This window comes from Bacillus sp. FJAT-27001 (assembly GCF_019039175.1).
GTDB lineage: Bacteria > Bacillota > Bacilli > Bacillales > Bacillaceae > Bacillus > Bacillus velezensis.
This window is the reverse complement of record NZ_JAHOAA010000001.1, coordinates 969,489-1,025,624: the sequence shown is the minus strand read 5'-3', so window position 1 is coordinate 1,025,624 and position 56,136 is coordinate 969,489. Positions and strand designations below refer to the sequence as shown.

Sequence of the window (56,136 nt, the reverse complement as noted above, 5' to 3'; positions counted from 1 at the left end):
GATCGCCATGTTCGGCATCGGCAATCCTGACGCCGGTTTTATTACCGTTACATCTTACATTCCGTTTTTCACGCCGATGATTATGTTTCTACGCGTCGGGATGCTCGATATCCCGTTTTGGCAGGCTGCGGCCGGAATCGCCCTGACATTGCTCACTATCGTGATCTTTGCAGCGGTCGGCGCGAAAATTTACAAAGGCGGCGTTTTGATTTACGGAAACGCCAGCGGATTCAAAGCGATCAAACAAGCGCTGCGCATCTCCAAAAAATAAGTGAAACAGCCCGGAACAGCCGGGCTGTTTTTTTATTTTACAGAACGTGCATTCGTATAAAAACGGTGCTAAAATAAGGGTAATTCAATTTGCAGAAAGGGGAGGGCGAGATGGCTGATCTGACGTTTATTCATGCCGCTGACCTGCATCTGGACAGCCCGTTTTACGGCATTTCGAATCTGCCTGAACCGGTATATGCGCGTATTAAAGAAAGCACATTTCACAGCGTCCGCCGACTGACGGACGGGGCACTCCGGGAGCAGGCAGATTTCGTGCTGCTTTCGGGGGATCTGTTTGACGAAGCCAACAGAAGTTTAAAAGCCCAGCTGTTTTTGAGAAAACAGTTTACGAGATTACAGGAAGCGGATATCCAAGTGTTCGTCATATTCGGCAACCATGATCATTTGGGCGGTAAGTGGACGCCGATTGAATGGCCTGAAAATGTACATACATTCACCTCGGATACACCGGAGGAAAAATCTTTCTTTAAAAACGGAGAGCTTGCGGCAAGCATATACGGATGCAGCTATCAGGAAAGAAGCGTAACGGTCAATCAGGCGGCCCGTTACCGGAAAATGACCGGCGCGCCTTATCATATCGGCATGCTCCACGGCATGTTATCAGGAGCGGAAGGGCATGACCCGTACTGCCCGTTTACGAAAGAAGACCTTGAAAAAAGCGGCATGGATTACTGGGCGCTCGGACACATTCATAAACGGCAGGTCCTGTCCGCCCAGCATCCCGCCGCCATTTACCCCGGGAATATTCAAGCCCGGCATTTAAAAGAAACCGGGCCTAAGGGATATTATCTCGTCCGGGCGGCAAACGGTGAGATGTCTTGGGAATTCAAAGAAGCGCATGATGTGTTATGGGAGGAAATTGATCTTGATATCTCCGGAGCTGAACATATGACTTCACTTCTGAAAGCCGCATCAGATACATTCTCCGGCTTGCGCGCGGCGGGCCGCCCGGCATGTGTCAGGCTGGTGCTTCGCGGCGCAGCGCCCCGCTTTTGGACGGAGGCGCCCGCAGGCATCGCGGAGGAGCTTCTTTCCGCTTTACAGGAGGAAGAGGCCGAAGAGGAATGTTTCGTCTGGCCGCTTGCGCTTGAGGATCGGACGGATGAAACAGACACCGTGCCGCACGATCCGTTTTTTAAAGGGCTCCTTCAGGACATAGAACAATGCGCAGACATGAGCGGTGTATTTGAAGCTCTTGAGCGTCATCCCGTATACCGGCGTCAGATGGCTTCATTTACAGATGAAGAGATACTGGATATTAAGCGGCAGGCTCAAGCCGTTTTAAGACGCCAGATGAAGGAGCTTCAGAGATGAAAATAACGGCGATGCATATTTACCAATACGGAAAATTTTCCGACCGAAGTTTTCAGCTGTCAGATTCTCCCGTGCAAGTGATCTACGGATTAAATGAAGCGGGCAAAACGACATTGATGTCCTTTATCAAAAGCATGCTGTTCGGTTTTTCGAAATCAAAAAAATACGAACCGAAAAACGGCGGGGTTTACGGCGGCACTGTGGAATTGAAGCATGGCGATCACGGCGCTGTCAAAATCGAACGGACAAAAGGCGCTGCCGAAAAAGTCAGAGTGTATACGGCTTCAGGCGAAATCAAGGACGGAGAATGGCTCAAACAGCTTCTCTCCGATACAGACCGGGCGCTGTACGAAGCGATCTATTCGTTCGATGTATTCGGACTGCAGGAGATTCAAGCTTTTAACCGGGACAAAATCGGCGAGTTTCTCCTGTATTCGAGCTTATTCGGGTCGGAAGCGGCGGCAAAGCTTGACGGGCGACTGGCAAAAGAACTTGACAGGATGTATAAGCCGAACGGGCGGAACCCCCGCTTAAATCAGGAGTTGGATACATTAAAGCGGCTCAGCGCCCAGCTGAAACAGGCGGAAGCTGCGGAAGCGGGCTATCACAGCCTTCTGGAAGAGAAAAAAAGCGCCGGCGGCCGTTTGCAGGATGCCGAAGCACGATTGAAAGACATAACTGAAGAAATCAAAACAGTAAAATCGGCGATAGAAGCAAAGCCGCTCGCAGACAAAAAAACAGCCTTGGAAAGCGAACTTTCTTCTTATCCGGAAGCATTGAAGCAATTCCCGAAGGACGGAATGCATCAGCTTGAAAAATACGAATCGCATCTCCATCCGAAAGCGGCCCGTCTTGAGGGGCTTCGGGCAAAATCGGCTGAACTCAGGCGGCAGACTGATCTGCTCGCTCCAAATGAGGACTTGCTGCAAAAAGAGCGGCAGCTGCAGGAGCTTTCCGGCGAGCAGCATATGTACGAATCGCGCGGCGAACAGCTTGCCGCCATCCAATCACAGATCCGGCAGACATCTGCCCGCGTTTCGTCAGGATTGCAGCAGCTCGGAAGACATGAGGAGGACGGCATTCTTTCACTGAACACCGATTATGAATATGAATGGCGGCTGCAGGAAGCCGTGCAGAGCGCCGGACAGGCAAGAGAAAGAAAGACACAGCTTGATGCGATTTTCGAACAAGCGCGGCTGGAGCTGGAAGAAGCCGAACGAAAACATGCCGTGACGGCGGAAAACATTTTGGACCCCGCTGTCAGGAAAGAAAAAGAAGCCGCTTTACAATCATATAAGCAAACGGCTGATACAGAAGGAAACGAATGGCAGGCACATGTTCAGCATCTGGAAAAACAGCGCGCCAAACAAAAAAAGCTCTTTCTCGGTGCGGGCATTCTGTTCATTGCGATTTTCGCTATGTTAAAGGAATGGCTGCCCGCCGCCCTTTTTACCGGTGCTCTGCTGCTGTATATGCTGTCCGGCATGCAAAAACCGCTGCCGTCAGAAAGAGGAGGGCCCGGACACAAGAAAAAGAAGCCGGCGATCTCTAAAGAAACGGCTGATCTTCTGCAGGAAGAGCTTTGGCGTGACGGCCGGCACCGGCAGCAGCTGATTGCGGATCAAGCCGTGCTTGAACAGAAAGAAGCGGCATATGAAAGAGTCATCCGCCAATATGAAGAATGGGAGGCCGAAATGGCGCCGTCTGAAAAACAGGCGGAACTTTTTATGAATGAACTGGGGTTTTCAGGAAGTCCTTCCCATCTTCTTGACGCATATCATGTAATGAAAGATGTCAAAAAAGAAATCCTTAACAAGCATGAGCTGACCATTGAAGCGGGCAGGCTGCAAAAGCTGCAAAGAGCATTTGAGGACCGGGTCAAAAAGCTGAGTCCTTCAGACGGAAGGGAGCTGTCCGTAAAAGAAAGACTGCACGTTTTGCTGGCGCAGGCGGAACGGGCCCGTGAGGAAGCAAAACGAAAGCAGGCGCTCGAAATGGATCTGCTGCATGCACAAGAGCAAATGCGTGAATTAAACGAAGAAGTTCATTACTACGAACAGCAGGTCAAACAGCTTTTCATGGCGGCAGGCGCAAAAAACCGCGAACACTTTTGTGAACTCGCCAGGCTGACTGAAAGCCGCCGGGAAACAGAGCGGCAGTTGCGCGAAATCAAAACGCACTTGTCCGGCATAGGCGGAAAACAGCTGGAGCCGTACATGAGCCGCACAGTGTCCGAACTTGAACATACAGTCGTTCAGAAGGAAACAGAGAAAAAAACGCTTGAGGAAAAAAGCGCCCAGCTCCATGAGCAAACCGCTTTATTAACGGTGAAGCAAGAGCAGCTGGAGTCCTCGGGGCTTGTATCCGATTTAAAACAGCAGACAGAAATGCAGAAGGAGCGCGTGAAAAAAACCGCTAAAGAGTGGGCCGCATTACAGACGGTCAGACACATTATAAGGGAAAAAATGGAGCGGCATAAAAAAGTGACGCTTCCCCGTCTGTTAGAAACCGCCGGTGCATTATACGGACCGCTTACGGACGGACGCTATCACAAATTGTATTTTTCCGAGGCTGATGATTCCATTATGGTCATGCGGAAAGACGGAACGGTGTTTTCTGCAGGCGAACTGTCACAGGCGGCATGCGAGCAGCTTTATGCGGCGATTCGTTTTGCCCTTGCGTCAGAGAGGGAATCTGCGGTATCACTGCCGTTTTTACTTGATGACAGTTTTGTCCATTTTGACAGGCAGCGGCTGCAGCGGCTGTTTGATGTGCTGAATCAGCTTTCAGAAGGCGGGCGGCAGATACTTTATTTCACCTGCCATGAGCATGTCAGCCGGTCTTTTCACAGCGGACAAGTCATGCGCCTCCTGTCATAAAAGAGTTTATTTTCAAAAAAGAGGTATGTGCTATACTGGTATTATGTAAGATATGGAGGGAGCTTTTAATAGAATGGCAAAAGGTATTATGCTGCACGAGGTCGGCGAGCAGGTCGATCAATACTTTCTGATTAAATCTTCGACTAAGGGAATCGCAAGCAACGGAAAACCATTCCTGACGTTAATGCTGCAGGACCAATCGGGAGATATCGAAGCGAAGCTGTGGGATGCCAAGCCGACTGATGAAGTAACGTACGCGGCGCAGACGATCGTGAAGGTGATCGGAGATGTCCATCACTATCGCGGACGAAACCAGCTTAAGCTGAGAAACATCCGGCCGGCCGGCGAGAACGAAAATGTCAGCATTGATGATTTTCTGGAAACGGCGCCGATTCCGAAAAACGAAATGATGGAAACCGTCACTCAATACATTTTTGAAATGAAAAATCCAAACATCCAGCGGATCACAAGACATCTGGTCAAAAAATATGCGGCTGAGTTTATGGATTACCCGGCGGCGGCTAAAAACCACCATGAGTTCGTTTCAGGGCTTGCGTATCATGTAGTGTCCATGCTGAACCTGGCAAAAGCGATTGCCGATCTGTATCCGTCTCTTGACCGGGATTTATTGTATGCCGGAGTCATTCTGCATGATCTCGGCAAAGTAAAAGAGCTTTCAGGCCCCGTCTCCACAACGTACACCGTGGAAGGGAATCTGCTCGGGCACATTTCGATCATGGTGACAGAGCTTTCAAAAGCAGCCGAAGAGCTTCAGATTGACGCTGAAGAAGTGCTGATTCTGAAGCATTTGATTTTAAGCCATCACGGAAAAGCGGAATGGGGAAGCCCGAAACCGCCGATGGTGAAAGAAGCGGAAATTCTTCACTACATTGACAATCTGGATGCAAAAATGATCATGATGGACAGAGCGCTGGAACGGGTGAAGCCGGGCGAATACACAGAGCGTGTATTTGCGCTTGAAAACCGTTCTTTCTACAAACCGACTTTCCATCAATAAGATAAAAAAGACCGATTCTCTATGATCGGTCTTTTTTACGTTCAGCTCTCATAACTTGTCTTTATCAAGCATAGCTTAGAATAAAGACTCTGGGTGAAAAAGGGAGGAAACCGACGTGCTATTTTTTCCTTGGTGGGTATACCTTTGCATTATCGGAATTATTTTCAGCGCTTATAAGCTTTTCACAACAGCTAAAGAAGAGGAAAAGCTTGACCAGTCGTTTATTGAAAAAGAAGGAAGGGTGTATATTGAACGGATGGAACAGGAACGCGAGCGCCGTATGGCGGCGCCCGCAAGTGAAAACGCGGATGCGGAAGAAAACTCCAATCATTCCATCGCATAAAAAAACTGTGCGGCTCGCCGAGAGCCCGCACAGTTTTTTTATTTAGATTCAGAAGAAGTTGAAGTGTTAAACGTGTCTTTTAAGTCTTTGTCTTCCACTTTTACGTCAGCTTTTTTCATGACTTTTTGAATTGCCGCCTGTACAGCTGAGTTGTCGTTTAATTTCTGTTTAAGAACTTCTTCTTTCAGTTCTTTTTTCATGTCATCATATTTGCCGCGTTCTTCTGTCTTTTTGATGATATGATAACCGAATTTTGTTTTGACCGGATCGCTGACTTGTCCGACTTTCAGGCCGAATGCAGCTTTGCTGAATGTTTCATCCATTGACTTTTTATCGAACCAGCCAAGGTCGCCGCCGTTGTCTTTTGAGCTGTCAGTTGAATATTCTTTCGCAAGCGTTTCAAACTTCTCGCCTTTTTTCAGCTTTTTCTCCACTTCGTCAGCTGTCTTTTTGTCAGCGACAAGGATGTGGCTCGCGCGGATTTTACCTTTTAAGCCGTCGTAATATTCTTTCGTATCGGAGTCAGTCACTTTGATGTTGTCTTTCGCCGCTTTTTGTGCAAGCAGTTCGTACTTCACCTGATCTTTCAGGTAATCTTCGCCGTACTGCTGTTTAAGGGAGCTGTACTGATCGCCGAGCTGCGTTTTGTACTCTTTCAGCTTGGTATCGATTTCTTTATCCGTTACTTTGTATTTTTTTGCTAATACTTTTTCTTGTACGAGCTGTGTCAGCACACTTGCGCCCGCGGTTTTTTTCATGTTCGTGTAGAGCTCGCCTTTTGTTACATTTCCGGCATCCGTCTTGGCAATCACGTCGTTGTCGCCGCTGCTGCAAGCGCTGAGAGCCAGGACGCTCGTTGCCGTAATAGCTGCTATCGCGATTTTCTTCATTCCTTTAAACACTCCTAATCATCCAAATTAAATTGCATATGCGTATCATAACATATTGTGGCTTTCTGTAAAAAGATTTTAAATAAAGGGCATTCGTCTAGTCAAACTTTTTCCTGATACATACAAATATATTGATCATGAAAAGGAGGTAATGAACCATGGGCGGAGGATATTCAAACGGTTTCGCACTGCTCGTAGTACTGTTCATATTGCTTATCATCGTAGGTGCAGCTTACATTTGTTAAGCGAAACGGATCGCTTTTTCTAAAAGCGGTCCGTTTTCTTACCCGGGCGCCTAATCGTTTCAGAAGTAAATTGCATATGATGTAATTGGAAAAATAAAACGTTTTGTAGGAGGTGCTTTTGGAGATGGGTGAAGTATTTGCAGGCGGTTTTGCATTATTGGTTGTTCTGTTCATCTTATTGATCATCATCGGCGCTTCTTGGCTTTATTAAGAAAAAAATATGGCTGTCGGGGGTCAGACCTCCGTCAGCCATATTTTTTTGCCTGTTTACACAGTAAAGGAGATCTCGACGAATGAAGAGATCAGTAAAATTAAAATAGATACATTAATAAAACGGAATACCTTATCCTGCCGGTCTTCAGGAATCTCTCTGACAAGGCATAATGTATTTGTGAGCCTGTTTATGAAATAAAGAATAAACAGGGCAGCCACGATAAAATAGAATAAAATGATGGGAGATTCCCCCTCTCTCTGAACTGCTCCCATATTACATTACCAAATATTTATTAAAAAAGATAGAATGTAACCTGAAAAATCAGCGGGACATCAAGACTCCGGCACTTTTTTTACTAAAATATCAAAACCGTCGGATTCCTGGTCAATCAGACATGATTTGGGCGCTTTGACCAGATGCAGGGCAAACAGAAGATCAGGCAGGCAATACCCCGCATGGATGCTCGAAATCATATAAAAGTAATGAGCGTGTCTCGGAAATGCCAGTCCGGCATAAAACAATAACGGCGTAATGAATAAAAACGGGCTGATCGTTGAAATCAGCATCGTCGTTTTCGGTATGCCTTTCCATGTCGGCATCCGCAAGAAGTACATTTTCATTTCCTTTTTTCTTTTTTTACAGATCATCGGCAGGACATGTATGACTTTATGTACAAATAAAGTAACAACGAGCAGAACACAAAAAGCAAACACGTGCCCGTCACTTAAACTGATATTCGGACGCAGCAGCCCGAATGCCAAGAAGTTGCATATAAAAAACAGGATCATAAAACCTACAGCAGTCAATAATAAACGAACCGCACCATAATCTTTGATCAGATTAATGGTTTTCCAGCAATTCATCAGAGTCATCCTTCCGTACAAAGATGGAATACAATCTCAAAATAATTTACTCTCTTCAGGAGAAAAAATCAATCCTTTTTTAAAGAAAAAAATAAACCTGGAAAGAGAAGAACAGAAGAGCTCGGTGAAACATGGAAATGTACGGTTTAACCTTTCTTCTCCATTCATTATCAGCTAAAATAAGATTAAAGATAGAAAGAAGTGAAACGGATGGATTCAATGGATCAGCGTATCGGGCGTTTAGAATATTACATACAATTGCTGGTGAAAACGGTGGATATGGATAAGTACCCTTTTTATGCGATGATGATTGAAAAAGGGCTGACCGAAGAAGAAGGAGAAGAGGTCGGGCGGATCTGCCGCGAATTGGAGGACGAGCTGGAGTCGCAAAAAGCGCAAGGCTTTGTGACGTTTGACAAGCTCCTTGCGCTTTTTGCGGGACAGCTGAACGAAAAATTAGATGTTCATGAAACGATTTTTGCTCTGTATGAGCAGGGGCTTTATACAGCGCTGATGGAAGAATTTATTGAGATTATGAAGCACTTTGATTAACTGTTGATCGGTTCCAGCTCTTCAGCCGTTTCATGGACAGCCGATTCGTCCGTTTTTTTCTTCAGCCTTCCGTCTTCACTATCAAAATCATTGTTTATGTTTGTCAATGATTTCTCGAATATCTCCATAAAATCTTCGCCGTAAATGTGGCGGATGACACAGGTTAATTCTTCAACCTCAGGAAACTTCCCGAATAAGTGGTAGATCGGCTGTGAGCCTTTAAACACAGCGTTTCTCGACGGATCAAACTCCTCAAGCAGGCTTTCGAATACATTTTCCCCTTCTTCTGTTAACTGAATGTACGTGTTCCGTTTATCATTCAGCCGCTTGGAAAATTTCAGATATCCCCGTTCTTCAAGCTTTTTTGAAAAGTTAAATGCAGTTGATACGTGCATAACGCCGAATTTGGCGATTTCTGAAATAGAAGCTCCTTTAAGCTGATAGGCAATCCATAATATATGATGCTCATTAATATTAAGGTCGTACGGCTTCAGCCAATTCTGCCAGTCTTTCTCGATAGATTTCCACAGCGCTTTGGACAGCTGCGCCATTTTTTGGGTATAGATTAAAGCTTCTTTTAGATCGTAAGGCGGTTCAACACGATTCAATACAGATCACCTGCTTCACATTTTCTTTTCCTCTATTATGCCAATAAAATAAAGATTAATAAAGATGAAAATTTAAGAATTTTATAATAAATTCTTGATCCGTTGCTGGGAAAGGCTTTAAACCGCAAAAAAAAGTGCGGAACGCAATATGTCCGCACTTTTTTTTGGTTGTATAGGATATTAGTTTTGTAAGGTTTTCTCCAGCTGTCTGATTTTCTCTTCAATATCAGCGATTTCCTTCTGGAGATCTTGCTGGTGCGGTTTGATTTCCTCCTGCCACCTTTTAATGCTGGTCTGAAGCTCTCCGCCTACGTCTTTAATGACTTCTGCGCTTTCTTTCGCCGTTTGGACAAGCTGGTCCTTAAGCGCCATTCCGTCTTTTTTTAACCGTTTGATTGTGTCCTCAATTGAATTGCAATTCGCTTTGATTTTGCCCCGCAGCTCTTTTCCGGATGAAGGAGCCGAGAGTAACACCGCTGCGCCTCCGATCAATCCGCCTACGAAAAGGCCTGTTAAAAGGGAACGTCCGTCAGCCATTTGAAATCACCCCGTTTTTTTTCTCATAACTTTTATCATTTTTGTTCAGAAGAATAAACTTCTATACATAGCTTGCTTTATTTTAGCATATTTTTTAAGGGAAAAGGAGGGAGAAGGTTGTCTGTCTTTATGATTGTTTTATCTTGTATGGCTCTTGTCTTTGCGGCGGGCGCCGTTTATTACCTGAAACTGCTCGGCCAGGCCGCTTCTTATCCGCCGAAGCGGGTCGTCCGCCAAAAGGCCATTGTCTGCTCAGCAGGAACCGCCCTCGCATTGTTCCTTATCTTTTTCACAAAACTTCTCGTATAAAACATGCTGAAACACATTAAAAAACCTCTTCCGGCCGGAAGAGGTTTCGGTATGCGGTTATTTCACCGTTTCAATCATATTGGACCGTTTTAAGATCGTCTGCACAATCGGATGCATAATGATAATGGCGATCGTATTCAGCGCAGCCGCCGGAAGGACGACCGCGAGCACCAATGCGGTGAATCCGCCCGGCAGGCCGACAATCAGAAGGGCCAGCGCCAAAAAGAGCAAACCGGAGATGAAGGTGCCGGCTATCGTAATGACGGCGGCGGGCGCTGTTTTCACGCTCTTTTTCACCAAAAGCGCCAGCGCGAGAAACAGAAATGCCGTTACCGGTTTTTCAATGATATTCGGAAGCTGTCCGCCCGGAAAAGATGTCGTGAGTGCGGAAATGATTCCCGTTACAATCCCAATCATCAGCACGTTCTGCACACGGGGGAATAACAGAATACCCATAAACATCATCACAAGCATCATATCGGGTTTCATTCCGAATAATACCGGCGGCATAATGGAATGAAGCACCGCTCCGATTGCCGCAAACAGGGCCATAATGACTAATTCTTTTGTTTTCATACTAAGCTCTCCTCTGCTAAGCTTTTTCGCCATCCAATAATATGCTCGTCATTTATTGCGATGGCCGGAAAAATTGATATGCAAACAGTATATCAAAGGAACCGTTATGTTAGAAGAAATTTATTCGTTTTCCTGCTGGAACTTTCTCATAAACTGAGCCAGTTTTTCACAATCAGCCAGGCTGACGGCGTTGTAGATAGACGCCCTGCAGCCTCCGACTGAGCGGTGGCCTCCGAGTCCGGTCATTTTAGCCGCTTTCGCTTCTTCAACGAATTTTTTCGTGAGACTGCTGTCGCGGAGGGTGAACGTGACGTTCATGTGAGAGCGGCTGTCTTTTGCGGCATGCCCCGCGTAAAACCCGCCGCTTGCGTCGATTGTGCCGTACAGGACATCGGCCTTTTCCTGATTGCGCCGTTCAGCCGCTTCGACACCGCCGTTTTCAGCCAGCCATTCAAGGACGAGGCTCAGCATATAAATCGCAAATGTAGGCGGCGTATTATACAGTGAATCGGCTTTTGTGTGAGTGGAGTATTTCAACATTTTAGGGACGTTGGCGTTTTCGTTTTCAAGCCATGATTTTTTCATGATGACGACCGTGACGCCGGACGGCCCGAGGTTTTTCTGGGCTCCGCCATAGATGACATCAAACGTTTTGACATCAATTTTTCTGCTCAGGATGTCGCTTGACATGTCGGCTACGAGCGGGATCGGTGAATTCGGGAACTCTTTCCACTGCGTTCCGAAAATCGTGTTGTTTGACGTAATATGCAGGTAGGCGCCGTCTTTGATTCCTGAGAGGTCCGCTTCCGGTATGTGGTTGTGGTTTGAATCTGCGCTTGTTGCCGTGACGGATGTGTTTCCGAACAGTTTCGCCTCGGCGAGTGCTTTTTCAGACCATGCGCCCGTTACGATGAAGTGCGCCGTTTTTTCCGGCGTTAAAAAGTTCATCGGCAGCATGGAGAATTGAAGGCTTGCGCCGCCTTGAAGAAATAAAATATCATAATTGTCGGGAATATCCATCAGTTCTTTCAGAAGGCTTTTTGCTTTTTGGTGCACCGCATCATATTCCGTGCTCCGGTGGGACAGCTCCATGACGGACATGCCGGTATCCTTGAAGTTGACAAATTCTTTTTGTGCTTTTTGCAGCACATCCAGTGGAAGGGCTGCGGGTCCTGCATTGAAATTCGTTGTACGTTCCATGTTTACGATCTCTCCCTGTTTTCCGCTTTAGTGTAAGAAATAATACAATTATCCTATCACAATTTTTTGATTTTTTTGATATAAAAAAATATAATTTATGTTTTTTGTGTTTCCGGACGCAAAAAAACCTCATCTTTAAGATGAGGCAAGCCGTTTTCTGACGGTTGAAGCGATCTCCTGAAGATCGTCAGGCGTATAGTCTTCGGCGTGGGTCTTCCAGACAGCCCCGAAACCGTCGCCTTTTCCGTAACGCGGAATGATATGCATGTGAAAATGGAACACCGATTGGCCCGCTTTTTCACCGTTGTTATTGAGAATATTCAGCCCGATCGGCTCGAATTCATCGCGGATGGCGCGTGCGATTTTCGGCACCGCTTCAAAATATTCTTTAGAAAGCTCAGGCGTAAACTCGTACACGTTTTCGATATGTGTTTTCGGAATCACGAGCGTATGGCCTTTTGTGACCTGGCTGATATCAAGAAACGCCACGACGTGTTCATTTTCGTATACTTTTGAAGACGGAATGTCACCGGCAATGATTTTGCAGAAAATACAATCGTCCGCTTTGTGCATAGATGGGTTTCCTCCCTGAAAAGAAATATATGTATATTCTCATCGTACCACAAAAACGGCCAAAACAAAAAACAGGATGAACGGCTGCGCGTTCACCCTGATGCAGAAGTACGAGCTTTACCACAGAAAATTGAATATGCCTTTTGTAAGCACCTCATTTGTTTTTAAAATGAAGACTTATGGGTCTGCTTAATCATTCCTGGGACAAACACCTCATTTGATTATTTCATCATGAATGAAGAACATCATCAAAGCAGTGTGTGAAGAAATTGTAAGCACAGGACATGTTGATTTTCATCCAACTGTTCTAAGACGTCTTTTATAAACACCTCATTTTCAGTTGATTAAAGCTGTTTCCTTCTACATACATTATGATGTCCGCCAAAACGATAACTATGCACACTTTTCACGTGAGAAAAAAAGGGAATCGTTTCAAATCAGACTTTATTTTTGGTACTATGAAGAAAAACGAATCAGAAGGGGAGAAATTATGTCTCTGCTATCGGTAAAAGACTTAACCGGCGGTTATACGAGAAACCCGGTCTTAAAAAATGTTTCATTCACCCTTGAGCCGAACCAGATTGTCGGACTCATCGGATTAAACGGCGCGGGCAAAAGCACGACGATCCGGCATATTATCGGATTAATGGACCCGCATAAAGGCTCGATCGAGCTGAACGGCAAGACGTTTTCGGAGGATAAGGAAAGCTACCGCTCGCAATTTACGTACATCCCCGAAACGCCGGTGCTGTATGAAGAACTGACGCTCAAAGAGCATCTGGAGCTGACGGCCATGGCGTACGGCCTTTCCAAAGAAACGCTTGAAAAAAGGCTTCCTCCGCTTCTGAAAGAATTCAGAATGGAAAAAAGGCTGAAATGGTTTCCCGCTCACTTTTCTAAAGGGATGAAGCAGAAAGTCATGATCATGTGCGCGTTTCTCGCGGAGCCTTCGCTTTATATCATTGACGAGCCGTTTCTCGGCCTTGATCCGCTTGCGATCAATGCATTGCTGGAGCGGATGGACGCCGCGAAAAAAGCCGGATCAAGCGTGCTGATGTCAACGCATATCCTGGCTACGGCAGAGCGCTACTGTGACGCTTTCATTATTTTACATAACGGCGAAGTGCGGGCAAGCGGCACACTGGAAGAACTGAGAGAGCAGTTCGGCATGAAAGACGCAGCTCTTGATGACTTGTATATCGAACTGACGAAGGAAGACGCCGGCCATGAATAATATGTCTACGATTTGGCAGTCCCGGCTTGAAGAGCATATAAAGGAAACCAGAATGTATATGAAATATATGCTCAATGATCATCTCGTCATTGTGCTGATCTTTTTTATTGCCGGCGCGGCAAGCTGGTACAGCAAGTGGGTCAAAGACATTCCCGTTCATTTTCCGTCATTTTGGGTGATGGCGGTGCTCTTTTCATTTGTGCTGACCGGTTCATACGTCCGGACGCTGTTAAAGGAAGCGGACCTCGTGTTTCTGCTGCCGCTTGAACCGAAAATGGGGACATACTTTAAGCATTCATTTAAGTACAGCTATCTGTCACAGCTGTTTCCGCTTATTGCTCTGTCGCTTGTATGCATGCCCCTGTTTTTCGCTGTAAGTCCGGGGGCGTCGCTTGCGTCGTATGCCGCCGTATTTATTCAGATGCTGGCGGTAAAAGCGTGGAATCAGGCCATGGAGTGGCGGATGACGTTTATGAATGACAGAAGCATGAAAATGATGGATGCGGTCATACGCTTTATCTGCAATATGCTGCTTTTATACTTCGTCTTACAGTCGTTTTATGTGTACGCTGCCGCCGTCTACATTGTGATGGCCGGCCTTTATGTGTATTTCACATCGGCCGCAAAACATAAATCATTAAAATGGGAAGCTCATATTGAATATGAATTAAGAAGGAAGCAGCGGTTTTACAGAATCGCCAATCTGTTTACCGATGTGCCTCACCTGAAAAAACAGGCAAAACGCCGGGCGTATCTCGACTTTTTGCTCAGAATGATTCCGTTCGAACAGCGGAAAACGTTCTCCTATATGTATGCGCGGGCCTTTCTGCGTTCAAATGATTATCTCGGCATTCAGGTCAGGCTCACGATTATTTTTATCCTGATTATTATGCTCGTTTCCGCCAATCCGTGGATAACGGCGGCGTTAACCGTATTTACCGTCTTTATTACGGGAATACAGCTTCTCCCGCTGTTCGGGCATTTTCATCATCTTTCTCTGCAGGAGCTTTACCCGGTCAATCAGAAAGCGAAGCTGCAAAGTTTCTTTTCGCTGATGAAATCGGCATTAACCGTGCAGGCGCTGCTGTTCTGTGCAGCGTCAGCCTATGCCGCGGGAGTCAGCGGGGCGCTGTATGCGGCTGTTGCTTCAGCCGTTCTGATTTTTGTGATCATGCCTTCGTATATGGGCGGAAGATTGAAAAAGTACGGCAAGCTGTAATCAATCGGGTTTTTGAAACCTCAATGAAAGAAGGAGACACAGATGACCGACGATCAGCAGCTGATACAGGAAGCACTGCAATGGAAAGCGCGTTTTTTACGCAAAGATTCTATGCTTGAACGTTTTTCTAAAGGAATGCAGGCGAAAATAAATGAGCGGATTCCTGATAAAATTCATGCCGTCATCACAGAAAGCATTAAAAAAATGACCGAAGCAACAATGGCGGGTTCAAATCTGGTGAAAGGCAAGCGGGATACAAACGGTATGACGCTTGCTGAAAAAGATGCCCTCGCCAGACAAACCATCGCATCGTACCAAAAGGTCGCGGCAGCCGAAGGTATCGGTACGGGGGCCGGCGGAATTTTTTTAGGGATGGCTGATTTTCCTTTGCTGTTATCCATTAAAATGAAATGTCTGTTCGATCTTGCCTCTATTTACGGCTATGATGTGAAAGACAGGAATGAACGATTGTTTTTGCTGTTTATTTTTCAGCTGGCTTTCTCAAGCGGTGAACAGCGGAAACGCATATACTCAATGATTGAACAGTGGGATTCGAAAAAGCATGATGTCGATTGGAGAGTTTTTCAGCAGGAATACCGCGATTATCTGGACGTGGTGAAATTGTTTCAGCTTTTGCCGGTCGTCGGAGCCGCCGTGGGCGGAGCGGCCAATTATAAACTGCTGTCACAGCTCGGTGAGACGGCAAGGCACGTTTTTCATTTAAGAATCACAGCAGCCGGTACGTAATGTACCGGCTGTTTTTTATGCCCTATCGGGGGTAGCTCACCGCGGCGCCGATAAGCACTTTGGCGGCCGTCAGCATCGCTTTTTCATTAAAATCAAATTTCGGATGATGATGAGGATAAATGGTTTCCGCGTTTTCTAAAGCGGCGCCCGTAAAGAAAAATGCGCCTTTTGTATGCTGCAGATAATAAGAAAAATCTTCTCCGGCCATCTGCGGCTCTCCTTCAATGACCTTCGTGACGCCCTCTGTTTCCGCTGCGGCTGCCGCCGCGTGCGCTGCTTCCTCGGGATGATTAACGACGGCGGGATAACCGCGCTTGAAACGATATTCATAGGAAGCGGAGTGCATGGAACAGATTCCTTTTACGACGGCTTCTATTTCTGCTTCGAGCAGGCTGCGCACACTTTCGTCAAACGAGCGGACGGTGCCTGATATGACTGCCTGATCGGCAATCGCATTAAACGGATTTTCAGCGGTGAACGAGCCGGCTGAGATGACGGCCGGCTGCACCGGATTTACCCGCCGGCTGACGATATGCTGAAGAGCCGTGACGATTTGTGAGCCGATTAAAACGGCGTCCTTCGTATCGTGAGGAATCGCGCCGTGGCCGCCTTTGCCGATGACTTTTATCGTAAAGCCGTCAGCGGCGGCCATCACTGCGCCCGGGCGGCATAAGACCGTCCCGACGGGTTCAGTCGCCCAAAGGTGAGTGCCGAAAATGGCATCGACATGCTCGAGGCAGCCATCCTCAATCATTGATTTTGCTCCGCCGGGAGATAATTCCTCGGCGTGCTGGTGAATCATCACAAATGACCCTTTCAGTTTTTCCCGGTTGCGGTACAGCACTTTTCCGACCGCGAGCAGAGCCGCCGTATGGCCGTCATGCCCGCAGGCGTGCATGACGCCGGGAATTTGTGAAGCATAGGGCACATCTTTTTCATCCTGTATCGGCAAAGCGTCAAAATCAGCTCTGAGTGCCACGACCGGTCCCGGTTCACCGCCTTCAATATAGGCTGTGACACCGTTTCCCCCGACATTCGTCCGGATGGGAACGCCGAGCTTTTCATAAAATGAGGCGATGAACGCCGGTGTTTTTTTCTCCTTAAAGGATGGCTCGGGATTCATGTGAAGGTGACGCCTGATTTCAACCATTTCCTCATACAGCCCGTCAAGCTGAGCGTTTAAGCTTTTTTGAAGTGTCGTTAACGTCAAAAGCGATGCCCCCTCGTCTGCTTTTCCCATGATTGTATAGAAAATGTCAGAAGATTTCAATCCTTTTGCTACGGGAGAATGATGATGGCGGCGATCGTTGTGACGACTAGCCCGGCCGCAACCGGGATAAAGTTTTTCCTGGCAAGCTCAAACGGATCAACTTTACAAATAGCCGCAGCGGGGATCAGTGCCCAAGGGACCAATGTTCCGCCCCCGACCCAGATCGCTGAAATCTGGCCCAGCGCCGTTAAAACGGCCGGGTCCGTATGAAGCGCGGCGGAAAACAGCTTTGCCATCGAGCCTGCAAGAGATATACCGGAAAACCCTGACCCGTCGAGCCCGGTAATCGCACCGACTGCGGCCAGGGCGATGCCGGCGAATTCTCCGGACATCGGAAAAGAATGGGACAGGGCCAATCCGAGGTCATTGACGATCCCCGCAGATCCTTTCGGCAGCGGGGTGTTCAAAATACTTTTAAACCCCGCGTCACCGAGATAAAAGAAGGCCGCGATCGGAATGACGGGGCCGAATACTTTAAAGCCGAATTGAAAACCGCCGATAAAATACTCGGTGATCTTTTCTAAATGCCGCTCTTTATATACAATGAAATGAATGATCAGGAGAATGCCGATCGCGGTTCCTCCGACGAGTGCCGTCGCATCGTTTCCTTGCAGACGGTATACGATCATACAGATAATATCGGCGAGAAAAACAAGCGGAATGAAAACCGCCAGGACCACCCTGAGTTTTTTCGGCAGATACATACTTGTGTCCAAAGAACCGGAGCTGTCCAAGGAGAGGGGGGTCTTCGTTTTTTTTCGATCCCGCATGATGAGGATGAAAGCGGTGATTGTCGTCGTTAACCCCATGATCAAAACGAGCGGAATACTTGCCTGCATGACATCGCTCACGGGAATGCCCGCGGCATCGGCCGTTAATTTCGGGGCCGCCTGAATGACGTAATCCCCCGATAAAGCGAATCCGTGGCCGAACAGGTTCATCGCCATTGCCGCGGCGATCGGAGAAAGGCCCGCCCGGATCGCTGCGGGAAGCAGCACAGCGCCGATCAGCGCCACCCCTGGGGACGGCCAGAAAAAAAGAGAGATGGCAAACATCAGACAGCCGATAACCCAATAAGCGACAGCCGGCCCTTTCATCAGCTTTGCAAACGGAGAAATCATCGCTTCATTAATACCGGTTTCGGTCAAAAGGCCGCTCATCGCCACGATAAAACAAATGATAAAAATCGTCGGCAGCAATTCTCCGGCGGCATACGTGAAGCTGTGAAACAGGCTGCTGACCGAAGCGGAGAATGAATGCGTCGTCCATAGCGCAATCACAAAAATGCCGGCGAGTGAAATAAAGGTTGTATCTTTCCTGAGGAGCATAAAAACGATAATGGCCGCGATAAAAGCAACATAAAGCAGATGTACCGAGTAGACGCCGATCCCCAATTGAACCACTCCGTTTATAAATAGGATTGCTACAGGTTATTCATAGGCGGGCGGAAGGTGCAAAGAACGAAGCGTAAAATCGGGACATTAAAAAAGCCGGAGAATCTCCGGCGGTTTTCAGTCTATTGCGTAATAAGCGGTTACATAAGACGGGCGGGAAAAAATAGACATCGTGTCGATGCCGGCAGATGTTCCGCGTTTTTTATGGGCTTCCTGATAAGAGTTTGACTGCTGCCAGCCCTGAAAGGCTTTTTCCTCTTCCCACAGGGTCAAAATGACATACGTATCGCCTTCGAGCGGTCTTAATACGCGGATGGCTTGAAAACCGGGTTCATTTTCCACTTTGCCGGCGCGGTTTTTAAACCGGTTTTCAAACAGCGGACGGCCTTCCTGGGTAACGGCGATGTTGTTGAGGACGGCGTAGCCCGGCTTTTTGATTTCCCCGACGCTGTCGATGCTTTCATAGGAATGGGGCGCCTGAAAAACGGTTTCTCCATTTGTTTCATGAATTAAAACCGCATTATCCTCCCCTTGCATCAGCACCATATTCTCACTCGGGTGTTTCTTTGCAATCGTCTTTAAAAAATCGGCTGTCCCGTATGTAATATAAACCTTCATATCAGCCACCTCCTGCTTGCTAGTATATCAAAAGAGTGGTATAAGTTTCTATTGGCGACTCATTCTGACATAATTCGAAACAATATTTCCCATACTACAAGTTAAGAAAGGCGAGGTGACTTATGCTGAAAAAGAAAAAAAGATTCTTTATTCCGGCTGTAATTGCGGCGGCAACCGCTTTTCTCGCGTTAATCGGATACATTATCATTATATTTCTCGGCCATTATGTCATCGATGAAAAGAAATTAATACTGCACGCATCTTCAAAAATCGTCGATCAAAACGGTGATGAAATCGCGAGCCTCTATACGGAAAATCGCGAGCCGGTATCCATTCAGCAGGTTCCGGAAGATGTGAGAGATGCCTTTATCGCCGTTGAAGATAAACGGTTTTACGAACATCACGGCATTGATGTGAAGTCTGTCGGCCGGGCGGTGTTCCGGGATGTTTTAGCAGGCGGCAAGGTGGAGGGCGGCAGCACGATCACCCAGCAGCTGGCGAAAAACATTTTTCTGACTCATGATAAAACATTTTTGCGCAAGACGAAGGAAGTCATTATCGCCATCAATCTTGAGCGTGATTACAGCAAGGACAAGCTGCTTGAAATGTACCTGAACCAGCTTTATTTCGGCCATGGCGTTTACGGCATTCAAGCCGCGTCCCACTACTACTTTAATAAAGAAGTAAAAGATTTAACCGTTGCGGAAGGAGCCGTTCTGGCAGCGATTCCGAAGGCGCCATCTCTTTATTCGCCGATTCAGCATCCGGATAAAAATAAAGAACGCCGCGATACGATTCTTGCAATGATGAACGACCAAGGCTATATCAGCGCCAAGGAAGCCGTCAGAGCCCAGGGCCGGACATTGGGGCTTAATGTCAAGAAAACATCAGAAACGCCTTGGTTTGACAGTTATATCGATCTTGTCATCAAGGAGGCGGAATCCCGTTATTCGATGTCGGGTGAACAGCTGCTTCAAGGCGGCTATACGATCCGGACGTCACTTGATTCCAAGCTGCAGAAAACGGCATACACCCTCATGAAGGAAAGCGGCTATTTTCCGGGGACGGATCAGGCGGCAGAGGGAAGCGCCGTCTTTATTGATAATAAAACCGGAGGCGTGCGCGCGGCAGTCGGCGGACGCGACTACGTGACAAAAGGATACAACAGGGTTACGGCGAAGCGGCAGCCGGGCTCAACGTTTAAGCCGATTGCCGTATACGGGCCCGCCATGCAGGAAGACAAGTTCAAACCGTATTCGCTTCTCCAAGACAAACTGACGTCCTACGACGGGTATGAACCGAAAAATTATGACGGACAGTACAAGGGGGAAGTGACGATGCAGGATGCGATCACTTACAGCATAAATGCGCCCGCTGTCTGGACATTGAAGCAGATCGGCGTAGATACGGGAAAATCGTATCTTGAGAAAAACGGCATGAACATTTCTGACAACGGACTCGGGATTGCGCTTGGCGGTCTGTCAGAAGGCGTCACCCCGCTTCAGCTTGCCGGAGCTTATCATACCTTTGCGGCAAACGGAATGTATACGAAGCCATTTTTTATAGAGAACATCACGGACGAAGACGGAGAAACGTTATCCGGGCCTAAAAACGGCAAAACGCGCGTCTTCAGCGGACAGACGGCATGGAATATGACGAGAATGCTTCAGCAGGTCGTAAAAGAAGGAACCGCTTCACAAGGCAGCTATCAAGGTGACCTGGCGGGGAAAACCGGCACGACCACATTTCCCGGCGTCCCCGGCGCGACAAAGGACGCCTGGTTTGCAGGATACACTCCCGGACTGACGGGAGCCGTCTGGATGGGCTATGACAAAACGGATAAAACCCATTACCTGAAAGGCGGAAGCCAATACCCGGTCAGACTCTTTAAAGATATCGTCACAAAAGCGGGGGAAAACGGCCGGACATTCAAAAAGCCTGAAAATGTGAAGGAACTGGGCAGCCCGATTGAGCTGGAGGCGGTAAAGTCCCTGTCGGCCCGTTATACATTTAAGGCGATGGGACTGATTACGGTTCAATTAAAATGGGATATTCAAAAGGATGATCGGGTTGTTTACCGAATATATGAGAAGAAAGACGGAAAAGACAAACTTCTGGATTCGGTGAAAGGAAAAGGCAGCTTTGACATACCGTACGCCAATCTGTTTTCAGGGGCTTCATACAAAGTCGTTCCATATAATTCACAGACGGATCAAGAAGGAGAGGGAACGGAATACGTTCAGCCGAAGCTTTTTTCTTCTTAATCATGAATTCGGCGATTTTTTGAACATTAAGCCTCAATTCTATACGCTTTTGAAAAAACAAGGTATAGTGTAATGGGCGAAGAACACGAACGTATGGTTGCAGGAGGAAAGGTGGAAATTCAGATGAGTAAACGAGAAGCGTTTAATGATACGTTTTTAAAAGCGGCACGGGGAGAAAAAACAAATCACGTCCCTGTCTGGTACATGAGACAGGCGGGGAGGTCTCAGCCGGAATACCGCAAGCTGAAGGAAAAGTACGGCTTAGTCGAAATTACGCATCAGCCCGAGCTGTGCGCGTATGTGACGAGGCTCCCGGTCGAGCAGTACGGAGTGGACGCTGCCATTTTATATAAAGACATTATGACGCCGCTTCCTTATATCGGAGTGGATGTTGAAATAAAAAACGGAATCGGCCCGGTGATCGATCAGCCGGTGCGCTCTGCTGCGGATATTGAAAAGCTCGGCGAACTGAATCCCGAACAGGATGTTCCTTACGTGCTGGAAACGATCCGATTACTCGTAAACGAACAGCTGAATGTTCCGCTCATCGGTTTTTCGGGAGCGCCTTTTACGCTGGCCAGTTATATGATTGAAGGCGGGCCTTCTAAAAATTACAACAAAACAAAAGCGTTTATGCACAGTATGCCGCAAGCGTGGCAAATGCTGATGGACAAGCTCGCGGACATGATTATCGTTTATGCGAAAGCGCAGATTAACGCTGGCGCAAAAGCCATTCAGATTTTTGATTCATGGGTCGGCGCGCTGAACCGCGAAGATTACCGGCAGTTTATAAAACCGGTGATGGACAGAATATTCCGGGAGCTTTCAGCAGAACAAGTTCCGCTGATCATGTTCGGCGTAGGCGCAAGCCATCTGGCCGGGGATTGGCATGACCTTCCTCTTGATGTCGTCGGTCTTGACTGGAGACTCGGCATAGATGACGCCAGAAAACAAGGCATTACAAAAACGGTTCAGGGCAATCTTGATCCGTCGCTTCTTCTTGCGCCTTGGGAAGTCATCGAGAAAAAAGCGAAAGCGATACTTGATCAAGGCATGAAAACGGACGGGTTTATTTTCAATTTAGGGCACGGCGTATTCCCAGATGTCAATCCGGAAACGCTGAAAAAGCTGACGGCGTTTGTACATGAATATTCCGCGGTCAAAAAAACGGAACAATCTTCCTGAGCAGATCGTTGGTTATAAGTAGATTTTCCTGTCAAAATCAAGGTGGACAGACCATCAAAAGAGGTGTGTAACAAAATGAGCAGCAAAAAGAAAATGGGACTTCTTGTCATGGCTTACGGAACGCCTTACAAAGAAGAGGACATAGAACGTTATTATACGCATATCAGACGCGGAAGAAAGCCGGAGCCTCATATGCTTCAAGATTTAAAAGACAGATATGAAGCGATCGGAGGCATTTCTCCGCTTGCAAAAATTACGCAGGAGCAGGCGGAGAAGCTCGCACAGCGTTTAAATGAAATCCAGGATGACGTAACATTCAAAGTGTACATCGGATTAAAACATATTGAACCGTTTATTGAAGACGCGGTGGCGGACATGCATAAAGACGGCATTACAGAAGCTGTCAGCCTTGTGCTCGCCCCTCATTTTTCAACATTCAGCGTCCAGTCATACAACAAACGCGCGAAAGAAGAAGCGGAGAAGCTCGGCGGCTTGACCATCAAGTCTGTTGAAAGCTGGTATGATGAACCGAAATTCGTTGATTATTGGGTCAGCCAGGTGAAGAAAACGTATGAATCAATGCCGAAAGAAGAACGGGATGACGCGATGCTGATCGTCTCAGCGCACAGCCTTCCTGAAAAAATAAAAGAATACGGCGATCCGTATCCTGACCAGCTGGAGGAATCCGCAAAACTGATTGCCGAAGGCGCCGGAATTACCGATTACGCAGTCGGCTGGCAAAGCGAAGGGAATACCCCTGATCCGTGGCTCGGGCCGGATGTGCAGGATCTCACGCGCGATCTGTACCAAAAGCATCCTTATAAAGCATTTGTATACGTGCCCGCAGGCTTCGTTGCCGATCATTTAGAGGTGCTTTACGATAATGATTATGAATGCAAAGCTGTGACCGAAGAAGTCGGCGCAAGCTACTATCGTCCGGCTATGCCGAACGCACAGCCTGAATTTATCGACGCGCTTGCAGCGGTCGTGCTGAAAGAGCTGGACAAGTAGAATTAAACGGTAAAGAAGGCGATAAAAATGAGTGGCGATAAAAAACATCTGGTCATCATCGGCGGCGGCATAACGGGATTAGCCGCCGCCTTCTACATGGAAAAAGAAATCAAAGAAAAACAGCTGCCGCTTGAGGTCACTCTGATTGAAGCGGGCCCGAGAGCGGGCGGCAAAATTCAGACGGCGCATAAAGACGGCTACATCATTGAGCGGGGGCCGGATTCTTTTTTGGAAAGGAAAAAAAGCGCGCCGCAGCTCGTCAAGGATTTGGGGCTTGAGCATCTGCTCGTCAACAATGCGACCGGCCAGTCTTACGTGCTCGTCAACGAGACGCTCCATCCGATGCCGAAGGGCGCTGTGATGGGCATCCCGACCAAAATCGCTCCGTTCATCTCCACCGGTTTATTTTCTGTTCCCGGAAAGGCGCGGGCGGCGCTTGACTTTGTCCTGCCTGCGAGCAAACCGAAGGAAGATCAGTCTCTGGGTGAATTTTTCCGCAGACGCGTCGGTGACGAAGTCGTTGAGAATTTAATAGAACCGCTATTATCAGGGATTTATGCCGGAGATATTGATAAGCTGAGCCTCATGTCCACGTTTCCGCAATTCTATCAGACTGAGCAAAAGCACAGAAGCCTGATTCTCGGTATGAAAAAATCACGTCCGCAGCCTTCGGGACAGCAGCTGACGGCCAAAAAGCAGGGCCAGTTTTTAACGCTGACGACAGGGCTTCAAACGTTGGTGGAGGAGCTGGAAAAGCAGCTTACGCTGACAAAAGTGATGAAAGGCACGAAAGTCACCCATATCGGCCGCGAGGAGAAAGGATATTCCGTGACGCTTGATAACGGCAAAGTGCTCTATTCGGAAGGATGCATAGTGACAGCCCCGCATAAAGCCGCGGCGAAAATGCTTTCTGATCTGCCGGCGGTTTCATGTCTTAAAGACATGCATTCTACGTCCGTTGCCAACGTCGCCTTAGGTTTTCCTGAGGGAGCCGTCAAGATGGAGCATGAAGGTACGGGATTCGTTATCTCAAGAAACAGTGACTTCTCCATCACGGCCTGCACATGGACGAATAAAAAATGGCCGCACGCGGCGCCGGAGGGCAAAACGCTTCTCAGGGCGTACGTCGGAAAGGCCGGAGATGAATCCATCGTAGATCTTTCAGATAACGAGATCATTAAAATCGTAATGGAAGATTTGAAAAAAGTAATGAAAATAAATGGCGAACCGGAAATGACCTGTGTGACCCGCTGGAACGAAAGCATGCCGCAATACCATGTCGGCCATAAGGAGCGCATCAAAGAGTTCAGAGATGCGCTGAAAGCTTCCTATCCGGGCGTATACGCGACGGGCGCGTCTTTCGAAGGGGTGGGCATCCCGGACTGTATCGACCAGGGAAAAGCCGCCGTATACGATTCACTGGCTTATTTATTTGAAACGTACCAGCCTCCGTTATCGTAAAACGGAGGTTTTTTTGCATGTTCCCGTTCTGTAAAGGGAACACCAATAAAAAGAGAAAACATTTGAATCTTCTTTGTGACTGTGATAAGTTATCTTATGTACAAAATGACTAAAACGTTCAAACGGTCAATTTAACGAGGTGGGAAACATGTCCGTCGATCGGAAAAAGCTCATTCTGGAAGCGGCAACGAAGTCTTTTACACAATTCGGCTACAAAGCAACGACAATGGATCTGGTGGCAAAGCTTGCAAATGTGGGGAAGGGAACCATCTACACGTTTTTCAAAAACAAAGAAGAACTGTTTGATGATATTTTCACCACTATTTTAAGAGAAATGAAGGAACACGCAGACGAAGCGATGAAACCGGAGCTTTCATTTCACGAAAATGTCCACCGGGCGCTTGTCGCGATTTTGGAATTCAGAAAAACACACCAGCTGACTATTAAAATTTTTCAGGAGAACACCGAGATTGGTACAATAGCCGTTCAGGATGTCATTGTGAAAATGGAGCGGGCCATTCTGTCATACATTAAAGAAAAGATAGAAACAGCCATTGAAAACGGAAGCATTAAACCGTGTGATCCGGAACTGACCGCTTTTGTGATGCTCAAGCTCTACATCGCACTGATATTTGACTGGGAAAAAAACCATCCGCCTCTTGAAAAAGAGACGATCGCTGAATTGCTGGAAATGTATGTTGGTCAAGGATTATCTAAATAATAGATGATCCTTCACTTTTTAGGTGCCGTGACCGTTTTGTCAAATGAGTCAGTTTGCGGAAGGAGGCAACAGGGTTGAATACAATAAAAAGCCAGTGGAAAGACATTGTAACGAACAAGAAACTGTTAATCCCCATCATTGCCATATTATTCGTTCCGCTGATCTACAGCGGAGTGTTTTTGAAGGCGTACTGGGACCCGTACGGCACGGTGGATCAGCTGCCGGTTGTCGTTGTCAACCAGGATAAAGGGGCGGACTACGAAGGGAAACATCTTCAGATCGGTGACGACCTTGTGAAAGAGTTAAAGAAAAATGATAATTTTGATTGGCATTTTTCAAGCGATCTTGATCAATCGTTAAAGGACTTATTAAATGCTAAATATTATTTATTGGTCGAGATTCCTGAAGATTTTTCTAAAAACGCCAGCACGGTAATGGATAAAAATCCGAAGAAGCTGGATCTGAAATATCATACGAATGCCGGATCAAACTATGTCGGCGCGACAATCGGGGAAAAGGCGATCGACAAACTGAAAGCCTCCGTGTCGAAAGAAGTGACAGAGCAATACGCAAAAGTCATTTTTGATAACTTTAAAGATATTGCCAAAGGGCTCGGCAAAGCCAGCAGCGGAGCCAAGAAAATAGACGACGGCACGAAAAACGCGAAAGACGGCAGCGCCAAGCTGAAGGAAAATTTAGCGAAGCTTACTGAAAGCACCGCCACCATCGGCGATAAAACACAGCAGCTTGCAGACGGCGCGGCGAAAGTGACAAGCGGAATTCAAACGCTTGACAGCTCTATCGCAAAACTTCAGAGCGCAAGCGCCGAAATTCAAGATAAATCAGGACAGATTGCTTCAGGAGGAGGCCAAGTGGCCAGCGGGCTGAAAACAAGCCTTGACGCACAAAAGCAGCTCCAGCAAAAGCTTCCGGATTTAACGAATGGATTAAGCGCGTTAAACAGCAAGGCGCAGGAAGTGTCGCAAAAAGCGGCGGCATTTGAAGATGCGATCAATTCAGTCAACCTGTCAGACATTGAAAACGCGGTTGGGCAGCTCGAACAGACTGAAAAGGACCTGCAGCAGTTTAAGAAGAAGCTTTCTGATCTGAAAAACAGCCTGGATGCCCGGGATGACGCGGTCAAAAAGGTGATTAAGGACAGTGATTTCTTAACGGATGAGCAAAAAGCGAAACTTGTTCAGCTTCTGAATGAGAAGCTTCCGAAGGCTGACCTTCCGGATTTAGACAATATCGTCAGCCAGCTTCCGTCCGGCGGAGATATTCAGCTTCCGGATATGTCAGTCATAAAAAGCGCGCTCAAAGATGTAAAAGCGAAGGCTGATCAGCTGAAAGCACTGCCTCAGTCCACATCGAAACTGTATAACGGCGCAGCGGCGGTACAAGACGCGATTAACCAGCTGACAGCGGGAACTGATAAATTATACAGCGGAGCGCAGACTGTTTTTGAAAGCCAAAACAAACTGACGGCCGGCATCGGCGAATACAACAGCAAGTTCGGACAGCTCAAATCAGGATCAGAAGCGTTAGTGTCAGGGAGCGGCCAAGTGTCAGGCGGCTTAACGAAACTGCTGGACGCGCAAAACAAAATCCATGACGGCTCGTCCAAAATTGAGCAGGGTCAAGCGTCTCTCGGCACCGGTTTAAGCAAGCTTTTAGACGGCACCGGACAATTGTCCAGCCAGCTGAAAGATGCGGCTGATCAAACCGGGGACATTAAGACAGATGACAAAACGTACAGCATGTTTGCCGATCCGGTAAAAACGGACGATAACGCGATTCATTCCGTGCCTAACTACGGTACCGGACTGACGCCTTATATTCTCTCTATGGGCTTGTATGTCGGCGGATTGATGCTGACGGTCGTATTCCCTCTGAGTGAAGCTTCAGGGCGTCCGAGAAACGGTTTTGAATGGTTCCTCAGCAAATTTAGTGTTATTCTGCTTGTCGGACTGATTCAATCCGTTATTGTCGCCACGGTTCTGTTAAAAGGAATCGGGCTTGATGTGGAAAGCACGTGGAGATTCTATCTCTTTACGATGATTACCAGCATCGCGTTCCTGTCCATGATTCAATTATTGGCGACAACGATGGGGAATCCGGGACGCTTTATCGCTGTCATCATTCTGGTGCTCCAGCTCGGGGCAAGCGGAGGAACCTTCCCGCTTGAACTCCTGCCGGGATTCTATCAAGTGATTCACGGGGCACTGCCGATGACTTACAGCATCAACGGGTTCCGTGCCGTCATTTCAAATGGCGACTACGGCTACATGTGGCAGCAGGCATCCATTCTGTTGGGCATCGCCGTTGTCATGATCGCGCTGACCATCGTGTATTTTACGGTGCAAAGCAAAAAAGAACACAAAACGGAAGAAGAAATAACAGCATAAGAAAAAGAGGCTCTGAGCAGATGCTCAGGGCCTCTTTTTTTTAGATTTCGATCGTCGTACTTTTAAAATCCCCATCTCACCAACAGTCCGGTATACGTCAATCCTCCGCCGAACCCGAATAATACCAGCGTCTGGCCTTCCGACAGTTTTTTTGCTTTCACAGCTTCATCCAATGCGAGAATAATAGAAACCGATGAAGTGTTGCCGTAATATTCAACGCTTGTCAACGTCCGTTCAAGCGGGAAGGGCAGTTTTTCGCAGATGGATTCGATCATCCGCATGTTGGCGCTGTGAGGAACGAACCAATCCAGATCGTCTTTTGAAAAGCCGGCTTTTTCTAAAAGGGCATTGCATTCCTCAGGCACGGTTCTGGCCGCCCATTTATATACTTCGCGCCCGTTTTGCACCATGTTTCCTCCGCCTTTAAGCGGCTCGCCGTTTAATTCTGTGCTCAGTCCCGTGCGATACAGCACGTCCGCGCTTCCTCCCGCTGTTCCTTGCACGGCTGCCAAAAAGCCCGGCGCTGATTCATCGCGTTCCACCAATAGGGCGCCTGCAGCGTCTCCGAAAAGAACGCAGGTCGTCCGGTCAGTATAATCCGTTACCTTTGATAATGTTTCACCGGCAATGACAATCACTTTTTGATGGGAACCGGCGGTAATTAATGCGTCTGCGAGCTGAAGGCCGTAAGTGAGTCCGGCGCATGTGGCGTTAATATCAAGCGCCCCCGTGTGCGGCCAGCCGAAGTAAGCCTGCACGCGTGCCGCGGTGCTTGGAAACGCATAGTCCGCCGTCGTTGTGGCGACAAGGATCATATCGACATCATCAAGAGTTCCGCTGTATCGTTCTGCAAGGTTTTTCACCGCTTCCACACACAAATCCGATGTGAATTCATGTTCGCCGGCAATGCGTCTTTCCTTCATACCGGTGCGCTGGACGATCCATTCATCAGATGTATCGACGATGCGCTCCAAATCCGCGTTTGTTAATCGGCGTGCCGGAGCATATGTACCGATTGCTGTAATTTTAGATTTTGACATGAAAAATCACTCCTTTATATCAGATTATAACACCTGATATTATTACTTGGTACTAATTTTAATAAAAAAACCCAAGCAGCATCCGCTGTTTGGGGAGCATGAGATATCTATTTGTAAAACGGGCTTGTGTGAACGATTACCAATGACGGCAGCAGCGGCGGCATGAATGATGATGCTTCTTTTTATCTTTCTTCTTTTTTTCTTTCTTCTTTTTACAAGGGTCTTCTTTTTTCTTTTTACAGTGATCTTTTTCTTTTTTACAGCCCCAGAAGGCTGCACCAGACCAATCATCCTCAAACCAATCCTCAAACCAATCATTATGAAACCTTTTCCGCTTGTGCGGTTTACGGCTGATCATACATTTCCCTCCTATGCTCATGCTCCCTTCATTCTATGAAAAAAGAGAAGGAAAAGATTGGACGGGTTATGGATCAAAAGAGTATATTTTAAGAAGAATAAAATTGATAGGAGGAATGACCTGTGGCAAATATGAAACATACGATGGAACTGATTAAAGAATTGGTGTCGATTCCGAGTCCGACGGGCAATACATACGAGGTTATCGCCTATACAGAAAGTCTTTTAAAAGAATGGGGCGTCTCCTCTTACAGAAACCGCAAAGGCGGTCTTTTTGTCACAATTCCCGGCCGTGATGACAAGAAACACAGATTGCTGACGGCGCATGTCGATACGCTCGGCGCGATGGTAAAGGAGATAAAGGCGGACGGACGGCTGAAGATTGACTTGATCGGCGGCTTCCGCTATCACTCGATTGAAGGGGAATATTGCGAGATCCAAACTTCTTCCGGCAAAACCTATACAGGCACCATCTTAATGCATCAGACTTCAGTGCACGTCTACAAGGACGCCGGCAAGGCAGAGCGGAATCAGGAGAATATGGAAGTCCGTCTTGATGAGCCTGTCCGGACGAAGGAAGAGACGTCCGATCTCGGCATCAGGGTCGGCGATTTCATCTCATTTGACCCGCGCGTGCAGATTACGCCGAGCGGCTTTATTAAGTCCCGGCATCTTGATGACAAAGCGAGCGTGGCTCTGCTCTTGAATTTAATCCGCCGCATCACGGAAGAGAAAATCGAACTTCCGTATACGACGCATTTTCTGATTTCTAATAATGAAGAAATCGGCTACGGAGGCAATTCCAACATTCCTCCTGAGACCGTCGAATACTTGGCTGTTGATATGGGGGCGATCGGCGACGGCCAGTCTACGGATGAATATACCGTCTCCATTTGCGTGAAGGATGCGAGCGGCCCGTACCATTATCAGCTCAGAAAACATCTGGCCGGGCTTGCGGAGCGCTATGGCATTGATTATCAGCTTGATATTTATCCGTATTACGGTTCTGATGCCTCAGCAGCCATCCGTTCGGGCCATGACATCGTCCATGGGCTGATCGGCCCGGGAATTGACGCTTCACACGCTTTTGAACGCACGCATGAATTATCGCTTCTTAATACGGCGAAGCTTTTGCACCGGTACGTTTTATCGCCGATGGCATAAAAAACCCTGCGCGGAAATCATTCCGTGCAGGGTTTTCATTTTAACCTGAGATGGTTGTGTTTTGTTCTGTTTTGGCGAGGCTCATGACCTTCGCGCCTTTAACGGGATCATACTGGCCTTCCCATTTTGACATCACAACGGATGCCAGCGCGTTTCCGGTCAGATTGACGACCGTACGGGCCATGTCCATAATCCGGTCAACACCGGCGATGAATGCAAGGCCTTCTGCAGGAATGTTGAATGCGCCTAATGTCGCAAGCAGGACGACGAAAGAAGTCCCGGGCACGGCAGCCATTCCTTTGGAAGTGACCATCAAGACAAGCACAAGGGTAATCTGCTGCCAAATGGACAAGTCAATGTGGTATACCTGAGCGAGGAATAAAGCGGCGATAGATTGGTACAGCACAGATCCGTCTAAGTTAAAGGTATATCCGATCGGCACAACAAAGGAAACAATACCTTTCGGACAGCCGATTTTCTCCATTTTTTCCATAACGCGGGGGAGTACGGTTTCGGAGCTTGACGTACTGAACGCTAATAAAATTTCATCCTTCATATAGGCGAGGAATTTGAAAATGTTTACTCCGGCAAGCTTTCCGACGATTCCGAATACAACAATGAGAAAGAAAGCCAAAGCTACATATACTAAACCGACCAGTTTACCGAGTGAAAGCAGGGAACTGAGCCCAAATTTGGAAACGGTAACACCAATCAACGCAAAAACACCAAACGGCGCAACTTTCATGACGAGGTTCACAACATGGAACATCGCATGAGAAACACCTTCAAAGAAGGCCAAGACAGGCTTTCCTTTTTCACCGATTGCCGAGATGCCGAGTGCAAACAGCACGGTAAAGCAGATGATGGCAAGCAGATCTCCTTCGGCTAATGATTGGAAGAAGTTTGTCGGTACGATATGCAGGAATGTGTCTGCGATAGATTTGTTATTTTGTTCTTTTTCTGTTTCAACATATTGACTGATATCTGTTTTTTGAGCTTCATGTATATTAACGCCTGTTCCCGGATGAAACAGATTCGCCAAAGCCAGCCCGAGAATAATGGCAAAAGTGGTAATGATCTCAAAATACAAAATCGTTTTGAAGCCTAATTTTCCGACTTGTTTTCCGCTTCCCGCGCCGGCAACGCCGATGATTAAGCTGGAGACGACAATTGGAATCACTATCATTTTGATTAAGCGTAAAAACAAATCGCCGATAGGCTGTAAATATGTTGGAATGGCGGGATTGCCGTACCAGATGACACCGACTACAACCCCTAGTATGAGTCCGACGAAAATTTGCGTCGCTAGTCCAAAGCGTAATTTTTTCATAGATTACCTCCCGAAGAAAAAAGTGCAATAAGTATCTAAAAAGATAGCTATTAGAACAAATTATAATAGAAAAGAAAACAATCCGTCTATAGAAAAATATAGATTGAATATACTGAATCTTTTAAAACGTACAGATAATTGCTAATAATGGTGAATAACGCCCTATTCAGAAAGTATGATGACGGCCGAAAAAACGGGCGCCGCACAACTTAGAATTGTGCGGCGCCCTATTGTCACATATCCTTAATTTTCAAGCAGTCATTGCACAGATTAATGTGACACTCATACTGCTCAACAATCTCATTTCCGCATTCTTCGCATTTCTTACCGGGTAAATTTCTGAAAAAATCCGACATCTTTTCCAACATACCCATCCCTCTTTCATTGTTTTGTCTCTACATTGTATTATAACAGTTTAAGAAAATCAACGGCTGTTTTGGCACAATGTTTAAAACATGCAATTTGTACGAAAAATAGGTATATTGGAGGAAAGGATCTTTTTATCATAAACATTGGAGGATCATATGAAAGTTACAGTTATTGGATGCTGCGGCGGGTTTCCGGCCGCAAACGAAGCAACTTCAGGCTATCTGTTTCAGTCCGGCGGCTATTCTCTGCTCGTCGATTGCGGAAGCGCCGTATTATCAAAGCTGTTTGCCTATGTTCCGGCAGAAGAGCTTGATGCCGTCATTTTGTCCCATTATCACCATGATCATATCGCTGATATCGGGCCGCTTCAATTTGCCAAACAGGTCGGCTCCTTTCTCGGAAAAGGGACGCATGCACTGCCGATTTACGGGCATGATGCTGATATAGAACAGTTTGAGCGCCTTACATATAAAACCCATACAAAAGGAGTGGCCTATCAGCCGGACCGCCCGCTTTCTCTAGGTCCGTTCACCATTACCTTCCTGAAAACGGTGCATCCGGTCACTTGTTATGCGATGCGGATTACTGACGGTTCAGCTTCTGTTGTGTATACGGCTGATTCAAGCTACCAGGACGCGTTTATCCCGTTTGCGGAAAATGCCGATCTGCTGATCTGCGAGTGCAATTTTTACGCGGACCAGGACGGCACGTCAGCCGGCCATATGAACAGTTTGGAAGCCGGACGGATCGCGAAGGAGGCCGGAGCGGGGGAGCTGATTCTCACGCATCTGCCTCATTTCGGCGAGCACCGGAAGCTGAAAGAAGAAGCGGAATCCGTGTTCGGGGGCGAAGTGACAATCGCCGCTTCCGGATTGAAGTGGGAGAAATAAAGGAGGAGCACCATGTTATTTATCGACAACCAAAACATAACCGACCCGAGGATCAACCTCGCGATCGAGGAATATTGCGTGAAGCATCTCGACCCTGAACAGACATACCTGCTGTTTTATGTCAATCAGCCGTCGATTATCATTGGGAAGAACCAAAACACAATAGAAGAAATCAATACGAAATACGTAGAAGATAACGGAATCATCGTCGTCCGCAGGCTGTCAGGAGGCGGCGCGGTTTACCATGACCTCGGGAATCTGAATTTCAGTTTTATCACTAAGGATGACGGCGACAGCTTTCACAATTTTAAAAAATTCACCGAACCCGTTATTCAGGCGCTGCGCCAGCTCGGTGTGGAAGCTGAATTAAGCGGCCGAAATGACATCGTCGCGGACGGCAGAAAAATTTCCGGCAACGCTCAATTTTCGACGAAAGGGCGTATTTTCAGCCACGGAACATTAATGCTGGATTCCGCCATTGATCATGTTGTGTCAGCCTTGAAAGTGAAAAAAGACAAAATCGAATCAAAAGGCATTAAGTCGATCAGAAGCCGTGTCGCCAACATCAGCGAGTTTCTTGATGACAAAATGACGGCGGATGAATTCAAAAAGCACCTGCTTCACCATATTTTTAATACAAATGATCTTTCCGAAGTGCCGGAATATAAACTTACCGATGAAGACTGGAAAGCGATCCGGAAGATTTCCGAAGAGCGCTATCAAAACTGGGACTGGAATTTCGGAAGGTCGCCCGCATTTAATCTTCAGCATTCGAAACGTTATCCGGTCGGATCGATTGATCTGCGTCTTGAAGTGAAAAAAGGAATCATTCAGGACTGCAAAATTTTCGGTGATTTCTTCGGTGCGAAAGATGTGAGTGAAGTCGAACAGGCGCTGACCGGAAAACAGTATGACCGAACCGCTATCAAGGAGGCGCTGGCCGGAATCGATCTGAAACAGTATTTCGGCAAAATAGAGCTGGAAGATTTCCTCGAGCTGATTTATTAGAACATTTGCCGAACGCATGATTTGAATCAGCGCCCGTTTTTGTGAAATGATAGAACCATAATGAATGGGGAGGGATCATGATGAAAGTATTTCTCATCGGAGCAAACGGACAGATCGGACAGCGGCTGACCGGGCTGTTTCAAAAAGACGGCACGCATACGCTGCGGGCGATGGTCCGGAAACAAGAGCAGAAAGAAGCGCTTCAAGCCGCGGGAACAGAAGCCGTTCTTGCAGATTTGGAAGGAAGCCCGGAAGACATCGCGAAAGCCGCTGAAGGCTGTGACGCGATTGTGTTTACCGCCGGATCAGGAGGAAGCACCGGATACGATAAGACGCTTTTGATTGATCTTGACGGAGCCGCGAAAGCGATAGAAGCGGCAAAGATAGCCGGCATCAAGCGGTTCATTATGGTAAGCGCCCTTCAGGCTCATAACCGCGGCAATTGGAATGAAGCGCTGAAGCCGTATTACGCCGCAAAGCATTATGCGGATAAAATTCTTGAAGCGAGCGGTCTGACGTATACGATTATCCGGCCGGGCGGGTTATTAAATGATCCCGGCACGGGAAATATCAAAGCCGCGGCCGATTTGGAAAGAGGCTCCATTTCAAGAGACGATGTCGCCAAGACCGTTATCGCATCCCTTGATGAACCGAATACGTATGAAAAAGCATTCGATCTGACGGCGGGCGGCACGCCGGTCAGTGAAGCGCTGAAACAATTATAGTTTCCGGTTTTACGGCACTCGGGGCTTTTTGCCCTTGAGTGTTTTTCTATATTTTTCTATAATAAAAGTGAACGTTTATTCCGGATAAATGAATGACTATTCATTCATTACAATTTTTAAAGGGGTGGGAAAATGAATCTGGTTTCCAAATTGGAAGAAACGGCATCGCAGAAACCGGAAAAACCAGCTTGTCTGTTTCAAGATCAGTACATGACGTATGAGGAGCTGGCAGGTAAAATCAAAGCATTTGCAAACGGCTTGGAGGACAGGGGACTGAAAAAAGGGGATCATCTCGCGCTGCTGCTCGGAAATACGCCTGATTTTGTTATTGCGTTTTTCGGCGCGTTAAAAGCGGGAATTGTCGTCATACCTGTTAATCCGGCATATACACCTTCAGAAATCGCATACATGCTGAAAAACGGCGATGTCAAAGCGATCGCCGGCATCGACCTTTTAATTCCCGTATTTGAAAGCCTGCACGGCTCGCTGCCGCTGCTGGAGCATATCATTATCAGCCAGACAGCAGAGAACGCTCCATCGACAGAAGACCCTCAATTGCGCTTAAAAATGACAACGTTTACAAAAATGCTTCGCCCGGCGGAGCGCAGCAGAACTTATCCGACATTGTCCAAAGATGATACTGCCGTCATTTTATACACCTCAGGGACGACCGGAAAACCGAAAGGCGCCATGCTCACCCATCAGAATCTTTTCTCCAATGCAAATGATGTCGCCGGATACTTAGGAATGAATGAGAAAGACAAAATTGTGGCGGCATTGCCGATGTTTCACGTTTTTTGTTTAACCGTTTGTATGAATGCGCCTCTGATGAGCGGAGCGTGTGTCTTAATCGAGCCGCAATTCAGCCCGGCTTCTGTGTTTAAACTGATTAAAAGCCGTCAGGCAACCATTTTTGCCGGCGTTCCGACGATGTATAACTATCTGTATCAATACGAGCACGGCAAGGCGGAGGATTTTGCGTCCGTCAGACTGTGCATTTCAGGCGGGGCCTCCATGCCGGTCGCTCTGTTGCAGACGTTTGAACAAACCTTTGACGTCACCATTCTGGAGGGGTACGGACTTTCTGAAGCGTCTCCGGTTACTTGTTTTAATCCGTTTGACCGGGGGAGAAAGCCCGGCTCGATCGGGACGAATATTTTACATGTCGAAAATAAAGTCGTCGATACGCTCGGACGCGAATTGCCCGACCATCAAGTGGGAGAATTGATCGTGAAAGGGCCGAATGTGATGAAAGGCTATTACAAGATGCCCGAGGAGACGGAGCACGCGCTGAAAGACGGCTGGCTGTACACGGGTGATTTGGCGAAGCGCGATGAAGACGGTTATTTTTATATCGTCGACAGAAAAAAAGATATGATTCTCGTCGGCGGATACAACGTCTATCCGCGCGAAGTAGAAGAAGTGCTCTACAGCCATGAGGGCATTAAAGAAGCCGTGGTCATCGGCGTTCCTGACGCCAAAACGGGGGAAGCGGTGCATGCTTATATAGTGCCGGGGGACGGTGAGCTGACAGAGCAGGCGGTTTTTGATTACTGTGAAACACATTTGGCAAAATATAAACGGCCGGCGGAAGTGGTTTTTCTTGATGAGATTCCGAAGAACGCGACCGGGAAGCTGCTGAGGCGGGCGGTCCGGGACATGCTTCCGAAATGACAGACGAAAAGCGAAGCCGGGGGCTTCGCTTTTACATGCTGATCCGGTCAGCTCTGCGATTCTTCCTTAATGATGCTTTGCACAAGCTTCGTATCATGCCGGGTCAGTTTGTAATACGTGTTTTTATACTTGTACATCATATAATTGCCGCCTTCGAGCCACATGCTGAATGAATCAAAACGGTCTTCATGGTATTTGACCGTTCCGTCGTAATCGGGAGATACGCTTTTGGTCAGTTTGACTTGTTTTCCTTGGTTCAAGATATCGAGCATATCTTTTACATTCTGCCTGTCTTTAATTTTGATTTCTTTTTTTCCGTGCTCAGACAGAATAATCAGATCTGCGTTGCTTGATGGAAACACATCGCCGGTCCGGCTGTATACATAGAAGAAAGCAATAACCAAAAGGGCGATTACTACAATAAACGCGATTATTTTTTTCATATTCATCACTCCGTCTTTTAGTCTTTCCCGCTTCCTGTTGTTCCATTCTTTTCTGTTATGAAAAGATTAACATCCGTTTCGGAGGCTTGGTTCTATTTATTTGCATTTATGCTTACAATAGGAGTAAGTCATCAGGCTAAGGAGGGAGACTTCCATGCGCAAATGGATAGCGGCAGCGGGACTTGCCTATGTGCTGTACGGCCTTTTTTTCTATTGGTATTTCTTTATGACAGGCGACTCCGCCGTCCCGGAGGCCGTAAAGGGAACGAAAGCCGATCCGTCCTCGTTTATGGACCCGGGCCGCCTGGCAGCCGCTGAAAACTTTTCAAATGTAAAGGATTTTTTATTTTTCATCGGAGCGCCGTTAGATTGGTTTTTATTTTTTCTGCTGCTCATTACGGGGCTTGCCAAAAAAATAAAGCATTGGCTGGAAGCCGCGGTGCGCTTTCGGGTGCTGCAAATCGTAAGCTTCGTATTTGTGATTTCACTCATCGTTACGGCGGCTTCGCTTCCGCTTGAATGGATTGGATATCGGGTTTCGCTTGCGTATCATATTTCGACGCAGACAACAGCAAGCTGGATAAGAGACCATGTCATTGATTTCTGGATCAGTTTTCCGCTGTTTGCCGTGTGTGTGCTTGTGTTTTACTGGCTGATCACAAAGCATACAAAAAAATGGTGGTTTTACGCTTGGTGTCTTACTGTGCCGTTTACCCTGTTTTTGTTTTTCCTGCAGCCGGTCGTGATTGATCCTTTATACAATGATTTCTATCCGCTGAAAGACAAGGAGCTGGAAAGCAAAATCTTGTCGCTTGCCGACAAAGCCGACATTCCGGCCAGCCATGTTTATGAAGTAAATATGTCGGAGAAAACGAATGCGCTGAATGCGTATGTGACGGGAATCGGTTCGAATAAGCGAATCGTTTTGTGGGATACGACGCTTAACAAACTGAAGGATCGGGAAATTTTGTTCATTATGGGGCATGAGATGGGGCACTATGTGATGAAGCACGTGTACATCGGACTGGCCGGGTATCTCCTGCTGTCATTAGCCGGGTTCTATATCATTGACAAGCTTTATAAGCGGCTGTCCAAATTCTTCGGCCGAATGCTTCATATAAAGGGGCCTGAAGATCTGGCGGCCCTCCCGCTGTTATTGCTGCTCATATCCGTTCTCAGTTTTGCTTCTGATCCGATTACGAATGCCGTCTCCCGGTATCAGGAAAACGCCGCCGACCGCTACGGCATTGAGCTGACCGGAAACCGGGAAGCGGCGATTGAGACGTTTCAGGACTTGGCCGATACGGGACTGAGCCGGGTCAACCCGCCGTTTCTCGTCAAAATTTTCAGAGGGAGCCACCCGTCGATCATGGAGCGGATTGAACATGCGGAGGAAGAAAAATAATAAAAAAACCGGCGGGGCCATGGCCGACGCCGGTTTTTTTATGTTTTATTGAGCTGCCGCCTGTACGTTGATCAGCCCTTTTCCGTAGTAGAAAGCATCACCAAGTTTTGTAGTGGTGTTTTCTAAACTGCTGCGGACTTGAGTGTTTGTCCAGTTCGGGTGCTTAGAAAGAATCAAAGCAGCCGCTCCGGCAACGTGCGGAGATGCCATTGACGTACCATTGTACGCGCCGTATTTGTTTCCAGGAAGCGTGCTTTGGATAGAGACGCCTGGTGCCATGACATCAAGCTCAGAACCTACGCTTGAGAAAGATGCTCTTTGGTTGCTGCTGTTAACAGCGCCTACCGCAATGACAGAAGGGTATTTACCAGGGTAGCCCACTGTGCTTGAGCCGCCGGAAGTGCCTTCGTTACCGGCTGCCGCTACGACTACGACGCCGGAAGCAACGGCTTTGTCAACTGCCGCTTTTAACGCTGCAGAACCAGAAGGTCCGCCGAGGCTCATGTTAATAACGTCCATATTGTTTGCGATCGCCCACTCAATTCCGTTAATGATCCAGCTGTACTGGCCGGAACCGTCAGCGCCGAGAACTTTTACAGCGTAAAGAGATGCGCTTGGCGCAACGCCTAATACACCGACTGAGTTATTAAGAGCCGCAACTGTACCGGCAACGTGAGTTCCGTGAGAGTTGTAGTCTTGGAAAGGATTTGTTTCAGAAGGAACCATGCTGGCTCCGCCTGCTACTTTTAAATCAGGATGAGAAGAATCGATACCGCTGTCGATAACCGCTACTTTCACATTTGATCCAGTGAAGCCTTGAGAGTGCAGAGCAGGGGCTTTAATTTGTGATACGCCGTAAGGCACGGACTGCGCGTACGCTTTTGCAACGTGATCTTCTTCAACGTAAGCGACGCTTGGGTCTTTTTTCAGCTCTTTTACAGCTTTTTCATTTAATGTAGCTGAAGCTGCGTCTACATATTTGAATTGCTTTTGCACTTTCCCGCCTTTTTCAGAAATGACATCTTTTTTCTTAGCGGCGCTCATCGTGCTCATTGTCTGTTTAAATCCGACAATGTATTTCTTTTCCCCGTTTGATTTCCCTGCCGCCTGGGCAGGAGACGTGCTGCCGAACGCCATCGTAAAGATTAACGCTAAAGCAAACAGCAAACTGATCCATACCTTTTTGCCTCTCACTCTTTATCCTCTCCTTTTTTTCATTTGCAGAACAACCAATAGACAGATTATTCTGTGGATTAATTGTATAGCATGGAATAATATTTTAGTAGACCCAATTTTTTTCAATTTGTTTTATTTCTATTTAGGTATATCATCTCTCTTTCGTTTAATAGGAACCCGAAATATTTAAATTTTAATGGAAAAAACCGATGGAAGGACATGAGTATTTGTACACAGCCGCAATCGCTCTCTTGTTTGCTGGGTCGAACGGTTTGATTCCATTTTTGGAAGCTGCGGCAAAAACAGGATAAATGTCACCTTTTGTTGAATGCAGAAGTCTGATGGAAACGGAAGCGGAATGAAATAAAGCGGCCGGCATGAATCAGTCTTCGGCTTTCTTGACGGAGAAAAGCTGTGAAACCATTTTATAAAAATAATGATAATGAATATCATTGATACTTATATTGTCAATGATATAATTGCGGAAAAACGAAAGAGGGGGAACAGATGAAACAAATTTTCAGTATGCTGATGATCTTATCCGTTCTCTTCATAACGGCATGCTCAGAACAGGAACATGAAACCGCCGTCAGGCACGATCTGGGGACGGCGCATGTGGCTGCGCACCCGCATCGCATCGCCGTATTGAATGAAGGCTTTATTGATACCCTCCATGATCTCGGCATAAAGCCGGCGGCCGCGGCGGATAACCGGACAGAGCGAAAAGACGGCAGTCCGTCTGTCGGACCACCGTCACACCCTGATTTGAAAAAGATCACTTCGTTAAAGCCCGATCTCATCATTGCAGACTCAAGCCTTCACAGGGGGATATACCGAAAACTGACAAAGATCGCTCCGACAATCGCTTTAAAAAATGAAGCTGCGGATTATCAGGATGCGGTTGACGCTGCCCTTACTATTGAAAAGGCGGTCGGTAAAGATGGCATCATAGAGAAACAATTGTCGGCTCAGGAAGAAAAGCTGAATGACATCAAAAGAAAGCTGGATGCAGAAGGCGGCACGATTTTATTAATTGACGCTGCAAATGACAGCATTTCCGTAAAGGATGATCAGTTTTTTACGTCCCGGCTTTTGACGCTCGCAGGGTTTACCTATGCGGTCCAGACGGATTCCGGCGGGAAATCAGACTCTATCAAAATGACGCCCGGGCAGCTTTTGCATATCGATCCTGATTACATCGTGCTGTTGGACGGTGAGAAAGAACTCGAAAAAAATCACTTCTGGAAACAGCTGACAGCTGTAAAAAACGGACACGTTTACCGCGCGGACAGGGCGGTATGGACGGAGCGCCGGAGCATTGACGGTGCGGACGCCATATTACATGATCTTCAGAAAAAAATGCTCGCCAAAAAGGCCCAAAACTGAATTCGGGCCTTTTTGTTATGATTCTGATAGGTGGCTGCTTACATTGTAATCTTTGACGCGCCATTTATTTTCAATTCGTTCGATATTGCTCAGGCACGCATTGACAAGCTTAGCGTTTTGTATGCCGGTATCACCGTCTGAAATGGCGGACAAGAGGGCATGAATGGCTGCGCCGTGAGCGACGATCAGAACTTTTTGCTCAGGAAACCGCTCCTGAACTTTCACTAAACCGGCAAGCATTCTGTCTGTCAGCTCTTCTGCTGTCTCCATGTTCGGGTAGTTTTTATCCGGGTAGCGCTTCGACCGTTCCGGTAAAGACATTCCTTCCGCATCACCGTAGCTCCGTTCTCTGAAATCTTCCATGACGACAATGGGAAGATTCAAAAACCCGTTAATAATGTCAGCTGTTTTTCTGGCCCGTTTCATCGGGCTTGAGACGATGACATCCCATTCGGACCCCTTTAAGTACTCTCCTGTTTCTTTCGCCTGACGCTCTCCCGTCGCATTTAACGGAATATCCGATTTGCCTTGAAGCTTCTTTTGGGCATTCCAATCAGTCTCTCCATGTCTTACTAAACAAACGGCAGTCATAAAGTCTCCACTCCGATCATTTTTTATCGATATCATCTATTATACTGCCGTTACGTTAACACTTCAAAGAGAAGCGCCAGTCCGACTCCGCCTCCGCTGCCGATCGCTGCTGCTGCGTAGCGGGCATCCGGGCGTCTTTTTGCTTCATAAAAAAGCCGGGTGACAAGCGCCGCTCCGGAAGCCCCGTACGGATGCCCGACGGCCAGAGCGCCGCCCCTGACATTTATTTTAGAATACGGCACTCGAAGCTGCTGTGAAAAAACGCATATTTTGACGGCAAACGCCTCGTTGATTTCGTATATATCAATATCATCCGGTGACAGGTCCCGTTCCTTCAAAAGTTTTTTGACGGCATAAACCGGAGCTGCTGACGGATAATGCGGATGGACGCCGCTTACCGCGCTTCCGATAAAACGCAATCCCGGCTTTAAACCGAGAGACCGCGCTTTTTGTTCTTCCATCACACAAACTGCCGCCGCCCCGTCAGAAATTCCGCAGCTGTTGGCGGCGGTGACAGACCCTCCGGACTGAAAAACGGGCTTGGCGCGGGAAATGAGAGGCTCCATGTTCCGCTTTTTCAGCATGTTTTCGTCGGCGGCGAATCCGTGACAGGGAAGAATTTCCGGGCGGTACAAGCCGTCTTCGTGCGCTTTGACGCTCCGTTCATAGCTGAGAAGGGCATATTCGTCCTGCATCTTTCTCGTTACGCCGTAAGCCTGTGCCGTATACTCGGCCGCTATGCCCATATCAGGATCGCCGATGTGTTCAGGAGAAAAGCGCGCCCGGGATGAGAAAGGGGAACGGCTGCTGCTCTCCGCTCCTCCCGCGATGTATGTGCTCCCCGCACCGGCTTTAACAAAGTGGCACGCGACCCTCACGGCGTCCAGTCCGGAGCCGCACTGCCTGTCGATGGTCGTACCGGACACGCTCAAAGGAAGTCCGGCGGCCAAGGCTGACAGCCGGGCGAGATTCCCGCCGCGGCCCGTCGCGTTTCCGATCAGGACTTCATCAATGTCTTCGGGCATGTTCCGGCTCAAATGGCGGATCAGCGGAGCTGCCAAATCTTCTGGGAGACAGCCTTTTAACAGGCCGTTTTCCCGGGCGAAAATTGTCCGTTTCGCATCCGTAATTACAGCTTCCATTCCATCATGTCCTTTGCCTGCTTTTGTACGGCGGCACGGGCGATCTTTCCGCCGGCTGTCTCCGGTATTTCTGAAAACAGCCATTTTTTCGGGATTTTATATGCCGCCAGCTGCTCGCGGCACTGTTTCTTCAGTTCCTTTACATTTGCATCTCCGTCGATCACCGCAACGGCGATGCTGCCCCAATAATCATCAGGAATGCCGATGACGGCCGCTTTTCTGACGCCCGGACAGCGGTTGAGCACACGTTCTATCTCTTCAGGGAATACATTCAGGCCGCCTGATACGATCATCCCGTTTTCACGTCCTTCGATATAAAGATAGCCTTCCCGATCAATATATCCCATGTCATCAACCGTCATCCAGCCGGAATCATCAGGTTTTGCGCCGTTGATGTATCCGGAAAATTTCATCGGGCTGTTCACAAAAATCTTCCCCGTTTCGCCCGGCATGCAGCGTTCTCCGCCGGGCCGGCGGATTTCGATTGTAACATTTTCAAACGGGCGGCCCGCCGCGTCAGGCTTTCGGGCGCTGTCTTCAGGCGATAAGAACGCCACGAAACTCAGCTCGGACGTTCCGTAAAAATCGTACAACCGCAGATGGGGATAGCGCTCTGACAACGCTTGTTTAGACGAAGCGGGCCAGTCTGCACCGGAAGAAATCACCTTGAGCGGTGTATCCGGAAACGCCTCTAGTGAGAGCAGGGCGTCCGTCATTGTCGGAACGGTATATAGAACGTCAGCTTGTCTGAGCCGGTCTTTCATTCCGGCCGGGTTGAATTTTCTTTGAAGGATGACGGTTCCGCCGATAAACAAAGTGCTGACGGCGCCGTATAAAAAGTGTGACGAGCGAAGCGTGCCCGGTACCAGCACTTTGTCATCAGGGGAAATGCCGAATTCACGTTTCGTACAAGAAAAGCTCTCCAGCCACGAACGGTGAGAGCGGGTGAAGGCTTTCGGCTTACCGGTCGATCCCGAGGTGAATCCGGTATAAAAGGGCAGGCCGGCGTTTTTGATAAAAGCGCCTTCCGTTTTTTCCGCCTCGATCAAAGGCCTGCATTCATCCCACAGGATGACAGGCGTTTTGACGCCGTCCAGTCTGCCGCTCAGCCGGCGGTCACAGATGACGAGGCCGGTTTTGCTGATGTTCAGCTGGTCCGCGAGTTCCGCCGCTGCCGAGCGGGGATCTAACGGAACCGCCGTGCAGCCGGCATGCGCCGCCCCTGCGAAAAGTTGTAAAAAAGGGATGCCGTTCGGCAGTAATATTGCAATGTTTTCGGGCTTACCTGAAAGGCTGCCAAGCCAGTTTGCGGTTTGGTTAACTAGCCTGTTCCAAGTTTGATAGGTGATCTGTTCTGTTTCTGTCTGAATTGCGATCTGTTCCGGCGCTTGTCCGGCTGTATCTGAATATGATGATGTAATCATGATGACTAAAATCAGCTTCCTTTCGTCGGCAAAAGCAGGCTTGCTTGAAGAGTTTTCCTGATTCTTACGGCTGCGAATGAGGCTGCGGCCGCTTTAAGCAGATCTCCGGGCACATAGATGAGGCTGAGCTTTACGGCAGTCAAGATATCAATGTGCATCATAAAAGCCTGAACGGGAATGCCGATGACATACAAAAACAGCACGCCGAACAAGAACTGTCTGATAAACAAATGGGGGACAGCAGCTGAGCGAAGGCCTTGGATGCTGAGGCTCAGCAGTAATGCCGCCAGCGGATATGCGATGAGATATCCGGCGCTCGGCCCGAAAAAAACCCCGAACCCGCCTCTGCCGCCTGAAAGGAGAGGCGCTCCGCATGCCACAATCAGCAAAAAAAGCAATTGGCTTAAAAACGCCGCTTTCGGTTTTAGGATGCTTCCCGATAAGAGTACACCGATCGTCTGGAGCGTAATCGGAACCGGCGTAAAGGATAAGAAAAGCGGCGGGAGCAGCCCCAAAAGTCCCATAATGGCGGTAAACACGGCAATATGCATCATTTCTGTCAATTTCATTATGTATTCCTCCAGCTTATCAAAATATGTTTATACAATAAAGCGAGTCTTTATATATGTCAACTCTATTATATTTTAAGTTAACATTAAAAAGACCGGCCCTTTATGAAAAAGGCCGGTCGGTTTATCTTTATTCTTCTGTAAGGATAACAAGTGAATCAACGGATGATGCAACGTGGGAAACCGCGCGGCTGACTTCTTGAAGGCCGCCGAGAAAGGCCTGCAAATCAACGTCGATTTTGCCTGTCTGGTCTTTGCTCGTTTTCATGCTTTGGACGATGTCATCAAACAGACGGTTGATCTGCGCCATTTTTTCTTTCGTTTCACTTACAAGTCCGTTTACATCTTTAATATGTTTGGACACAATGTTGATTTGTGTATTGGTATTGTTCACGAGCTCTGATACGGTGGAAACGGTTTTTTTCGTATCCTCTGAAAGCTTTCTTACCTCCGTCGCCACAACGGCGAACCCTTTGCCGTGCTCCCCGGCTCTCGCGGATTCTATTGAAGCGTTGAGTGACAGGAGATTCGTTTGCTCGGCGATCCCCGTCACGATGCCGAAGATTTTTTCGATCTGCTGGGCGATGTCATTCAGCTTGTCCATTTCTTCTTCAATCTGCAGAAGACTGGCGTCGATTTTATTCATCTGCTGCTGCTGGCTTTCAAGCTCTTTTTTCCCGCCGATTGATTTTTCTTCGACATGTACGGAAGTGACGGTGCCGGCTTTTGACGCCTCGGAAATGCCCTCGGATTTATCGACCAGCTCTTGCACGGCTCTGCTCGTTTCTGAAAACAAATCAGCGAGTGATCCGGATGTTTCCTGGATTTTTTGATGAAGGCGGGCTTTCTTTTCCTCTTGTTCGTCACGCTGGCAGTTATATTCGCTCTGGAATGCTTCAAGGACGAGCTGCTGTTCAAGATTCAATATTTTCGTCGTCGCTTTGATCGCTTTTAAAAGCTCATGCAAATCCGGAATGGTTGCTTCATATATGTTCATCATCGACAGAAGCAGATCCTGAAACGCTCCCATATACCATTTCGGTTCAAGGCCGATCCGCAAGTGGATGGAAGCGATGCGCTGTCTTTTTTCAATGAATTCATCATCAATCGTGCCGGCAAACATCTCATGGATATGACGCCGTAATGTTTTTTTCAGGCGCTCGACCGTGCTGTGGTCGTTAATGATCGTCATTAATGATTTTTCGTGATCCAGGTTTCGGTAAAAGGAATCGACGATTGTTGAGATATGTTCTTTAATTAACGGCTGCAGCTCTTCAAGCACATGAAGTTCTTCGTTTCCAAGCCTGACCATTTTCAGCTGTTTTTGGACATCTGCATATTGATTTGAAAGCGCGATGCGTTTTTTTCCATCGGCTTCCGAAAAATAAGCTGTTTCTTTTTTGCGGTCTTTTTTAAATAACAATATAAGTTCCCCCAGATATTCTCTTTTTCTTTTTATCGGTATGGAAGGAACTTGAATGAAGGAATCTGATAAAAATATTTTATTGCGAAAAAAAATAAAACCATTCGTACAGAATGGTTTAGTCAATCTTGGCTGAGGCGCTTCAGCGGCTTGATGGCGGGACCTTCGGCAACCGCGCCGTCGGGTGTGAACCGGGACCCGTGACAAGGACAGTCCCACGTCCGTTCGCCGTCATTCCATTCGACCTCACAGCCCAAATGGGTGCATGTCGTATCGACAAGATGCAGACAGCCTTTTTCATCTTTATAGGCGCCGGCCCGTTTGCCGTTTACCGTTACGATTTTTCCCTCCCCGGGCCGAAGAGTCTCAGGTGAAGCGTCCGGCCTCTCAAGTTTGCCCGAGATAAGGTGTTTGGCCACGTCGGCATTATAGGAAATCAGTTTTTTCAGTCCCGGATCTGCGTGGAAGCGTGACGGAATAAACAGGCCGGAAAACGGGTTCTTTTTGTTTTGAATATGATCAGCCAAAAGCTTCGCGGCGAGCGCTGAGCTTGTCATGCCCCATTTTTTAAAACCGGTCGCCGCCAAAATATGTTCTTCATCGCCCGAGATGGGACCGATGAACGGAATTTTGTCAATGGTGACAAGGTCTTGTGCAGACCAATGATATGGGATGCTTTCAACTCCGATTGTGTCTTCCGCAAATTGTTTCAGCGCTTCGTAATGCTCGGACATTTCTTTTCCCTGGCCTGTTTTGTGGCTTTCGCCGCCGACAAGCACCAGTTTTTCACCGTTCAGATCGGTGTATCGCAGTGATCTGGACGGCTTGTCTATGCTGAGATACATCCCGTCCGGATACGCTTGTTTCGGTTTTACCGCGAGTACGTAGGATCTGCTGGCATACATTCTGGCGGCGTAAAGCCCGCCTCCGTCATAAAAAGGAAAGTGGGAAGAGCAGACAATATAGCTGCACTTGATGCCGTGTCTGTTTTTCGTGACCACTTCCGGCTGCGGTTCTTTTTTTATGTCGATCGCAGCCGTCTGTTCAAAAATCCGCGCCCCGTTTTTAACGATCTCTTTGACGAGCGCCGCGCCATATAAAAGCGGATGGAATTGCGCCTGGTTCTTCATGGCGAGGCCGAGCATGCAATCAACGGGGACGGGAAGTTCTTTCACAAGCTCGTGTTCAATACCGAGCTTGGTATAAGCTTCCTGCTCACTGCGGATTTTTTTGACGCCTGATTCTGTATTGGTGTAAAGATATGCGTCTTGTTCAATCAGTCTGCAGTCAATCGAAAGGTCCTTGATGATCTGCTTCATGTCTTCCATGGCGCGGAGATGGGCTTCGAAATACAGCCTTGCGCTGGTCAGGCCGATCTGCTGAATAAGATCAGCATAGATGAAATCATGCTGGGCGGTAATTTTTGCGGTCGTGCCCGCGGTCGTCCCGTTTAAAATCCGGTCTGCTTCAATGACAGCGACACGGAAACCTCTTTTCGTCAGTTCGTATGCCGTTGTCAGGCCCGTAATTCCACCGCCGATCACCGCAACGTCGCATTCTGTATCTTCAGTGAGGGCGGGAAAGGAAGGAATGTCAGCTGTTGCTCTCCAATAGGAAGCCGGTTCCTCGTTTGAAAAAGTAGTCAATTCAAATTTACCTCCTCTGTTGTATATTCTTAATTTTTCCAATAAGACTCTATTCATACATGAAATTCGTATAAGATACTCAAATTACTCATAATATAGTAATTAATGTAAAGGAGTGATCAAAATGGCTAACCAGAAGAAGAAAACCTTGCCGCCGCAGCATCAAAACCGGCAGCCGGGCTTTGAATATGTAATGAACCCGCGCCCCGTTTTTGACAAACCGAAAGCGGCGAAAAAACTTGAAGGGAAAACGGCGATCATCACGGGCGGAGACAGCGGGATCGGCCGCGCCGTATCCGTTTTATTCGCGAAGGAAGGCGCTAATGTGGTCATCGTTTACTTTGATGAGCATCAGGATGCCGAAGAGACGAAGCAATATGTAGAAAAAGAAGGGGCGAAGTGTCTGCTGATCGCAGGGGATGTCGGCGACGAAGCCTTTTGCAACGATGTCATCCGCCAGGCGGGCCAAGCCTTTCCTTCCATTGACATCCTGGTCAATAACGCGGGTGAGCAGCACGTGCAGCCGGGGATTGAGAAAATCACGAGCCACCAGCTCATCAGAACGTTTCAGACGAATATTTTTTCAATGTTTTACTTAACGAAAGCCGCGCTCCCTCACCTGAAAAAAGGAAGTTCAATCATTAATACGGCCTCCATTACCGCCTATAAAGGCCACAAAACATTGATTGACTATTCAGCGACAAAAGGGGCGATCGTCACGTTTACAAGATCTCTTTCCCAATCTCTTGTCACTCAGGGCATCAGGGTAAACGCAGTGGCGCCGGGGCCGATCTGGACGCCGCTGATCCCGGCGAGCTTCTCGGCGAAGGAAGTGGAAGTCTTCGGCTCAGACGTGCCGATGCAGCGCCCCGGCGAGCCTGTTGAAGTGGCGCCAAGCTATTTGTACTTAGCAAGCGATGATTCCTCATATGTCACGGGCCAGACGATTCATGTGAACGGCGGCACCATCGTAAACGGATAATCTAAAAAAGCCAATCCATATGGATTGGCTTATTCACTCTGTTTGAGTGCGGCATATTCTTTTGAAAGCGTGAGGAACGCTTCTTTATTTTTATCATCAAGCGCCTTATTAATCTGCATGGTCAGCATGGCGAGCCGGCGTTTATACAAGGATTCATCAAGCACCATTTGAATGTAAATATCGGCCATTGTCACATCGAATTCGTTTGCTTTTTGCGTGTTGCGGGACTTCATGAGCTCAGTGTACGACTTTTTCTCTTTCATAAAGAATCCCCCCAATGCCTTTTTTATAGTATATGGATAACGGCCGGAAAAATCAATTAATTTTTATAATCTTTAGACAACTAATACTTGGAAATATATCGACATATCCTGCAAATTGACGAAAAAACGAAAATGATCATCGTATAAATGAGGTGAAACGAAAAAGAAAAACAATATTTAAATAGTAATTTAAGACTAAATTACATCTTTAAAAGGTGATTTTTAGCTATATTCAAAAAAAACCTGTCGTTTTCCAATGACAGATGATAGATTATTAGTATAAATTTTCAAGAAAAGGATTGGAGGCTGCACATTATGTGCCAGAAAACACACGCACCCTTAGAAAGCTACGAAGTAAATCGTTCAACCATCGCTGTTTTGCCTGAGGAAATAGACGGTAAAATGGGGTCGAAGGTCATTGAAAAAGACTGCATTCTGTATGTCAGCATGAAGCCGATTCACATCATCGACAGAAGCTGCCGCTACTTTGGCTCCAGCTATGCCGGGAGAAAAGCGGGAACATATGAAGCGATTAAAATTTCTCACAAGCCGCCGATTATGGTGGACCCTTCAAATCACATCTTTTTATTCCCTACACTTTCTTCTGCAAGGCCTCAATGCGGCTGGATATCTCATGTGCACGTTAAAGATTTTCAACCGACGGCATTTGATGACACAGCTGTCACGTTCTCAAACGGCAAAACGATGGAACTGGAAGTATCCTATCATTCTTTTGAAAATCAGGTTTACAGAACCGCCTATCTCAGAACCACTTTTCAGGACAGGATGGGCAGTCATATCCCGAAGCGGCAGGAATTCATGCTGTATCCGAAAGAAGAGCGGACAAGAATGATCTACGACTTTATTTTGCGGGAGCTGGGGGAGAGATATTAGAGAAAGCTGTGATGTGAAGGGACGGGCCCTCTCCTTTTGGGGAGGGCTTTTTTCGATTTACATGCCCGGATAGAGTTGTATCGTGTCCGTCTGTTGGCTATGATGATGTAAAGAGTAATGATATTTCATTTTAGGAGAGATGGGCATGGATGTATTTGCAAAATATATATCAGGAATCGATAACCCGGATCACCGTCTCAAAGCAGAGGAAATTTTGTCGTGGACGGCTGGCCAATTTCCGAACTTAGAAGCGCAGATCAAGTGGAACAAACCGACATTTACCGATCACGGCACCTATATCATTATGTTTGCCGCGGCAAAAAATCATTTGAGCATTTTACCTGAAAAAGAGACGATGGAGCATTTTGCCGATGACATCGCTCAAGCCGGGTACAGCGCTTCTTCGCGCCTGTTCCGAATTCGATGGACTGATCCGGTGCACTATGATCTGCTTAAGAAGATCATCGAATTTAACATCAAGGAAAAAGCTGAAAATCCGGGGTTTTGGCGCTAGCGGACGTGATGTTGAAGGAGGAAGACATGGACGTTTTCAAAGACTATTTATCAAGTATCGACAGCCCTGATCATCGTCTGCGAATGGAGGAAATCCTGTCGTGGACGGCTGGCCAATTTCCGAACTTAGAAGCGCAGATCAAGTGGAACACGCCGATGTTTACCGATCACGGCACCTTTATTATCGGCTTTGCGGCGGCAAAGCATCATGTAAGTGTTTCCCCCGAAGAAGCTGGAATTGCGCATTTTGCCGACGACATTGCCCATGCCGGCTACAGCGCTACTTCCCGTTTGTTCAGAATTCTATGGACTGAACCGGTGCATTATGAGCTGCTTGAACGCATGATTCAATTCAATATTCAGGATAAGGCGGACTGCTCAGCATTTTGGCGGAAATAATGAAAGAAATGTTAAAAAAACAACCCTGAGGAGGGCTGTTTTTTTATTAAAAGTAATCCGAGAAATAAGGGGTTTGCGTTTCCAGCAAATCCTCAATGAATTCCAATGTGTCCGGGCTGCATTCGAGCCGGCCCGTGCGGTGTAGGTATTCTGGTTTCCGGTATGCAAATAATAATGCCGTCATCGTCTGAATATCCAGTTTCGCCGCATCAGCATCGCCGCCCGGGCTTAAAACGGCTTTTCCTTCAGGCGAAATCTCCGCTGTAAAGACGCCCTGATTCCATTCAAGCAGCGGATCTTCCAGTGTAAAAGACCATGTCCGCTTCTCTTTTTGCGGTTTAAAGGGATACTGATTGATAAATTGCTCAATATCGACAATCCGGGCCATAAAGTAAGGAGAAATCGTTTCCTCAATTTCAGCATCTTCTAACAGAAAGGCGATCGGTTCATTAGAATAATTGTCGCCGACGACTTTTGTCACCATGGAGAAATGAGCCGAAATAAAGTTCCACAGGCCTCTTCGCGCTTCTTCATTTACATATACCATTTCTTTAATATGAAAAACTTCATCTGCAATCCAGTAAAGAACATAACCGTTCGCCTGTCTGGATTGGTCATAATACACGGCAGCCGTAAGCTCTTCTAAATCCCAGCGCCAATATTCATCCCATGCCAGTTCATTTCTGATCATGGCCGCATGGCTTTTATGCGCGAATCGGCTGTATACTTCTTTAATGACCTCATGTTCCGGCTCGACGCGTTCCACTTCACCGGAAACGGTGCTCATTTTCGGGAGCTGAAAGTCTTTCACCTCAAACGTCATTTTATCGCTGATAATTTCCCAGCCTTTTCTTCTGTAGTAAGGGATGGAGTAGGGGAACAAATAGGATACGGACTGACCGCGCTCACGCATGTCAACTAATGCTTTGTATAACAGTTTCGCCATTAATCCCATATTGGCGTACTCGGGATATGTTCCGACCCCCGTCACACCGCCCATTTCGAACGTTTTATTAAAAATCCGGACTTGAAATGGATAAACGGCCGCCTGTGAAACGAGTTTGTCTTTGTCAAACCAGCCCAATACATGCGCTTGTTCCAAAACGGGGAGTTTTGCGGAGGCGATTTCGGGTTCCTTCCATCCCACTTCATGCAGATTACTGTTCGTGACTTGGAAAACATATCGGAGCAGCTGATTAAATTGCTGCAAATGTTTCGGTTTGACTTTCTTTAATTCAAGCCTTTTTTCTCTGTTCATAAATTTCGCTCCTGTATGAATAATGACTGAACGTCAATCATTTTTGTGGTTTACATAAAGTGTACATGAAAATCCGCCTCGTTTCCAATTTTTCACCCGGCGGCAGTATTGACATAACGAAACGCACGATGACAGAAATCGTGCGTTCAAAATTCTTTATTTGATGACAGACATGCTGACGCTGCTGCCTGACACTGTCAATTTGGCAAAATCCTGTGTATCAATCACAGGTGTGACTGCTTTATTGTCGATCGTGATGTTCGTAAAGGCTGTTGAGAAGTTTGATTTGATGTAAGGGCGCTGATCCTCTGATGTGACCGCGACGGTGGCGAGCGCTTTCCATTTTGAGACAGAGCCTACATTGGTTTGGGCGAGTTCTGAGATAATGCGGCCGGTGTATCCGTCATTATTTGTGCCCCAGTATGTGGCGCGGGTATTGCCGTTCAGATTTTTGTAGATGGTCAGCTGTACGGTGCTGCCGGGCCGGAAGCCTTTCGTATAGGTGAATTGGCTTTCTCCTTCCAGATACTTGACCTGGCCTTGTCCCTTTGAACCGACTTTCATGATCGGTTTCCATACATGATAGGTGTCACTGTACTGAAGTCCGATATCAGCCTCTGTGCCTCCGGTAAATCCTGAGTAAATATAGGCTGTCCCATTTGACACCTGAATTGAGCTTGGAAGCTGAATTTTCGTGACGAGAACTGAGCCCGTGCTGTTCAGGTAGGCCCTTCCGCCGATTCCTTTGCTGAGCTGGGACGCCGCTTCCGCCGTATTGGGGCTGATCACCCCCGGAATTTCCGCCGTACATGTGCCGAATAGAACGGCTGTAGTGAGCACACCCGCAAAAAGCCCTTTTTTCATCATCATTTCTCCTCCTATCATCATAGTCAGATCGCGCTATCAATTCATATTATAAAAGGTTTTGGGAAAAATTCCATAAAAGATATACGGGCGGACGTAAATTAAAACTATTTTCCTATTTATCTTGTAAATGGATATTATTTGAACTATGATATGTTCAGCAATACCGCATAACTCAGGAGAGGGGATAGGATAGAAATGAAAAAGACGGCAGCTGTGCTTTTGTCTTTCGGTCTTGTGTTCGGATGTTCATACGGAGCGGGGCAGACGGCAGAAGCGAAAACAAAGGTGAAAACGTATCAAAACTGCAAGGCGCTGAATAAGGTGTATAAGGGCGGCGTGGCCAAATCGTCGAAAGTGAAAAACAAGGGCGGCAGAACAAAGTACAAGCCGTATGTATCAAAAGCGCTTTACAATGCAAATAAAAGACTTGACCGAGATAAAGACTATATCGCATGTGAGAAATAAAAAAACAAGCCTCTTTAAAGAGGCTTGTTTTTTTAAATGGATTCGGCGGTGACGGCGGTTCCGTATCCGATTAATTCGGATGTGTTCTGTCCTGCGGTCAGTTCGAACCGCAGGCCGACGATGGCGTTCGCTCCGAGCTGCTCCGCCTCTCTGATCAGCCGCTCTTTCACCGCTTTTTTGGAGTCTTCCAGCATTTCAGTATAGCTTTTCAATTCGCCGCCGACGACAGATTTTAAGCCTGCAAGCAAGTCTTTGCCGATGTGTCTGGACTGGACGATACTGCTTGTCACCAAGCCTTTCACTTCCGTAATCTGTTTTCCGGCGACGGTTTCGGTCGTTGTCATGATCATGCGTTTTTCCCCTTTCGTGTATCTTACCGCTATCTTACCATTTAAGCCGCCTTTTCGGCTGCGCTGATTTGTTTTTTTCTGACTGCGGCGCTGACTGCAAACATGACGGCAATGTTCAGAACCAGTGCGATGATGCCTGTATTCATATCCTTAACGATCTGCGGAAGAAACGGAAAGAGGGTTCCGATGGTTGATTCGGTCAGCGTAATGAAGGCCACCGTTCCGACCCCGGCCGTTATGCCGGCAAAAGCGCCGTGGCTTGTGATGAAACGCCGCTTCGGCAGGCTGAATAAGAGGGCGGGGAAAAGCTGGGTGACAAGGCTGTAGCCCATTAAAAGCAAGGTGACGATGGTATTTCCGCCTTTCAGCGTAAAATATACGGATATCAGCGCGATGACGGGTACGGCGTATTTTGCGAGCCGTGAGACTTTTTCGTCAGTCGTGCCGGGCAGAATGGCTTTGTACACATTTTTGGCGAACAGCGTGCTTGAGGCCATTAATATCATTGAACCGGGTACAAGCGCCGTCAGAATGCCCGCCGATCCGATCAGTCCGACAAACCAGGGATCAAAGGTTTTCACAGACAGCTTTAATAAGGCGAGATCCGTGTCCGCCCCTTTTAAACCGGGCACCTGCAGAATCGCCGCAAATCCGGTAAAGATGACAAACAGCAGGACGAGCTGATAAAGAGGCATGATGATTGCGTTTTTCCGAAACACCCGAGGATGCTCCGCCGAATAGGAAGCGGCAAATGTATGGGGCCACATATAAAAGCCGAGGGCGGTCAGCAAAACCGTTGAGCTGAACCAGGAAACGCTCTGTCCGGTTTCCGGCAGCGTGAGAAAACCGGGTTTTGCGGCGTCAATTTGTTTGAACATCTCCGTAAATCCGCCATAGTAATGAATGGGCAGATAAATGCCTAAATACAGGACGATGCCTAAAATCATGATATCTTTAACGACTGATATCCACGCTGAACCGTGGATTCCTGATATCATCACATAAATCGTGATGGAGACAGCGCCGATCCAGACAGCGGCTGAGGGCGGAATCTGTCCGTATGACGTTGCTGAAACAATTAATCCGAGCCCTTTCAGCTGCAGGACGAGATAGGGGATGAGGGATGCGATGCCGACGAGCGATACGAGAATGCCGAGGAGCGGGCTGTTGTATTTTGAAATAAAAAAATCTGATTGCGACATCAGTTTGTGTTGTTTGGCGTAAGTCCACACGGCTGGCAGAAGCCAATATGACAAAATGTAGGCAAGGCAGCCGTACGCGATAATATAAAAGGCGGGGCCTCCTTTTCCGTAAGCCCATCCGCTTCCGCCGAGGAATGTAAAGGTCGTGTATATTTCTCCCGCCATTAATAAAAAGACAAACATCGTGCCGAAGCCGCGTCCGCCCACCGTCCATTGTTCAAGGTCCATATGTTTTCCTTTTCGGGCCCGGATTCCGAGATATACACAAAACAGGAGCACGGCGGCCATTACGGGAAATGCTGCGTTCATTCCGCCTCACCCGCCTTGTTTTCTTTGTCCAATTTGTAAACGGCGGCCATCAGAACGGAAGTCAGCACCGCCCAGATGACGACATACGCGAGAATGAAAGGCATTCCGAAAACATAAGGCGTCACCCGGTTGGCAAATGGAATGCCGGCGAGAATTCCGAAAAAGGGCAGGGCGGCGAGAACATGAATCAGTTTCATAACATTCCTCCTTTTCATTGAAAACAGCGTGTCCCGATTATAAAGAAAATCATGTCGAATGTATAGTGTGAATAGTCTGAAATTTATCAGTTGAAAAGGAAAAGCAGTCCCGGCTGCTTTTTAAATGGTCGCAAGAGACAGGTAATATTCTAATAAGGCGGTTACCTGTTCCCGTATTCTCGGGTTGAAATAACGGTGTTTTTCTTCATAGCCGTTAATGGTGCATATATAAAGCGTAAATGCTTCGTCTCTTTCCGCTTCGTATATTTTAATTTTACGCTTTCTTAACTCTTTTCGAACATCACTCAAATCCTTTTGTGCTAATTTTAAAGAGCAGCTGATAAGCTGTTTATAGGGTTGTTTTAATTTGAACGGGCACGAATCAAGCGCTTCGAGGTCCCGGTTCAGGATGGCAGCCGCCATGGGCAGAAACAGCCCTTTTTCGATGAGATCGCGGGTGCTGCTCCGGATGTCAGGCATAAATACTCCTTCTTTCTTAAAAAAGAGAACGTTTGTTCTTATTTTATACTCGCTTACACGATATTTCAAGTCGGAAAATCTCGTAAACATTTTCGTTTTTTGGAGATAATGTGTAGAATAAGGATAGACAAACTCGTTAAGGAGTATAAACGTTGGAGCAATTTTTATCATATTTGACTGAGGAACAGCTGACGGAATGGTTCCAAAGCTATAGAGCTTTCGGCCCGGCGGCTGCGGCTGCACTGCCTTTT

61 protein-coding genes and 1 pseudogene (2 of these 62 running past the window's edge) are annotated in these 56,136 nt (G+C 47.4%); 31 read left to right on the top strand and 31 right to left on the bottom strand.

The annotated features are described in order from the left end of the window. The 5 genes from BGM27_RS04405 to BGM27_RS04385 all read left to right on the top strand — a co-directional run. Positions 1-271, top strand: partial view of an ABC transporter permease gene (locus BGM27_RS04405; RefSeq protein WP_007409230.1) — the 3' end only. It extends 989 nt beyond the left edge of the window; 271 of the gene's 1,260 nt are visible here — the last part of the coding sequence; the start codon falls outside the window, past its left edge; its stop codon occupies positions 269-271. Between the two features lie 110 nt (positions 272-381). Then, on the top strand, positions 382-1,605 hold the full coding sequence (locus BGM27_RS04400; RefSeq protein WP_007409229.1) for a metallophosphoesterase family protein: 1,224 nt from the start codon (positions 382-384) through the stop codon (positions 1,603-1,605). Next, a complete protein-coding gene (locus BGM27_RS04395) occupies positions 1,602-4,484 on the top strand; it encodes an ATP-binding protein (RefSeq protein ID WP_007409228.1) in 2,883 nt (960 codons plus the stop codon). The genes BGM27_RS04400 and BGM27_RS04395 overlap by 4 nt, the downstream gene beginning before the upstream one ends. 73 nt (positions 4,485-4,557) lie before the next feature. After that, positions 4,558-5,502, top strand: a complete 945-nt coding sequence (gene yhaM, locus BGM27_RS04390; protein ID WP_003155251.1) for a 3'-5' exoribonuclease YhaM — start codon at positions 4,558-4,560, stop codon at positions 5,500-5,502. 115 nt (positions 5,503-5,617) lie between these two features. Continuing rightward, positions 5,618-5,845 carry a sporulation YhaL family protein gene (locus tag BGM27_RS04385; RefSeq protein ID WP_007409227.1) on the top strand — a complete coding sequence of 76 codons (228 nt, stop codon included), beginning with the start codon at positions 5,618-5,620 and terminating at the stop codon, positions 5,843-5,845. Positions 5,846-5,883: 38 nt separating this feature from the next. Here the strand turns inward: BGM27_RS04385 and BGM27_RS04380 are convergent, their stop codons facing one another. Further along, positions 5,884-6,735, bottom strand: coding sequence for a peptidylprolyl isomerase (locus tag BGM27_RS04380; RefSeq protein ID WP_007409226.1), 852 nt, complete (start codon positions 6,733-6,735; stop codon positions 5,884-5,886). A 158-nt stretch (positions 6,736-6,893) separates the two neighbouring features. Here BGM27_RS04380 and yhzE1 point away from each other — a divergent pair, with 158 nt between their 5' ends. After that, on the top strand, positions 6,894-6,980 hold the full coding sequence (gene yhzE1, locus BGM27_RS04375) for a sporulation protein YhzE1 (RefSeq protein WP_017417375.1): 87 nt from the start codon (positions 6,894-6,896) through the stop codon (positions 6,978-6,980). A 124-nt stretch (positions 6,981-7,104) separates the two neighbouring features. After that, positions 7,105-7,191 carry a sporulation protein YhzE2 gene (gene yhzE2 / locus BGM27_RS04370; RefSeq protein WP_003155248.1) on the top strand — a complete coding sequence of 29 codons (87 nt, stop codon included), beginning with the start codon at positions 7,105-7,107 and terminating at the stop codon, positions 7,189-7,191. A gap of 56 nt (positions 7,192-7,247) precedes the next feature. On the opposite strand, the gene BGM27_RS04365 is transcribed toward yhzE2, so the two are convergent. Continuing rightward, entirely contained in the window at positions 7,248-7,466 is a 219-nt protein-coding gene (locus BGM27_RS04365; RefSeq protein WP_003155245.1) for a hypothetical protein, read from the bottom strand. Between the two features lie 60 nt (positions 7,467-7,526). After that, on the bottom strand, positions 7,527-8,057 hold the full coding sequence (locus tag BGM27_RS04360; protein ID WP_007409225.1) for a DUF3267 domain-containing protein: 531 nt from the start codon (positions 8,055-8,057) through the stop codon (positions 7,527-7,529). A gap of 210 nt (positions 8,058-8,267) precedes the next feature. Here BGM27_RS04360 and BGM27_RS04355 point away from each other — a divergent pair, with 210 nt between their 5' ends. Continuing rightward, the gene (locus BGM27_RS04355) at positions 8,268-8,609 is read left to right on the top strand and encodes a YhaI family protein (protein WP_003155243.1); all 342 of its coding nucleotides are present in this window, start codon (positions 8,268-8,270) and stop codon (positions 8,607-8,609) included. Here the strand turns inward: BGM27_RS04355 and BGM27_RS04350 are convergent. Both BGM27_RS04350 and BGM27_RS04345 read right to left on the bottom strand, forming a co-directional pair. Then, a complete protein-coding gene (locus BGM27_RS04350) occupies positions 8,606-9,217 on the bottom strand; it encodes an HTH-type transcriptional regulator Hpr (RefSeq protein WP_003155240.1) in 612 nt (203 codons plus the stop codon). The genes BGM27_RS04355 and BGM27_RS04350 overlap by 4 nt on opposite strands. A gap of 180 nt (positions 9,218-9,397) precedes the next feature. Continuing rightward, the gene (locus tag BGM27_RS04345) at positions 9,398-9,754 is read right to left on the bottom strand and encodes a YtxH domain-containing protein (protein WP_007409224.1); all 357 of its coding nucleotides are present in this window, start codon (positions 9,752-9,754) and stop codon (positions 9,398-9,400) included. Positions 9,755-9,871: 117 nt separating this feature from the next. Between BGM27_RS04345 and yhzF the strand changes: the two genes are divergently transcribed. Then, positions 9,872-10,063, top strand: coding sequence for a membrane protein YhzF (gene yhzF / locus BGM27_RS04340; protein ID WP_007409223.1), 192 nt, complete (start codon positions 9,872-9,874; stop codon positions 10,061-10,063). A 57-nt stretch (positions 10,064-10,120) separates the two neighbouring features. Here the strand turns inward: yhzF and BGM27_RS04335 are convergent, their stop codons facing one another. The 3 genes from BGM27_RS04335 to BGM27_RS04325 form a co-directional block, all read right to left on the bottom strand. After that, complete coding sequence (locus tag BGM27_RS04335; RefSeq protein WP_007409222.1) at positions 10,121-10,639, bottom strand: tryptophan transporter; 519 nt, start codon at positions 10,637-10,639, stop codon at positions 10,121-10,123. Between the two features lie 120 nt (positions 10,640-10,759). Further along, positions 10,760-11,839 carry a 3-phosphoserine/phosphohydroxythreonine transaminase gene (serC, locus tag BGM27_RS04330; RefSeq protein WP_007409221.1) on the bottom strand — a complete coding sequence of 360 codons (1,080 nt, stop codon included), beginning with the start codon at positions 11,837-11,839 and terminating at the stop codon, positions 10,760-10,762. Between the two features lie 135 nt (positions 11,840-11,974). Beyond that, positions 11,975-12,412, bottom strand: coding sequence for an HIT family protein (locus BGM27_RS04325; protein WP_007409220.1), 438 nt, complete (start codon positions 12,410-12,412; stop codon positions 11,975-11,977). A gap of 490 nt (positions 12,413-12,902) precedes the next feature. Here BGM27_RS04325 and ecsA point away from each other — a divergent pair, with 490 nt between their 5' ends. From ecsA to BGM27_RS04310, 3 genes are read left to right on the top strand one after another with little or no spacing between them, the layout of a single operon-like run. Continuing rightward, positions 12,903-13,646, top strand: coding sequence for an ABC transporter ATP-binding protein EcsA (ecsA, locus tag BGM27_RS04320; protein ID WP_003155231.1), 744 nt, complete (start codon positions 12,903-12,905; stop codon positions 13,644-13,646). Continuing rightward, positions 13,639-14,865 (top strand): ABC transporter permease, encoded by a 1,227-nt coding sequence (locus BGM27_RS04315; RefSeq protein WP_007409219.1) that lies wholly within the window; start codon positions 13,639-13,641, stop codon positions 14,863-14,865. The genes ecsA and BGM27_RS04315 overlap by 8 nt, the downstream gene beginning before the upstream one ends. 42 nt (positions 14,866-14,907) lie before the next feature. Beyond that, positions 14,908-15,612 (top strand): EcsC family protein, encoded by a 705-nt coding sequence (locus BGM27_RS04310; RefSeq protein WP_007409218.1) that lies wholly within the window; start codon positions 14,908-14,910, stop codon positions 15,610-15,612. 22 nt (positions 15,613-15,634) lie between these two features. Here the strand turns inward: BGM27_RS04310 and BGM27_RS04305 are convergent, their stop codons facing one another. From BGM27_RS04305 to hmoB, 3 genes are all read right to left on the bottom strand, one after another. After that, a complete protein-coding gene (locus tag BGM27_RS04305) occupies positions 15,635-16,822 on the bottom strand; it encodes a M20 family metallopeptidase (protein ID WP_007409217.1) in 1,188 nt (395 codons plus the stop codon). A gap of 68 nt (positions 16,823-16,890) precedes the next feature. Further along, positions 16,891-18,276: a hypothetical protein gene (locus tag BGM27_RS04300; RefSeq protein WP_007409216.1), complete on the bottom strand. Its 1,386-nt coding sequence runs from the start codon at positions 18,274-18,276 to the stop codon at positions 16,891-16,893. A 117-nt stretch (positions 18,277-18,393) separates the two neighbouring features. After that, the gene (gene hmoB, locus BGM27_RS04295) at positions 18,394-18,894 is read right to left on the bottom strand and encodes a heme-degrading oxygenase HmoB (protein WP_007409215.1); all 501 of its coding nucleotides are present in this window, start codon (positions 18,892-18,894) and stop codon (positions 18,394-18,396) included. Between the two features lie 122 nt (positions 18,895-19,016). On the opposite strand from hmoB, the gene BGM27_RS04290 reads away from it, so the two are divergent. The 6 genes from BGM27_RS04290 (at position 19,017) to BGM27_RS04265 (ending at position 27,944) form a co-directional block, all read left to right on the top strand. Then, positions 19,017-21,158 (top strand): transglycosylase domain-containing protein, encoded by a 2,142-nt coding sequence (locus BGM27_RS04290; RefSeq protein WP_007409214.1) that lies wholly within the window; start codon positions 19,017-19,019, stop codon positions 21,156-21,158. A gap of 123 nt (positions 21,159-21,281) precedes the next feature. After that, on the top strand, positions 21,282-22,343 hold the full coding sequence (gene hemE / locus BGM27_RS04285) for a uroporphyrinogen decarboxylase (RefSeq protein ID WP_007409213.1): 1,062 nt from the start codon (positions 21,282-21,284) through the stop codon (positions 22,341-22,343). A gap of 75 nt (positions 22,344-22,418) precedes the next feature. Then, positions 22,419-23,354 carry a ferrochelatase gene (gene hemH, locus BGM27_RS04280; RefSeq protein WP_007409212.1) on the top strand — a complete coding sequence of 312 codons (936 nt, stop codon included), beginning with the start codon at positions 22,419-22,421 and terminating at the stop codon, positions 23,352-23,354. Between the two features lie 27 nt (positions 23,355-23,381). Next, positions 23,382-24,815: a protoporphyrinogen oxidase gene (gene hemY / locus BGM27_RS04275; protein ID WP_007409211.1), complete on the top strand. Its 1,434-nt coding sequence runs from the start codon at positions 23,382-23,384 to the stop codon at positions 24,813-24,815. 148 nt (positions 24,816-24,963) lie between these two features. After that, positions 24,964-25,536 (top strand): TetR/AcrR family transcriptional regulator, encoded by a 573-nt coding sequence (locus BGM27_RS04270; RefSeq protein WP_007409210.1) that lies wholly within the window; start codon positions 24,964-24,966, stop codon positions 25,534-25,536. Positions 25,537-25,610: 74 nt separating this feature from the next. Next, positions 25,611-27,944, top strand: a complete 2,334-nt coding sequence (locus tag BGM27_RS04265) for a YhgE/Pip domain-containing protein (protein WP_007409209.1) — start codon at positions 25,611-25,613, stop codon at positions 27,942-27,944. Positions 27,945-28,006: 62 nt separating this feature from the next. On the opposite strand, the gene fabHB is transcribed toward BGM27_RS04265, so the two are convergent. Together fabHB and BGM27_RS20780 are read right to left on the bottom strand one after the other, a co-directional pair. Further along, on the bottom strand, positions 28,007-28,984 hold the full coding sequence (gene fabHB / locus BGM27_RS04260; protein ID WP_007409208.1) for a beta-ketoacyl-ACP synthase III FabHB: 978 nt from the start codon (positions 28,982-28,984) through the stop codon (positions 28,007-28,009). Positions 28,985-29,120: 136 nt separating this feature from the next. Continuing rightward, positions 29,121-29,342, bottom strand: a complete 222-nt coding sequence (locus BGM27_RS20780; protein WP_007409207.1) for a hypothetical protein — start codon at positions 29,340-29,342, stop codon at positions 29,121-29,123. Between the two features lie 131 nt (positions 29,343-29,473). Here BGM27_RS20780 and BGM27_RS04250 point away from each other — a divergent pair, with 131 nt between their 5' ends. Further along, positions 29,474-30,505, top strand: coding sequence for a M42 family metallopeptidase (locus BGM27_RS04250; protein ID WP_007409206.1), 1,032 nt, complete (start codon positions 29,474-29,476; stop codon positions 30,503-30,505). 40 nt (positions 30,506-30,545) lie between these two features. On the opposite strand, the gene BGM27_RS04245 is transcribed toward BGM27_RS04250, so the two are convergent. After that, the gene (locus BGM27_RS04245) at positions 30,546-31,835 is read right to left on the bottom strand and encodes a glutamate/proton symporter GltT (RefSeq protein WP_003155211.1); all 1,290 of its coding nucleotides are present in this window, start codon (positions 31,833-31,835) and stop codon (positions 30,546-30,548) included. A 233-nt stretch (positions 31,836-32,068) separates the two neighbouring features. Further along, a complete protein-coding gene (yhfH, locus tag BGM27_RS04240) occupies positions 32,069-32,191 on the bottom strand; it encodes a protein YhfH (protein ID WP_370465857.1) in 123 nt (40 codons plus the stop codon). Between the two features lie 168 nt (positions 32,192-32,359). Here yhfH and BGM27_RS04235 point away from each other — a divergent pair, with 168 nt between their 5' ends. From BGM27_RS04235 to BGM27_RS04220, 4 genes are all read left to right on the top strand, one after another. Beyond that, positions 32,360-33,094 carry an MBL fold metallo-hydrolase gene (locus tag BGM27_RS04235; protein WP_007409205.1) on the top strand — a complete coding sequence of 245 codons (735 nt, stop codon included), beginning with the start codon at positions 32,360-32,362 and terminating at the stop codon, positions 33,092-33,094. Positions 33,095-33,106: 12 nt separating this feature from the next. Beyond that, entirely contained in the window at positions 33,107-34,102 is a 996-nt protein-coding gene (gene lplA, locus BGM27_RS04230) for a lipoate--protein ligase (RefSeq protein ID WP_007409204.1), read from the top strand. An 80-nt stretch (positions 34,103-34,182) separates the two neighbouring features. Beyond that, positions 34,183-34,827 (top strand): SDR family oxidoreductase, encoded by a 645-nt coding sequence (locus tag BGM27_RS04225; protein WP_007409203.1) that lies wholly within the window; start codon positions 34,183-34,185, stop codon positions 34,825-34,827. A 132-nt stretch (positions 34,828-34,959) separates the two neighbouring features. Next, positions 34,960-36,501, top strand: coding sequence for a fatty acid--CoA ligase family protein (locus BGM27_RS04220; protein WP_007409202.1), 1,542 nt, complete (start codon positions 34,960-34,962; stop codon positions 36,499-36,501). Between the two features lie 47 nt (positions 36,502-36,548). Here BGM27_RS04220 and BGM27_RS04215 read toward each other — a convergent pair whose 3' ends face one another. Then, entirely contained in the window at positions 36,549-36,944 is a 396-nt protein-coding gene (locus tag BGM27_RS04215) for a YhfM domain-containing protein (protein WP_007409201.1), read from the bottom strand. Between the two features lie 154 nt (positions 36,945-37,098). On the opposite strand from BGM27_RS04215, the gene BGM27_RS04210 reads away from it, so the two are divergent. Continuing rightward, on the top strand, positions 37,099-38,349 hold the full coding sequence (locus BGM27_RS04210) for a M48 family metallopeptidase (RefSeq protein ID WP_007409200.1): 1,251 nt from the start codon (positions 37,099-37,101) through the stop codon (positions 38,347-38,349). A 45-nt stretch (positions 38,350-38,394) separates the two neighbouring features. Here BGM27_RS04210 and BGM27_RS04205 read toward each other — a convergent pair whose 3' ends face one another. Beyond that, positions 38,395-39,543, bottom strand: coding sequence for a S8 family peptidase (locus tag BGM27_RS04205; protein ID WP_007409199.1), 1,149 nt, complete (start codon positions 39,541-39,543; stop codon positions 38,395-38,397). A gap of 489 nt (positions 39,544-40,032) precedes the next feature. Here BGM27_RS04205 and BGM27_RS04200 point away from each other — a divergent pair, with 489 nt between their 5' ends. Beyond that, a complete protein-coding gene (locus BGM27_RS04200; protein WP_007409197.1) occupies positions 40,033-40,911 on the top strand; it encodes an ABC transporter substrate-binding protein in 879 nt (292 codons plus the stop codon). Between the two features lie 15 nt (positions 40,912-40,926). On the opposite strand, the gene BGM27_RS04195 is transcribed toward BGM27_RS04200, so the two are convergent. The 7 genes and pseudogenes from BGM27_RS04195 to BGM27_RS04170 all read right to left on the bottom strand — a co-directional run bounded on the left by BGM27_RS04195 (position 40,927) and on the right by BGM27_RS04170 (position 47,706). Next, positions 40,927-41,502, bottom strand: coding sequence for a histidine phosphatase family protein (locus BGM27_RS04195; RefSeq protein WP_007409196.1), 576 nt, complete (start codon positions 41,500-41,502; stop codon positions 40,927-40,929). A 50-nt stretch (positions 41,503-41,552) separates the two neighbouring features. Next, a complete protein-coding gene (locus tag BGM27_RS04190) occupies positions 41,553-42,644 on the bottom strand; it encodes an acetyl-CoA C-acyltransferase (RefSeq protein WP_007409195.1) in 1,092 nt (363 codons plus the stop codon). Beyond that, positions 42,632-44,068 carry an acyl-CoA synthetase gene (locus BGM27_RS04185; RefSeq protein ID WP_007409194.1) on the bottom strand — a complete coding sequence of 479 codons (1,437 nt, stop codon included), beginning with the start codon at positions 44,066-44,068 and terminating at the stop codon, positions 42,632-42,634. The genes BGM27_RS04190 and BGM27_RS04185 overlap by 13 nt, the downstream gene beginning before the upstream one ends. Before the next feature lie 11 nt (positions 44,069-44,079). Beyond that, complete coding sequence (locus BGM27_RS04180) at positions 44,080-44,637, bottom strand: biotin transporter BioY (RefSeq protein WP_007409193.1); 558 nt, start codon at positions 44,635-44,637, stop codon at positions 44,080-44,082. A 130-nt stretch (positions 44,638-44,767) separates the two neighbouring features. After that, positions 44,768-45,283: a methyl-accepting chemotaxis protein gene (locus tag BGM27_RS20865; protein ID WP_370529535.1), complete on the bottom strand. Its 516-nt coding sequence runs from the start codon at positions 45,281-45,283 to the stop codon at positions 44,768-44,770. Positions 45,284-45,526: 243 nt separating this feature from the next. Then, a pseudogene (locus tag BGM27_RS20860) lies at positions 45,527-46,279 on the bottom strand (protoglobin domain-containing protein); the annotation flags it as partial. After that, positions 46,183-47,706 carry an FAD-dependent oxidoreductase gene (locus BGM27_RS04170; protein WP_007409191.1) on the bottom strand — a complete coding sequence of 508 codons (1,524 nt, stop codon included), beginning with the start codon at positions 47,704-47,706 and terminating at the stop codon, positions 46,183-46,185. The gene BGM27_RS04170 and the pseudogene BGM27_RS20860, both read right to left, overlap by 97 nt. Positions 47,707-47,830: 124 nt before the next feature. Here BGM27_RS04170 and BGM27_RS04165 point away from each other — a divergent pair, with 124 nt between their 5' ends. Beyond that, a complete protein-coding gene (locus BGM27_RS04165; protein ID WP_007409190.1) occupies positions 47,831-48,688 on the top strand; it encodes an SDR family oxidoreductase in 858 nt (285 codons plus the stop codon). A gap of 29 nt (positions 48,689-48,717) precedes the next feature. Here the strand turns inward: BGM27_RS04165 and BGM27_RS04160 are convergent, their stop codons facing one another. Continuing rightward, entirely contained in the window at positions 48,718-48,951 is a 234-nt protein-coding gene (locus BGM27_RS04160) for an IDEAL domain-containing protein (RefSeq protein ID WP_007409189.1), read from the bottom strand. 315 nt (positions 48,952-49,266) lie between these two features. Here BGM27_RS04160 and BGM27_RS04155 point away from each other — a divergent pair, with 315 nt between their 5' ends. From BGM27_RS04155 to BGM27_RS04145, 3 genes are all read left to right on the top strand, one after another. Further along, complete coding sequence (locus tag BGM27_RS04155) at positions 49,267-49,845, top strand: competence protein ComK (protein WP_003155179.1); 579 nt, start codon at positions 49,267-49,269, stop codon at positions 49,843-49,845. Between the two features lie 145 nt (positions 49,846-49,990). After that, positions 49,991-50,359 carry an iron chaperone gene (locus tag BGM27_RS04150; RefSeq protein WP_007409187.1) on the top strand — a complete coding sequence of 123 codons (369 nt, stop codon included), beginning with the start codon at positions 49,991-49,993 and terminating at the stop codon, positions 50,357-50,359. 26 nt (positions 50,360-50,385) lie between these two features. Then, positions 50,386-50,757 carry an iron chaperone gene (locus BGM27_RS04145; protein ID WP_007409186.1) on the top strand — a complete coding sequence of 124 codons (372 nt, stop codon included), beginning with the start codon at positions 50,386-50,388 and terminating at the stop codon, positions 50,755-50,757. A gap of 46 nt (positions 50,758-50,803) precedes the next feature. Here BGM27_RS04145 and BGM27_RS04140 read toward each other — a convergent pair whose 3' ends face one another. Continuing rightward, on the bottom strand, positions 50,804-52,015 hold the full coding sequence (locus BGM27_RS04140) for a GNAT family N-acetyltransferase (protein ID WP_007409185.1): 1,212 nt from the start codon (positions 52,013-52,015) through the stop codon (positions 50,804-50,806). A 156-nt stretch (positions 52,016-52,171) separates the two neighbouring features. Beyond that, the gene (locus BGM27_RS04135; RefSeq protein WP_007409183.1) at positions 52,172-52,882 is read right to left on the bottom strand and encodes a YrpD family protein; all 711 of its coding nucleotides are present in this window, start codon (positions 52,880-52,882) and stop codon (positions 52,172-52,174) included. 195 nt (positions 52,883-53,077) lie between these two features. On the opposite strand from BGM27_RS04135, the gene BGM27_RS04130 reads away from it, so the two are divergent. Then, positions 53,078-53,347: an excalibur calcium-binding domain-containing protein gene (locus BGM27_RS04130; RefSeq protein WP_003155168.1), complete on the top strand. Its 270-nt coding sequence runs from the start codon at positions 53,078-53,080 to the stop codon at positions 53,345-53,347. Between the two features lie 32 nt (positions 53,348-53,379). Here BGM27_RS04130 and BGM27_RS04125 read toward each other — a convergent pair whose 3' ends face one another. The 4 genes from BGM27_RS04125 to BGM27_RS04110 form a co-directional block, all read right to left on the bottom strand. After that, entirely contained in the window at positions 53,380-53,697 is a 318-nt protein-coding gene (locus tag BGM27_RS04125; RefSeq protein WP_003155166.1) for a YbjQ family protein, read from the bottom strand. 41 nt (positions 53,698-53,738) lie between these two features. Next, the gene (locus BGM27_RS04120; protein WP_007409182.1) at positions 53,739-55,208 is read right to left on the bottom strand and encodes a sodium:solute symporter family protein; all 1,470 of its coding nucleotides are present in this window, start codon (positions 55,206-55,208) and stop codon (positions 53,739-53,741) included. Beyond that, positions 55,205-55,405 carry a DUF3311 domain-containing protein gene (locus BGM27_RS04115; protein ID WP_007409181.1) on the bottom strand — a complete coding sequence of 67 codons (201 nt, stop codon included), beginning with the start codon at positions 55,403-55,405 and terminating at the stop codon, positions 55,205-55,207. The genes BGM27_RS04120 and BGM27_RS04115 overlap by 4 nt, the downstream gene beginning before the upstream one ends. A 120-nt stretch (positions 55,406-55,525) precedes the next feature. Then, the gene (locus BGM27_RS04110) at positions 55,526-55,885 is read right to left on the bottom strand and encodes a YhjD family protein (RefSeq protein ID WP_007409180.1); all 360 of its coding nucleotides are present in this window, start codon (positions 55,883-55,885) and stop codon (positions 55,526-55,528) included. A gap of 152 nt (positions 55,886-56,037) precedes the next feature. On the opposite strand from BGM27_RS04110, the gene BGM27_RS04105 reads away from it, so the two are divergent. Further along, positions 56,038-56,136 carry the 5' portion of a TVP38/TMEM64 family protein gene (locus BGM27_RS04105; protein WP_007409179.1) on the top strand. It continues 528 nt past the right edge of the window, so 99 of the gene's 627 nt are visible here — the first part of the coding sequence; the start codon lies at positions 56,038-56,040; the stop codon falls past the right edge of the window.

Bases quoted from the DNA above. Each gene is read 5' to 3' on its own strand.
- BGM27_RS04140 (WP_007409185.1), bottom strand. From the start codon at position 52,015: ATGAACAGAGAAAAAAGGCTTGAATTAAAGAAAGTCAAACCGAAACAT.
- fabHB (WP_007409208.1), bottom strand. From the start codon at position 28,984: ATGTCAAAATCTAAAATTACAGCAATCGGTACATATGCTCCGGCACGC.
- hemE (WP_007409213.1), top strand. From the start codon at position 21,282: ATGAGTAAACGAGAAGCGTTTAATGATACGTTTTTAAAAGCGGCACGG.
- hmoB (WP_007409215.1), bottom strand. From the start codon at position 18,894: ATGAAGGTTTATATTACATACGGGACAGCCGATTTTTTAAAGACGATT.
- BGM27_RS04355 (WP_003155243.1), top strand. From the start codon at position 8,268: ATGGATTCAATGGATCAGCGTATCGGGCGTTTAGAATATTACATACAA.
- serC (WP_007409221.1), bottom strand. From the start codon at position 11,839: ATGGAACGTACAACGAATTTCAATGCAGGACCCGCAGCCCTTCCACTG.
- BGM27_RS04290 (WP_007409214.1), top strand. From the start codon at position 19,017: ATGCTGAAAAAGAAAAAAAGATTCTTTATTCCGGCTGTAATTGCGGCG.
- BGM27_RS04380 (WP_007409226.1), bottom strand. From the start codon at position 6,735: ATGAAGAAAATCGCGATAGCAGCTATTACGGCAACGAGCGTCCTGGCT.
- BGM27_RS04315 (WP_007409219.1), top strand. From the start codon at position 13,639: ATGAATAATATGTCTACGATTTGGCAGTCCCGGCTTGAAGAGCATATA.
- yhfH (WP_370465857.1), bottom strand. From the start codon at position 32,191: ATGTCGGATTTTTTCAGAAATTTACCCGGTAAGAAATGCGAAGAATGC.
- BGM27_RS04135 (WP_007409183.1), bottom strand. From the start codon at position 52,882: ATGATGAAAAAAGGGCTTTTTGCGGGTGTGCTCACTACAGCCGTTCTA.
- BGM27_RS04120 (WP_007409182.1), bottom strand. From the start codon at position 55,208: ATGAACGCAGCATTTCCCGTAATGGCCGCCGTGCTCCTGTTTTGTGTA.
- BGM27_RS04150 (WP_007409187.1), top strand. From the start codon at position 49,991: ATGGATGTATTTGCAAAATATATATCAGGAATCGATAACCCGGATCAC.
- BGM27_RS04235 (WP_007409205.1), top strand. From the start codon at position 32,360: ATGAAAGTTACAGTTATTGGATGCTGCGGCGGGTTTCCGGCCGCAAAC.
- BGM27_RS04165 (WP_007409190.1), top strand. From the start codon at position 47,831: ATGGCTAACCAGAAGAAGAAAACCTTGCCGCCGCAGCATCAAAACCGG.
- BGM27_RS04225 (WP_007409203.1), top strand. From the start codon at position 34,183: ATGAAAGTATTTCTCATCGGAGCAAACGGACAGATCGGACAGCGGCTG.
- BGM27_RS04245 (WP_003155211.1), bottom strand. From the start codon at position 31,835: ATGAAAAAATTACGCTTTGGACTAGCGACGCAAATTTTCGTCGGACTC.
- BGM27_RS04115 (WP_007409181.1), bottom strand. From the start codon at position 55,405: ATGAAACTGATTCATGTTCTCGCCGCCCTGCCCTTTTTCGGAATTCTC.
- BGM27_RS20865 (WP_370529535.1), bottom strand. From the start codon at position 45,283: ATGAATAAAATCGACGCCAGTCTTCTGCAGATTGAAGAAGAAATGGAC.
- yhaM (WP_003155251.1), top strand. From the start codon at position 4,558: ATGGCAAAAGGTATTATGCTGCACGAGGTCGGCGAGCAGGTCGATCAA.
- BGM27_RS04180 (WP_007409193.1), bottom strand. From the start codon at position 44,637: ATGAAATTGACAGAAATGATGCATATTGCCGTGTTTACCGCCATTATG.
- BGM27_RS20780 (WP_007409207.1), bottom strand. From the start codon at position 29,342: ATGATCAGCCGTAAACCGCACAAGCGGAAAAGGTTTCATAATGATTGG.
- BGM27_RS04325 (WP_007409220.1), bottom strand. From the start codon at position 12,412: ATGCACAAAGCGGACGATTGTATTTTCTGCAAAATCATTGCCGGTGAC.
- BGM27_RS04130 (WP_003155168.1), top strand. From the start codon at position 53,078: ATGAAAAAGACGGCAGCTGTGCTTTTGTCTTTCGGTCTTGTGTTCGGA.
- BGM27_RS04345 (WP_007409224.1), bottom strand. From the start codon at position 9,754: ATGGCTGACGGACGTTCCCTTTTAACAGGCCTTTTCGTAGGCGGATTG.
- BGM27_RS04125 (WP_003155166.1), bottom strand. From the start codon at position 53,697: ATGATCATGACAACGACCGAAACCGTCGCCGGAAAACAGATTACGGAA.
- yhzE2 (WP_003155248.1), top strand. From the start codon at position 7,105: ATGGGTGAAGTATTTGCAGGCGGTTTTGCATTATTGGTTGTTCTGTTC.
- yhzE1 (WP_017417375.1), top strand. From the start codon at position 6,894: ATGGGCGGAGGATATTCAAACGGTTTCGCACTGCTCGTAGTACTGTTC.
- BGM27_RS04110 (WP_007409180.1), bottom strand. From the start codon at position 55,885: ATGCCTGACATCCGGAGCAGCACCCGCGATCTCATCGAAAAAGGGCTG.
- BGM27_RS04190 (WP_007409195.1), bottom strand. From the start codon at position 42,644: ATGGAAGCTGTAATTACGGATGCGAAACGGACAATTTTCGCCCGGGAA.
- hemH (WP_007409212.1), top strand. From the start codon at position 22,419: ATGAGCAGCAAAAAGAAAATGGGACTTCTTGTCATGGCTTACGGAACG.
- BGM27_RS04250 (WP_007409206.1), top strand. From the start codon at position 29,474: ATGAAACATACGATGGAACTGATTAAAGAATTGGTGTCGATTCCGAGT.
- BGM27_RS04160 (WP_007409189.1), bottom strand. From the start codon at position 48,951: ATGAAAGAGAAAAAGTCGTACACTGAGCTCATGAAGTCCCGCAACACG.
- lplA (WP_007409204.1), top strand. From the start codon at position 33,107: ATGTTATTTATCGACAACCAAAACATAACCGACCCGAGGATCAACCTC.
- BGM27_RS04310 (WP_007409218.1), top strand. From the start codon at position 14,908: ATGACCGACGATCAGCAGCTGATACAGGAAGCACTGCAATGGAAAGCG.
- BGM27_RS04395 (WP_007409228.1), top strand. From the start codon at position 1,602: ATGAAAATAACGGCGATGCATATTTACCAATACGGAAAATTTTCCGAC.
- BGM27_RS04360 (WP_007409225.1), bottom strand. From the start codon at position 8,057: ATGAATTGCTGGAAAACCATTAATCTGATCAAAGATTATGGTGCGGTT.
- BGM27_RS04200 (WP_007409197.1), top strand. From the start codon at position 40,033: ATGAAACAAATTTTCAGTATGCTGATGATCTTATCCGTTCTCTTCATA.
- BGM27_RS04365 (WP_003155245.1), bottom strand. From the start codon at position 7,466: ATGGGAGCAGTTCAGAGAGAGGGGGAATCTCCCATCATTTTATTCTAT.
- BGM27_RS04215 (WP_007409201.1), bottom strand. From the start codon at position 36,944: ATGAAAAAAATAATCGCGTTTATTGTAGTAATCGCCCTTTTGGTTATT.
- BGM27_RS04220 (WP_007409202.1), top strand. From the start codon at position 34,960: ATGAATCTGGTTTCCAAATTGGAAGAAACGGCATCGCAGAAACCGGAA.
- BGM27_RS04195 (WP_007409196.1), bottom strand. From the start codon at position 41,502: ATGACTGCCGTTTGTTTAGTAAGACATGGAGAGACTGATTGGAATGCC.
- BGM27_RS04210 (WP_007409200.1), top strand. From the start codon at position 37,099: ATGCGCAAATGGATAGCGGCAGCGGGACTTGCCTATGTGCTGTACGGC.
- BGM27_RS04335 (WP_007409222.1), bottom strand. From the start codon at position 10,639: ATGAAAACAAAAGAATTAGTCATTATGGCCCTGTTTGCGGCAATCGGA.
- ecsA (WP_003155231.1), top strand. From the start codon at position 12,903: ATGTCTCTGCTATCGGTAAAAGACTTAACCGGCGGTTATACGAGAAAC.
- hemY (WP_007409211.1), top strand. From the start codon at position 23,382: ATGAGTGGCGATAAAAAACATCTGGTCATCATCGGCGGCGGCATAACG.
- BGM27_RS04400 (WP_007409229.1), top strand. From the start codon at position 382: ATGGCTGATCTGACGTTTATTCATGCCGCTGACCTGCATCTGGACAGC.
- BGM27_RS04145 (WP_007409186.1), top strand. From the start codon at position 50,386: ATGGACGTTTTCAAAGACTATTTATCAAGTATCGACAGCCCTGATCAT.
- BGM27_RS04155 (WP_003155179.1), top strand. From the start codon at position 49,267: ATGTGCCAGAAAACACACGCACCCTTAGAAAGCTACGAAGTAAATCGT.
- BGM27_RS04185 (WP_007409194.1), bottom strand. From the start codon at position 44,068: ATGATTACATCATCATATTCAGATACAGCCGGACAAGCGCCGGAACAG.
- BGM27_RS04270 (WP_007409210.1), top strand. From the start codon at position 24,964: ATGTCCGTCGATCGGAAAAAGCTCATTCTGGAAGCGGCAACGAAGTCT.